Annotated in this window: 42 protein-coding genes and 1 tRNA gene (1 of these 43 running past the window's edge); 14 read left to right on the forward strand and 29 right to left on the reverse strand. The window is 66.8% G+C overall.

Annotation, left to right across the window (positions count from 1 at the left end):
• The coding region (locus tag DL899_RS06185) for an IS630 family transposase (protein WP_111733125.1) at window positions 1-531 on the forward strand (531 nt) is incomplete at its 5' end.
• Between the two features lie 22 nt (window positions 532-553).
• Here DL899_RS06185 and mscL read toward each other — a convergent pair.
• On the reverse strand, window positions 554-964 hold the full coding sequence (mscL, locus tag DL899_RS06190; RefSeq protein WP_111733126.1) for a large conductance mechanosensitive channel protein MscL: 411 nt from the start codon (window positions 962-964) through the stop codon (window positions 554-556).
• Window positions 965-1113: 149 nt separating this feature from the next.
• Between mscL and ybgC the strand changes: the two genes are divergently transcribed.
• Window positions 1114-1500, forward strand: coding sequence for a tol-pal system-associated acyl-CoA thioesterase (gene ybgC, locus DL899_RS06195; protein ID WP_111733275.1), 387 nt, complete (start codon window positions 1114-1116; stop codon window positions 1498-1500).
• Between the two features lie 12 nt (window positions 1501-1512).
• On the opposite strand, the gene DL899_RS06200 is transcribed toward ybgC, so the two are convergent.
• From DL899_RS06200 to DL899_RS06230, 7 genes are all read right to left on the reverse strand, one after another.
• Window positions 1513-2298, reverse strand: coding sequence for a redoxin domain-containing protein (locus DL899_RS06200; RefSeq protein ID WP_111733127.1), 786 nt, complete (start codon window positions 2296-2298; stop codon window positions 1513-1515).
• Between the two features lie 229 nt (window positions 2299-2527).
• Window positions 2528-3352 (reverse strand): transposase, encoded by an 825-nt coding sequence (locus DL899_RS06205; protein ID WP_111733128.1) that lies wholly within the window; start codon window positions 3350-3352, stop codon window positions 2528-2530.
• A 547-nt stretch (window positions 3353-3899) separates the two neighbouring features.
• A tRNA-Gly gene (locus DL899_RS06210) sits at window positions 3900-3974 on the reverse strand.
• Between the two features lie 100 nt (window positions 3975-4074).
• Window positions 4075-4845 carry a phosphodiesterase gene (locus DL899_RS06215; protein WP_111733129.1) on the reverse strand — a complete coding sequence of 257 codons (771 nt, stop codon included), beginning with the start codon at window positions 4843-4845 and terminating at the stop codon, window positions 4075-4077.
• A 208-nt stretch (window positions 4846-5053) separates the two neighbouring features.
• Complete coding sequence (locus DL899_RS06220; protein WP_111733130.1) at window positions 5054-8497, reverse strand: pyruvate carboxylase; 3444 nt, start codon at window positions 8495-8497, stop codon at window positions 5054-5056.
• A 118-nt stretch (window positions 8498-8615) separates the two neighbouring features.
• Window positions 8616-9764: an alpha-hydroxy acid oxidase gene (locus DL899_RS06225; RefSeq protein WP_111733131.1), complete on the reverse strand. Its 1149-nt coding sequence runs from the start codon at window positions 9762-9764 to the stop codon at window positions 8616-8618.
• A gap of 37 nt (window positions 9765-9801) precedes the next feature.
• The gene (locus tag DL899_RS06230) at window positions 9802-10515 is read right to left on the reverse strand and encodes a ZIP family metal transporter (protein WP_111733132.1); all 714 of its coding nucleotides are present in this window, start codon (window positions 10513-10515) and stop codon (window positions 9802-9804) included.
• Window positions 10516-10622: 107 nt separating this feature from the next.
• On the opposite strand from DL899_RS06230, the gene DL899_RS06235 reads away from it, so the two are divergent.
• Complete coding sequence (locus DL899_RS06235) at window positions 10623-12968, forward strand: ATP-dependent helicase (protein WP_111733133.1); 2346 nt, start codon at window positions 10623-10625, stop codon at window positions 12966-12968.
• 243 nt (window positions 12969-13211) lie between these two features.
• On the opposite strand, the gene katG is transcribed toward DL899_RS06235, so the two are convergent.
• On the reverse strand, window positions 13212-15386 hold the full coding sequence (gene katG / locus DL899_RS06240) for a catalase/peroxidase HPI (RefSeq protein WP_111733134.1): 2175 nt from the start codon (window positions 15384-15386) through the stop codon (window positions 13212-13214).
• Between the two features lie 216 nt (window positions 15387-15602).
• On the opposite strand from katG, the gene DL899_RS06245 reads away from it, so the two are divergent.
• Window positions 15603-16514, forward strand: coding sequence for a LysR substrate-binding domain-containing protein (locus tag DL899_RS06245; RefSeq protein ID WP_111733135.1), 912 nt, complete (start codon window positions 15603-15605; stop codon window positions 16512-16514).
• Between the two features lie 155 nt (window positions 16515-16669).
• On the opposite strand, the gene DL899_RS06250 is transcribed toward DL899_RS06245, so the two are convergent.
• Window positions 16670-20416, reverse strand: a complete 3747-nt coding sequence (locus DL899_RS06250; RefSeq protein ID WP_111733136.1) for a translocation/assembly module TamB domain-containing protein — start codon at window positions 20414-20416, stop codon at window positions 16670-16672.
• Window positions 20416-22212 carry an autotransporter assembly complex protein TamA gene (locus tag DL899_RS06255; protein ID WP_239494625.1) on the reverse strand — a complete coding sequence of 599 codons (1797 nt, stop codon included), beginning with the start codon at window positions 22210-22212 and terminating at the stop codon, window positions 20416-20418. The genes DL899_RS06250 and DL899_RS06255 overlap by 1 nt, the downstream gene beginning before the upstream one ends.
• Window positions 22213-22414: 202 nt before the next feature.
• Here DL899_RS06255 and DL899_RS06260 point away from each other — a divergent pair, with 202 nt between their 5' ends.
• Complete coding sequence (locus DL899_RS06260; RefSeq protein ID WP_111733137.1) at window positions 22415-23260, forward strand: fumarylacetoacetate hydrolase family protein; 846 nt, start codon at window positions 22415-22417, stop codon at window positions 23258-23260.
• A 5-nt stretch (window positions 23261-23265) separates the two neighbouring features.
• On the opposite strand, the gene DL899_RS06265 is transcribed toward DL899_RS06260, so the two are convergent.
• A complete protein-coding gene (locus DL899_RS06265) occupies window positions 23266-23916 on the reverse strand; it encodes a lipoate--protein ligase family protein (RefSeq protein ID WP_111733138.1) in 651 nt (216 codons plus the stop codon).
• 247 nt (window positions 23917-24163) lie between these two features.
• On the opposite strand from DL899_RS06265, the gene DL899_RS06270 reads away from it, so the two are divergent.
• The gene (locus DL899_RS06270) at window positions 24164-25534 is read left to right on the forward strand and encodes a formimidoylglutamate deiminase (RefSeq protein ID WP_111733139.1); all 1371 of its coding nucleotides are present in this window, start codon (window positions 24164-24166) and stop codon (window positions 25532-25534) included.
• Window positions 25531-26232 carry a GntR family transcriptional regulator gene (locus DL899_RS06275; protein ID WP_111733140.1) on the forward strand — a complete coding sequence of 234 codons (702 nt, stop codon included), beginning with the start codon at window positions 25531-25533 and terminating at the stop codon, window positions 26230-26232. The genes DL899_RS06270 and DL899_RS06275 overlap by 4 nt, the downstream gene beginning before the upstream one ends.
• Here DL899_RS06275 and DL899_RS06280 read toward each other — a convergent pair.
• The 8 genes from DL899_RS06280 to DL899_RS19340 all read right to left on the reverse strand — a co-directional run bounded on the left by DL899_RS06280 (window position 26177) and on the right by DL899_RS19340 (window position 33926).
• Window positions 26177-26590, reverse strand: a complete 414-nt coding sequence (locus DL899_RS06280; RefSeq protein ID WP_111733141.1) for a Na+/H+ antiporter subunit G — start codon at window positions 26588-26590, stop codon at window positions 26177-26179. The genes DL899_RS06275 and DL899_RS06280 overlap by 56 nt on opposite strands.
• Window positions 26587-26856: a K+/H+ antiporter subunit F gene (locus tag DL899_RS06285; RefSeq protein WP_111733142.1), complete on the reverse strand. Its 270-nt coding sequence runs from the start codon at window positions 26854-26856 to the stop codon at window positions 26587-26589. The genes DL899_RS06280 and DL899_RS06285 overlap by 4 nt, the downstream gene beginning before the upstream one ends.
• Window positions 26853-27356 carry a Na+/H+ antiporter subunit E gene (locus tag DL899_RS06290; RefSeq protein ID WP_111733143.1) on the reverse strand — a complete coding sequence of 168 codons (504 nt, stop codon included), beginning with the start codon at window positions 27354-27356 and terminating at the stop codon, window positions 26853-26855. Before DL899_RS06290 ends, DL899_RS06285 begins: the two co-directional genes overlap by 4 nt.
• A 1-nt stretch (window position 27357) precedes the next feature.
• On the reverse strand, window positions 27358-28929 hold the full coding sequence (locus DL899_RS06295) for a monovalent cation/H+ antiporter subunit D (RefSeq protein ID WP_111733144.1): 1572 nt from the start codon (window positions 28927-28929) through the stop codon (window positions 27358-27360).
• Complete coding sequence (locus DL899_RS06300; RefSeq protein WP_111733145.1) at window positions 28926-29282, reverse strand: Na+/H+ antiporter subunit C; 357 nt, start codon at window positions 29280-29282, stop codon at window positions 28926-28928. Before DL899_RS06300 ends, DL899_RS06295 begins: the two co-directional genes overlap by 4 nt.
• A 1-nt stretch (window position 29283) precedes the next feature.
• On the reverse strand, window positions 29284-32148 hold the full coding sequence (locus tag DL899_RS06305; protein ID WP_111733146.1) for a monovalent cation/H+ antiporter subunit A: 2865 nt from the start codon (window positions 32146-32148) through the stop codon (window positions 29284-29286).
• A 123-nt stretch (window positions 32149-32271) separates the two neighbouring features.
• Window positions 32272-33639, reverse strand: coding sequence for an aspartate aminotransferase family protein (locus tag DL899_RS06310; RefSeq protein ID WP_111733147.1), 1368 nt, complete (start codon window positions 33637-33639; stop codon window positions 32272-32274).
• Window positions 33640-33770: 131 nt separating this feature from the next.
• On the reverse strand, window positions 33771-33926 hold the full coding sequence (locus tag DL899_RS19340; protein ID WP_162685518.1) for an enoyl-CoA hydratase/isomerase family protein: 156 nt from the start codon (window positions 33924-33926) through the stop codon (window positions 33771-33773).
• A gap of 208 nt (window positions 33927-34134) precedes the next feature.
• On the opposite strand from DL899_RS19340, the gene pcaC reads away from it, so the two are divergent.
• From pcaC to pcaG, 3 genes are read left to right on the forward strand one after another with little or no spacing between them, the layout of a single operon-like run.
• Entirely contained in the window at window positions 34135-34521 is a 387-nt protein-coding gene (gene pcaC / locus DL899_RS06315; RefSeq protein ID WP_204355262.1) for a 4-carboxymuconolactone decarboxylase, read from the forward strand.
• Window positions 34518-35246: a protocatechuate 3,4-dioxygenase subunit beta gene (gene pcaH, locus DL899_RS06320; RefSeq protein ID WP_111733149.1), complete on the forward strand. Its 729-nt coding sequence runs from the start codon at window positions 34518-34520 to the stop codon at window positions 35244-35246. Before pcaC ends, pcaH begins: the two co-directional genes overlap by 4 nt.
• Window positions 35246-35866, forward strand: coding sequence for a protocatechuate 3,4-dioxygenase subunit alpha (gene pcaG / locus DL899_RS06325; protein WP_111733150.1), 621 nt, complete (start codon window positions 35246-35248; stop codon window positions 35864-35866). The genes pcaH and pcaG overlap by 1 nt, the downstream gene beginning before the upstream one ends.
• A gap of 8 nt (window positions 35867-35874) precedes the next feature.
• On the opposite strand, the gene DL899_RS06330 is transcribed toward pcaG, so the two are convergent.
• On the reverse strand, window positions 35875-37152 hold the full coding sequence (locus DL899_RS06330; RefSeq protein ID WP_239494626.1) for an NAD(P)/FAD-dependent oxidoreductase: 1278 nt from the start codon (window positions 37150-37152) through the stop codon (window positions 35875-35877).
• A gap of 512 nt (window positions 37153-37664) precedes the next feature.
• Between DL899_RS06330 and DL899_RS06335 the strand changes: the two genes are divergently transcribed.
• From DL899_RS06335 to DL899_RS06345, 3 genes are all read left to right on the forward strand, one after another.
• Complete coding sequence (locus tag DL899_RS06335) at window positions 37665-38432, forward strand: sugar transferase (protein WP_111733152.1); 768 nt, start codon at window positions 37665-37667, stop codon at window positions 38430-38432.
• A gap of 183 nt (window positions 38433-38615) precedes the next feature.
• Entirely contained in the window at window positions 38616-39311 is a 696-nt protein-coding gene (locus DL899_RS06340; protein ID WP_111733153.1) for a CpsD/CapB family tyrosine-protein kinase, read from the forward strand.
• Between the two features lie 60 nt (window positions 39312-39371).
• Window positions 39372-40646, forward strand: a complete 1275-nt coding sequence (locus DL899_RS06345; protein ID WP_111733154.1) for a GumC domain-containing protein — start codon at window positions 39372-39374, stop codon at window positions 40644-40646.
• A 22-nt stretch (window positions 40647-40668) separates the two neighbouring features.
• Here the strand turns inward: DL899_RS06345 and DL899_RS06350 are convergent, their stop codons facing one another.
• Window positions 40669-42036: an oligosaccharide flippase family protein gene (locus DL899_RS06350; RefSeq protein ID WP_111733155.1), complete on the reverse strand. Its 1368-nt coding sequence runs from the start codon at window positions 42034-42036 to the stop codon at window positions 40669-40671.
• A gap of 152 nt (window positions 42037-42188) precedes the next feature.
• On the opposite strand from DL899_RS06350, the gene DL899_RS06355 reads away from it, so the two are divergent.
• Entirely contained in the window at window positions 42189-43400 is a 1212-nt protein-coding gene (locus DL899_RS06355; protein ID WP_111733156.1) for a glycosyltransferase, read from the forward strand.
• A 6-nt stretch (window positions 43401-43406) separates the two neighbouring features.
• Here DL899_RS06355 and DL899_RS06360 read toward each other — a convergent pair whose 3' ends face one another.
• The 7 genes in view from DL899_RS06360 to DL899_RS06390 are tightly spaced (at most 31 nt apart) and all read right to left on the reverse strand, a layout consistent with a single transcriptional unit that may run on beyond the window.
• A complete protein-coding gene (locus tag DL899_RS06360) occupies window positions 43407-44246 on the reverse strand; it encodes a glycosyltransferase family 2 protein (protein ID WP_111733157.1) in 840 nt (279 codons plus the stop codon).
• Window positions 44243-45943, reverse strand: coding sequence for a hypothetical protein (locus DL899_RS06365; protein ID WP_111733158.1), 1701 nt, complete (start codon window positions 45941-45943; stop codon window positions 44243-44245). The genes DL899_RS06360 and DL899_RS06365 overlap by 4 nt, the downstream gene beginning before the upstream one ends.
• Window positions 45940-46896, reverse strand: coding sequence for a hypothetical protein (locus DL899_RS06370; RefSeq protein WP_239494627.1), 957 nt, complete (start codon window positions 46894-46896; stop codon window positions 45940-45942). Before DL899_RS06370 ends, DL899_RS06365 begins: the two co-directional genes overlap by 4 nt.
• 31 nt (window positions 46897-46927) lie before the next feature.
• Window positions 46928-47659, reverse strand: a complete 732-nt coding sequence (locus DL899_RS06375) for a 4'-phosphopantetheinyl transferase family protein (protein ID WP_111733159.1) — start codon at window positions 47657-47659, stop codon at window positions 46928-46930.
• A complete protein-coding gene (locus DL899_RS06380; RefSeq protein WP_111733160.1) occupies window positions 47656-52275 on the reverse strand; it encodes a MupA/Atu3671 family FMN-dependent luciferase-like monooxygenase in 4620 nt (1539 codons plus the stop codon). The genes DL899_RS06375 and DL899_RS06380 overlap by 4 nt, the downstream gene beginning before the upstream one ends.
• 2 nt (window positions 52276-52277) lie before the next feature.
• Window positions 52278-53285 (reverse strand): glycosyltransferase family 2 protein, encoded by a 1008-nt coding sequence (locus tag DL899_RS06385; protein WP_111733278.1) that lies wholly within the window; start codon window positions 53283-53285, stop codon window positions 52278-52280.
• 5 nt (window positions 53286-53290) lie between these two features.
• Window positions 53291-57671: the 3' portion of a type I polyketide synthase gene (locus DL899_RS06390; RefSeq protein ID WP_111733161.1), read on the reverse strand. 2099 nt of this gene lie beyond the right edge of the window; the window shows 4381 of its 6480 coding nt (coding positions 2100-6480); its start codon lies off the right edge, out of view; it ends in the stop codon at window positions 53291-53293.

The following is a 57671-nucleotide window of genomic DNA, read 5'->3' on the forward strand; positions in this document are numbered from 1 at the left end:
ATGCGCAACCTATTGCCGCGCATCGGTTTCATCGACGAAACATCCTTGAAAACGAACATGGCAAAGACCACCGGATGGTCTGAAAAAGGCGCGCGCCTGATCGACCATGCACCATTCGGCCACTGGAACACCCAGACCTTCATCGCCGCCCTGCGCCACGATCGCCTGGATGCGCCCTGGGTCATCGAGGGCGCGATGAACCGCGAGTTGTTCGAGCTTTATGTCGAGACCCAGCTCGCTCCGACTCTGCAGCCGGGTGACGTGATCATCCTCGACAACCTGTCATCCCACAAAAGCCCAAGGGCCGCAGAGGCCATGCGTGCCGTCGGGGCATGGTTTCTCTTTCTGCCCCCATACAGCCCCGATCTCAATCCAATCGAAATGGCCTTCGCCAAACTCAAGGCTCTTATCCGGCGAGCCGCCGCGCGGACCTACGATGACCTCTGGCGCGCGGTCGGTCACGTCTGTGATCTCTTCACTGACGAGGAATGCTACAACTTCTTCAAGGCTGCAGGCTATGAAACCGATTAGACGCAACCCGCTCTAGGCGCGCTTACTTTTTCAGCGCATCTCGGATTTCGACAAGCAGGTCGATCTCGGTCGGTCCCGGCTCGGACGCTGGGGCCTCTTCTTCCTTTTTCTTCATGCTGTTGACGCCCTTGACGAGCAGGAACACCACGAAAGCGATGATCAGGAAGTTCAGCACCGCCATGATGAAGCGCCCATAGGCAAAGACGGCTGCACCGGCCTCTTCCGCCGCGGCGAGGCTGGCGTATTCGCCGCCGTCGAGCACGACGAACAGGCCGGCGAAATCAAGCCCGCCCATGAACAGGCTGATGATCGGGTTGACGAGATCGGCAACCAGCGAGCCGACGATGGCGGTGAAGGCGGCACCGATGATGATGCCGACGGCCATATCCATCACGTTGCCGCGGGCTATGAAGGTCTTGAATTCCTGGAACATGATGTTTGCCTCGACTGTTGGGAGTGAAAATCTGTATCGGACATTAAGCATTAATAATCGAGCATCTGGCAAGGGGCTGATTCGAGCACAAGCCACCCTTGTGCCGAAAGCGGCTTGCGGCGATGGCGCGGCTGGTTAGTCTGCCGGCCATGACCCATCGTTTTGCCGTTCGCGTCTATTACGAAGATACCGACATGGGCGGGATCGTATATTATGCCAATTTCCTGAAATTCATCGAGCGCGCGCGCAGCGACATGGTGGCGGGGCTCGGGCTGGACCAGAACGAGATGCTGGATGAGGGGGTGGCATTTGCCGTGCGTCGGATCGAGGCGGATTACCTGCGCCCGGCGCGGTTCGCCGACGAACTGGAGGTATCTACGCAGATCGTGTCGGCCACGGGGGCGCGGCTGGTGCTTGACCAGCGGGTTCTGCGCGGCGACGAAACTCTGTTCGCCGCGCAGGTGACAATTGCGGCCATATCGGCCGGGGGTCGGCCGGTGCGCCTGCCCGATGCATTGCGTGCGGGCCAGGGCTGAGGGGCGGCGAGATCAGGTTTCGATCAGATCGCCGTCAATTTCATAGATCAGATCATTGGCCGGATCGCTGGTTGGTTCATCTTCTGGGCCCCGGGGGCTGACGACGCGCAGATAGGGGGTCAGCCGTACCGAGGCGTTCCCGAATTCTGCAATCACCTCTTTTTCGGGGCGATTGTCGACAATGACCACCATATCGCCGCCGTACCAGTCGGCAGGTGTGGCTGCGCCGGTTTCGCTACGCACTTGCAGGGCCTTGACGATGCGCAGGATTTCCTCGGTGTTGCGACCGACGTACAGAGGGTATTCCTGGATCAGTCCAATACGGTGGGCCGGGTCGATGATGAAGCTCTTGCGAATACTGCGGTCCGTCGCCTGCTTTTCATGCATCATCCCGAACAGCTTGGATAGCTGGTGCCCCGGGTCGTACGCGCAAGGGAAATGTATGGGGGTCTTGAAAACCGCCTCGATCTCGTCATGCCAGGCGAGCTGATCTGTGATGGTTGCCCCTGTCAGGGACAGGTGCTTGACGTTGTTGGCTTCCCACGCATCGGCACAGCTCGCGATTGAAACCACCTCGGTTGTGCAGACGGGGGTCCCTGCGTGGGGGGTGCTGAACAGATGCACCCAGCTGCCCTCGGCCCAATCCCAGAAGCGCAATACGCCCTGGGTTGTTTCGATGGTAAAGTCAGGGACTATATCGCCGATCTGCGGCAGCCACTTCACAGTGCGCCTGAGGCTGGTCGGCAGCTTGATAATTTCGTTATGTGCCCCGCGAGGAGAGAAAAACTGGATTGCCATTTGCCTGTCTCGTTGGTGCTATCGTTGGTTGTATCGCTTTTTTTGCCCTGCTAAATACTCTTCCATAGATTGTAGCGGATTGTGTTGAAACTTGGGCTGGCATGTACAAAGATCTGTCTGAATAAGTGCATTATATACGATTACGGTCGTCCGCATCTGGGTGGTAGTGCCCCGATGAGTGGTGTAGGAACTGGGGTCCACCTGCTTCTTCATAGCTGGTGTTGCTCGTTCACTGTGCGGCGATCATCGTCGCCGCATCGGTATCGTTGCACATGGCGGTCAGCTTTTCCACTGGCATGTAACGGCGCGAGACGGCCCATTCGTCGTTCTGCTCCAGCATGAGCGCGCCGACCAGCCGGATGACGGCTTCGCGATTGGGGAAGATCCCGACCACGTTGGTGCGCCGCTTGATCTCCTTGTTCACGCGCTCGAGCGGGTTGGTGCTGTGCAGATTCGAGCGCAGGCTCTCGTCGAAGGCCATGTAGGCCAGTACGTCATGCTCGGCCTCGTCCATGAGCTGGGCGACGTCGCGGAACCGGTCGCGCAGGCTGTCGGCGACCTCGCGCCAGCGGGCATGGGCCTGGTCGCGGTCGGTCTCGGCGAAGACGGTCTTCACCACGGCACTGACCACGGGTTTGTGGGTCTTGCCCACGCGGGCCAGGAGGTTGCGCTGGAAATGCACGCGGCAGCGTTGCCAGCCTGCGCCGAGGACCTTGCGCGCGGCGGCCTTCAGCCCCTCATGCGCATCGCTGATCACCAGCTGCACGCCACGCAGGCCACGCCGCGGCTCCAGGAACGTGGGGAAATAGCTGCCCTTGCGCAGCTTCGGGATGTTCAGCCCGATGGTCCCCGCTCGGGTATCCCACCGCCGCGGCCGGTATCCGTTGCGCTGGTTCTCCCGGTCCGGGCTGCGCTCGCCGTGTCCCGCACCGCAGACGGTGGCCACCTCGATGTCCATCAGCCGCTGCGCGGCACCTCGGACCAGTTCCCGCAGGAAATCCGCATCATCGCTCCTGGCGATCACGCCCGGAAGGTCGATCATGGTCCCGGTCATCGTGCTCTCCTTCGTTGTCATCGGTCGTTGAACAACCTCAGACTACGAAGATGCGCGGTGGCCACCAGCCCCGGCGCGCCCAGAAGCGCGAGGCCAATCGTGAGCTACACCACGATACGGGACACCATCGAAGGGCGCCGGGTTGGAGCCGAAGATCTGGGCGAGTGGATAAATTCCCAAGGTAAGACAAGTCCGCTCGGTCTTGCCAAACATTTCATGAGTTAGGTGTAGCTCGTGGTTGAGCCGGTGCTCTTATTCGGGCAAGGGAATGGGTCAGAACTGACCATTTTCGGCTCAGAATCTCTGAATTTCTTGCGGACATGATCCTTGCCACCTGGCGGTTTCGTAGCCTTGCAGGCGTCGCTCAGGAGGAGAGCCAATTCAGGCAGAAGCTTGCTTCGTTCACCTTGCCATGCCGCTATAGCATCACGTCGAACGTGTTCGGGAAATGCGCGTAACTGCGCGAGGCGCACCTGTCATTGTGCTTCCTAGCTGGAAATTGCTGCTCTGAAAGTGCATCATCCAGCCCATATCTGACTGGTTTGATTGGAGCGGGCGATGAGATTCGAACTCACGACCCTCACCTTGGCAAGGTGATGCTCTACCCCTGAGCTACGCCCGCTTCCTTGGGTGAGAGGCAGATATAAAGTCTCGCGCGGCGCTGCAAGCCCCAATTTCGACCTGCCCGCAATTTTGTGCCGTTTGGGCCCCTGAAGCCGGGGTCAGGGCACGTCCTGGGTATGCACGATCACGCCATCGTCGGTCAGCAACACAATGCCATAGGCGCCGGGTTCGTCCACCGACAGGCTGTGACCGGTATCGTTCAGAATCATCGGCATCTGGTGGCAGGGGCTTTTCAGAATGGCGGTTGGAATGCCGCCGGCACTGCCGAAGATGGTGCGATGCACATGCCCGGCGACGATCTGGCGCAGCTGGGTATGGCGGGAAAGGCGCGCGATCAGTTCGTCGCGGTTGGTCAGGCCGATACGGTCCATGCCGGAAAACCCCGTCACGATGGGCGGATGGTGCAGGAACAGCACCGTCGGCGCGTCCGGCGCGGCGTCAAGCGCATCATCGAGCCAGTCAAGCCGCGCGGCGCAAAGGCGGCCGCTATGGACGATCTCAGCCTCTTCGTCGGCGGTGTCGAGCAGGATCAGCCGATGATTGCCCGCCTCATGCACGCTTTGGACAAAACCGGCGGGATCGACCGGAACATCGCCAAAGGCGGCGCGAAAGGCCGCGCGCCGGTCATGGTTGCCCAGCGTCATTGCCACGGGAACCGGGCAATCGGCAAGGGCCGTGTGCAGGCGGCTGTATTCGGCGGCGGCGCCGGTGTGGGTCAGGTCGCCGGTGATGACGATGCGCGCCGCGTCGGGGTGATGGGCCAGCGCGTGATCCAGGCAGCGGCCGAAGCGTTCCAGCGGGTCGAGGCCGATGATGGTCTCGCCCGGCGCGGTGATGTGAATGTCGGTAAAGACGAGAAGTTTGTGCATGCGCCCAGCCCCCGGGGTTTTCCCGGGCAGAGCCTGCGGGGATTCGCGGCGAGGGGAAAGTGACGAATGATTGAATTCGGTCGCCGCTGGACATTCTTCGCGGCGGTGCCGCTTGCGGCCGCCCCGCCCCGGGCTTGACCCGGGGCCCCACTCGGCCTGAACGAGAGGCCCCGGGTCAAGCCCGGGGCGAGAGGTGACAGAGCGCGCCCTATTCCAGTTCGATCATCAGATCCTTGGCGTCGATCTGGCCGCCGGGCTGGACATGCACGGCCTTTACGGTGGCGGCGCGTTCGGCATAGATGCCGGTTTCCATCTTCATCGCCTCGATGGTCAGCAGGGCATCGCCCTCGCGTACCTTCTGGCCGACCTGGACCGAGACGCTGGCCACCACGCCCGGCATCGGTGCGCCAATGTGGCAGGGGTTGCCCGGCTCGGCCTTGGGGCGCTGGGCGGCCTGCGACTTGACCTTGCGGTCGGGCACGCGGATCACGCGCGGCTGACCGTTCAGTTCAAAGAACACGCGCACGTCGCCCTTGTCGTCGGTTTCGCCCAGCGTCAGCAGCAGGATTTCCAGCGTTTTGCCCGGGTCGATCTCGACGCTGATCTCTTCGCCCGGCTCCATCCCGTAAAAGAAGGTCCTTGTCGGCAGGGTGCGCACCGGCCCGTATTGGCGGTGGCGGCCCATGTAGTCGAGAAAGACCTTGGGATACATGAGATACCCGTTGAGGTCCTCGTTATCGACGGCCTTGCCCTCCAGCTCTTCCAACAGCCTGGTGCGCGTCGCCTCCAGGTCGACCGCTGGCAGGTGCCGGCCGGGGCGTTCAACGTTGGGCGTCTCGCCCTTCAGAACCTTGTTCACGATCGCCTGCGGAAAGCCGCCCGGCGGCTGGCCCAGGTTGCCGCGCATCATGTCGACGACCGAATCGGGGAATGCCACCTCGGTATCGGGGTCTTCGACCTGTTCGCGTGTCAGGCCTTGGGTGACCATCATCAGCGCCATGTCGCCCACCACCTTGGAGGACGGCGTGACCTTGACGATATCGCCGAACATGGCGTTGACGTCGGCATAGGCCTGGGCGATTTCGGGCCATTTTTCCTCCAGCCCCATGCTGCGCGCCTGCGCCTTGAGGTTGGTGAACTGCCCGCCTGGCATCTCGTGCAGATAGACCTCTGACGCCGGGGCCTGCAGCCCCGACTCGAACGCCGCGTATTGCGTGCGCACCTGTTCCCAATAGCGCGAAATCTCGCGGATACGGCCGATGTTCAGCCCGGTGTCGCGCTCGGTGTGGGCCAGCGCCTCGACGATCGAGCCAAGGCAGGGCTGCGAGGTGCCACCCGACAGCGCATCCATCGCCGCGTCGACGGCATCGACCCCGGCATCCGCCGCGGCCAGGACGCTGGCCCCGGCAATGCCGCTGGTGTCGTGGGTGTGGAAATGCACCGGGATCGTCAGCTCGTCCTTCAGCGCCTTGACCAGTGCCCGCGCGGCAGCGGGTTTCAGCAGGCCCGCCATGTCCTTGAGGCCGAGAATATGCGCGCCGGCGGCCTCCAGTTCCCTGGCCATCGAGACATAGTATTTCAGGTCGTACTTGGCGCGGTCGGGGTCGAGGATGTCGCCAGTATAACAGATCGTGCCCTCGCAGATCTTGCCGGTGTCCAGCACCGCGTCCATGGCGACGCGCATGTTTTCCACCCAGTTGAGGCTGTCGAAGACGCGGAAGACATCGACCCCGGTCTCGGCCGCCTGGCGGACGAATTCCTGCACCACGTTGTCGGGGTAGTTGGTATAGCCCACCCCGTTCGACGCCCTGAGCAGCATCTGCGTCAGCAGGTTCGGCATTGCCTCGCGCAGCTGACGCAGGCGTTGCCAGGGGCATTCCTGCAAAAAGCGATAGGCCACGTCGAATGTGGCGCCGCCCCAGCATTCGACGCTGAACAGCTTTGGCAGGTTGTGGGCATAGGCCGGCGCAACCCGGATCATGTCGGCCGACCGCATCCGCGTGGCCAGCAGGCTTTGATGGCCGTCGCGCATGGTGGTGTCGGTCAGCAGAAGCCGCTTTTGAGCCAGCATCCAATCGGCCACGGCGTTGGGGCCCTGGTCCTGCAACAGCGTCCTGGTGCCCGGCGCGGGCGCGTCGGCGGCCAGTTTTGGCGGCTTGGGCACCGGGGCGTCGGCGGGCGGGCGGGGCCGCCCCTGGGTTTCGGGGTGCCCGTTCACGGTGATGTCGGCGATGTAGGTCAGCACCTTGGTGCCGCGGTCGCGCCGGCGTGCGAACTGGAACAGCTCGGGCGTCTCGTCGATGAACTTGGTGGTATAGGCGTTGGCGCGGAATGTCGGGTGCTTGAGCAGGTTTTCGACGAAAGCGATGTTGGTCGACACGCCGCGGATGCGGAATTCGCGCAGGGCGCGGTCCATCCGTGCGATGGCCTGTTCGGGTGTCGGCGCCCTGGCGGTGACCTTGGTCAGCAGGCTGTCGTAATGGCGCGTGATTACCCCGCCGGCATAGGCGGTGCCGCCGTCCAGGCGAATGCCCATGCCGGTGGCGCTGCGATAGGCGGTGATACGGCCGTAATCGGGGATGAAATTGTTCTGCGGGTCCTCGGTCGTGATCCGGGTCTGCAGGGCGTGGCCGTGCAAGGTGATCTCGTCCTGCGTTTTCTTGCCGGTGGCCTCGGCCAGGGTCTTGCCCTCGGCGATCAGGATCTGGGCCTGCACGATGTCGACGCCGGTCACCTCTTCGGTGACGGTGTGCTCGACCTGGACGCGCGGATTGACCTCGATGAAATAGAACTGGCTGCTGTCCATATCCATCAGGAATTCGACAGTGCCGGCGCATTCATAGTTGACGTGCTTGCATATCTTGTAGCCGAGTTCGCAAATCTCGGCGCGCTGCAACTCGGTCAGATAGGGCGCGGGCGCGCGCTCGACCACCTTCTGGTTACGCCGCTGGACCGAGCAGTCGCGCTCATACAGGTGATAGAGGTTTTCGTGCTTGTCGCCCAGGATCTGCACCTCGACATGGCGAGCGCGGGTGATCATCTTTTCAAGATATCCCTCGCCGTTGCCAAAGGCTGCCACGGCCTCGCGCCGGCCCTCCAGTACCTTTTCCTCCAGCTCGTCGGGGTCCATGACCGGGCGCATGCCGCGCCCGCCGCCGCCCCAGGACGCCTTGAGCATCATCGGATAGCCGATCTCGGCGGCCTGCTTGCGGATCAGGTCCATGTCGTCGCCCAGCACCTCGGTGGCGGGGATGACGGGCACGCCGGCCTCGATTGCCACGCGCCGGGCGCTGGCCTTGTCGCCGAGGGCGCGCATGGTCTCCGCGCGCGGGCCGATAAAGGCGATGCCGGCCGCGTCGCAGGCGTCGACGAAATCGGGGTTTTCGCTCAGCAGTCCATAGCCGGGGTGGATGGCGTCAGCGCCCGATGCCTTGGCCACGCGGATGATCTCTTCAATCGAAAGATATGCCGCGACCGGGCCCATGCCCTCGCCGATGCGATAGGCCTCGTCGGCCTTGAACCGGTGCAGGCTGAGCTTGTCCTCTTCGGCAAAGACCGCGACCGTGCGCTTGCCCAACTCGTTGGCCGCGCGCAGAATGCGAATGGCAATCTCGCCACGGTTGGCGATCAGGATCTTCTGAAACTCGGCCATGCCCTCTCCCCGGAAACTGCAGCAAGATGCGTCGATGCCGCAGTGCGGCGTACCTGCCTTGTAAGATTTGTGAAAGCTTTTCGCAATCCGGCATTCTGAGTACTGAAAACGGTGGGCCTCAGACCGGTGAATAAAGGCGCTCACGCGCGCCGGTCATGTCCGCAAGGCCAAGCTGGCCCATATTGGCCAGCAGGTCGGCCCGCAGGATCGCCGCCAGATGCGCAGGCCCCGTGGCCCCCAGCGCCGCCAGCGCATAGTGCCAGCCGCGCCCCATCATCGCCATGTCGGCGCCAAGCGCAAAGGCCCGCAGGATGTCGAGCCCGCCCTCTATCCCGCTGTCAAAGATCAGCGGCAACGCGGTGGCGGCGCGGATCGCCGGCAGCATCTCGATGGCGGTCGGCGCGCCGTCGAACTGCCGCCCGGCATGGTTCGAGACCCAGATCGCATCCGCGCCCTCGGCCTCGATCAGCCGGGCGGCGTCAGGATCCAGCACGCCCTTGACGATCAGCGGCCCCTGCCAGTGCTCGCGCAGCCATCGCAGATAGCCCAGGTCGGGCGCGGTGCGCAGCAGGTATCCGGCATGCGCGGTGGACGACAGGCCGCGCGTCGCCGGTGTGTAGTCGTCGATCAGCCGCATCCGCGGCATGCCCCGCCGCGCCATGCCCCAGGTCCAGGCCGGCCGCATGGCAACCTGCGCCAATAGGCGCGGCGTCAGGCGGGGCGGTTGCGTCAGGCCCGAACGTTGCAGGCGTTCGCGCCGGCTGGCGACGGGAACATCCACCGTCAGCACCAGCGTGCCGAACCCGGCGGCGCGCGCCCGGTTCAGCATGTCGGCGCGGATTTCGGGGTCGCGCGGCGGGTAAAGCTGGAACCAGCCATGCGCGCCCACCGCATCGCGCAGGTCCTCGGGCGTGCGGCTGGCCACGGTCGACAGGCAATAAGGGATGCCCGCCTGAGCCGCCGCGCGCGCCAGGATCGGTTCGGCGTCGGGCCAGATCAGGCCCGACATGCCCACCGGCGCGATACCGACGGGCAGGCCAAAGGTTTCGTTCAGAAACCGCACCTCGGTCGTCGCCTCTATCTCGCCCGCCAGGGCGCGGGGCAGCAGTTGCACCCGGTCGAGCGCGGCGCGGTTGCGCGCGGCGGTGGTCTCGGCCCCGGTGCCGCTGTCGAGGAATTCCCACACAAAGCGCGGCAGGCGCGCGCGGGCACCGGCGCGCAGATCGGCAAGGGCGGGATAGCGGGCAGCAAGGTTCATGCCGGCCATTTGCCGCCAGCGTGGCGGTATTGTCCAGTGACCCGTCTCAGTGCCCGCCGATCAGGATATCCCCCGCCAGCCCCAGCGCGAAACCGGCAATGGCGGCCATTGGGGGCGCCAGCCGCTTTTCCAGCCGTACCTGCGGGGCGATATCCTGGAACATCAGGAACAGGATGCCCCCGGCGGCGGCGCACATGATCGCGCCGGTGGTCTGCGGCAGGTCGGCCAGCAGGAAATACCCCGCCAGCGTCGCCACCGGCCCCACAAGGCTGAGCAACAGAAAACTGCGCAAACGGCGGTCGGGGCGGGTGTCGGGGCCGGGCGTATCGGCCTCCCGATAGGCGTTGAAACCCTCGGGCAGGTTCTGCAGGCCGATCATCAGCGCCAGCAGCGGCGCATCGCCCGGCCGCGCAGCAAAAAGCGCGCCCATCGCCAGCGCCTCTGGGGTGAAGTCGCTCAGCATCGCCAGCATCTGCGCGCGCTGCCCCTTTCGCCGGGCCGTCCACAGGTCGAGCGCCGCCATCGCAACCGCGCCAATCCCCAGCCAGAAAATCGGCCACAGCCCCGGCAGATTGTCCGCGCCCTGCGGCACCAGCACCAACGCCACCGCGCTGAGCAGCGCACCGGCGCCAAAGGCGATGACGCTGTGGCGCAGTTCGGTATCCAGCCATCGCGGAGAGATCGTTTCATACCGCGCCAGCCAGCCGCCGAGCGGGATCATCGCGCCGGCGAAAGCTGCGTAAAGGAGCATCTCGATCATGTCAGCGTCGATAGCTCGGCCCGGGGGCAAAGGAAACCCGGAACGAGTCTGAACAAAGGGCGAACATGGTCTTTCCCTTGTCGGCGTCCCGCGCTATCGTGCCGGGCATGAACAGCTCCGACGAAACCGACGCCTTCGAGGGCGCGAGCCTTGCCGCGCAGGCCATGGCCGCGCGACCTGCCCCCTATCTCGACGGGCTCAACCCCGCCCAGCGGGCGGCGGTCGAGGCACTGGATGGCCCGGTGCTGATGCTGGCCGGGGCCGGCACCGGCAAGACCCGCGCGCTGACCACGCGGATGGTGCACCTGTTGGCCACCGGTCGCGCCCGCCCGAATGAAATTCTCGCCGTGACCTTTACCAACAAGGCCGCGCGCGAGATGAAAGACCGCGTTTCCGGCATGCTGGGCGAGCGGGTAGAGGGGATGCCCTGGCTGGGCACCTTTCATTCGATCTGTGCCAAGCTGCTGCGCCGGCATGCCGAACTGGTGGGGCTGAAGTCGAACTTTACCATCCTCGACACCGACGATCAGTTGCGCCTGCTCAAGCAACTCGTCCGGGCCGCCGGGATCGACGACAAGCGATGGCCCGCGCGCCAGCTTGCCGGTGTCATCGACAACTGGAAGAACCGTGCCTGGACGCCCGACAAGGTGCCGGTGGCCGAGGTATCTGCCTATGACGGCAAGGCGGTGGCGCTTTATGCCCAGTACCAGGCCCGTCTGGCGGAACTCAACGCCGTGGATTTCGGCGACCTGCTGTTGCACATGGTCACGATCTTTCAGACCCATGATGATGTGCTGGCGCAGTATCAGCGCTGGTTCCGCTATATCATGGTGGACGAATACCAGGATACCAACGTCGCCCAGTACATGTGGCTGCGGCTGCTGGCGGCGGGGCATCGCAACATCTGCTGCGTGGGCGACGATGACCAGTCGATCTATGGCTGGCGCGGCGCCGAGGTGGGCAACATCCTGCGGTTCGAAAAGGATTTTCCCGGCGCGCACGTGGTCCGCCTGGAACAGAACTATCGCTCGACCCCGCATATCCTGGCGGCCGCGTCGGCGGTGATTTCGGCCAATGCCGGGCGGCTGGGCAAGGAGCTGTGGACCGAGGCCGAGACCGGCGAAAAGGTGCGCCTGATCGGCCACTGGGACGGCGAGGAAGAGGCGCGCTGGATCGGCGAAGAGATAGAGGCGATGGGCACCGGCACCCGCGGGATGCGGCCTTTCTCGCTGGACGAGATCGCCATTCTCGTGCGTGCCAGCCATCAGATGCGCGCGTTTGAGGACCGGTTCCTGACCATCGGCCTGCCCTATCGCGTGATTGGCGGCCCGCGTTTCTATGAACGCCGCGAGATACGCGACGCGATGGCCTATTTCCGGCTGGTGGTGTCACCCGGCGATGACCTGGCATTCGAGCGGATTTTCAACACCCCCAAGCGCGGGCTGGGCGACCGCGCGCAGCAGACCATCCAGGGGCTGGCGCGCGAAAACGGCGTCAGCCTGGTCGAGGGTGCGCGCCTTGCGGTTCAGACCGGCGCCATCAAGGGGCGCGGCGGGGGCGAACTTGCTCGTCTGCTCGATGGGCTGGATCGCTGGGGCCGCATGGCCGGCGATGGCGAGGTCAGCCATGTCGAACTGGCCGGGATCGTGCTGGACGAGAGCGGTTACACCGGGATGTGGCAGAACGACCGCACGCCAGAGGCGCCGGGCCGGCTGGAGAACCTCAAGGAACTGGTCAAGGCGCTGGAGGAATTCGAGAACCTGACCGGGTTCCTGGAACATGTCAGCCTGATCATGGACAACGACGCTGGCGCCGACGGTGAAAAGGTCAGCGTGATGACCTTGCACGCGGCCAAGGGGCTGGAATTCCCGGTCGTGTTCCTGCCGGGGTGGGAGGACGGGCTGTTCCCCTCGCAGCGGTCGATGGACGAAAGCGGCACAAGCGGGTTGGAGGAAGAGCGCAGGCTCGCCTATGTCGGCATCACCAGGGCCGAGGAGGTGTGCACCATTTCGTTCGCTGGCAACCGCCGTGTTTTTGGCCAGTGGCAGAGCCAGATGCCGTCGCGCTTTATCGACGAACTGCCGGTCGAGCATGTCGATGTGCTGACGCCGCCGGGCCTTTATGGCGGCGGCTATGGCGCGGCCGCGCCAGGCGGCGGCGGGATCGAGGCGCGCGCGGCGTCGGTGGACGGCTACAATTCCCCCGGCTGGCGGCGGTTGCAGGCGCGCGCGGGGCAGCACACGGTCTCGCAGCCCGCAAAGTCAAAGCCCAGCGTGATCGACGCGCAGGCGATCAGCAGCCACACCGTGGGCGAGCGCGTCTTTCACCAGAAATTCGGCTACGGCGCGATCACCGGGATCGAGGGCGACAAGCTGGAAATCGAGTTCGAGAAGGCCGGCACCAAAAAGGTGGTGGCGCGGTTCGTGACCGGGGCGGACGACATACCGTTCTGAGGGGCACGCCCCGGCGCGGAAACAAGGCGCGCTATGCGCGCCGCCGCGCATCGCCGGGCCGCCCCCACGGCACGGCGATTTGGCTGGGCTCGGTGCCACGCCCAATGGGTGTTCGGACATGGCTGGCATAAACCGCACCTGTTCCGACCTCGGTTCGCCGCGCCGCGGCCCGCCGATGCGCGGGCGCAAATGAAAACGGCCGGGTTTCCCCGGCCGCTTCTTGTGTCGCGATTACCTTGCCGCTCAGTCCAGGTCGAACCGGTCGGCGTTCATCACCTTGACCCAGGCGGCGACGAAATCGCGCACGAATTTCTCGTTGTTGTCGTCCTGGGCATAAAACTCTGCATACGACCGCAGGATCGAATTCGAGCCAAACACCAGGTCGACGCGCGTTGCGGTCCATTTCACCTTGTCCGACTTGCGGTCGCGGATTTCGTAGGCACCGTTCCCCGCCGGCACCCAGCGGTTGCCCATGTCGGTGAGATTGACAAAGAAATCCGTGCTCAACGCGCCCACGCGGTCGGTAAAGACGCCATGCGCCGTGCCGCCGTGGTTGGTGCCCATCACGCGCATGCCGCCCACAAGCACCGTCATTTCAGGTGCGGTCAGGCCCATCAGCTGCGTGCGGTCCAGCATCAGCTCCTCTGGGCTGACGGCATAGTCCTGCTTGAGCCAGTTGCGATAGCCATCGGCGAGCGGTTCAAGAGAGGCAAAGCTGTCGGCGTCGGTCATCTCGTCGGTGGCGTCGCCGCGGCCCGGGGCAAAGGGCACCTCGATGTCGAACCCGGCAGCGCGCGCCGCCTGTTCGACGCCCAGGTTGCCGGCCAGAACGATCGTGTCGGCAATGCTCGCCCCGGTCTTGGCCGCGATGGGTTCAAGCACCGACAGAACCCGCGCCAGGCGGTCGGGCTCGTTGCCTTCCCAGTCCTTTTGCGGGGCCAGACGGATGCGCGCGCCGTTGGCGCCGCCGCGATAGTCCGACCCGCGGAAGGTGCGGGCGCTGTCCCAGGCGGTGGCGACCATGTCGGCCAGCGACAGCCCGGCCCCGGCGATCAGGCGCTTGGTCTTGCCGATGTCGTAGTTGCTGTTGCCGGCAGGAACCGGGTCTTGCCAGATCAACTCTTCCTTGGGCACCTCGGGGCCATAGTACCGCGTGGCCGGCCCCATGTCGCGGTGGGTGAGCTTGAACCAGGCGCGGGCGAAGGTGTCATCGAAATAGGCCGGATCGGCCATGAACTTTTCGCAGATCCCACGATAGATAGGGTCCATCTTCATCGCCATGTCGGCGTCGGTCATCATCGGCATGACGCGCTTGGATGGGTCTGTGGCATCGACCGGCATGTCCTCTTCGCGGATACCGACGGGCTGCCATTGGTTGGCGCCGGCGGGCGATTTGGTCAGTTCCCACTCATAGCCGAACAGCAGGTCGAAATAGCCCATGTCCCACTTGGTCGGCTCTTTGGTCCATGCGCCCTCGACCCCCGAGGTCACGGCGTTGGTAGCCTTGCCGCCCATGTTGGGGTTGATCCAGCCAAGGCCCTGGGTTTCGACATCTGTGGCCTCTGGCTCTGGGCCAAGCGCGCCGGCATCGCCGTTGCCGTGGGCCTTGCCCACGGTGTGGCCGCCACAGGTCAGCGCGGCGGTCTCTTCATCGTTCATGGCCATGCGGGCAAAGGTTTCACGCACCTGGGCCGCGGTTTTCAGCGGGTCGGGCTGGCCGTTGACGCCCTCGGGGTTGACGTAGATCAGCCCCATCTGCACCGCCGCCAGCGGGTTTTCCATCGTGGCGGCGTCCTCGACGTTCTCATAGCGGCTGTCCGACGGCGCCAGCCATTCCTTTTCCGCACCCCAGTAAATGTCTTTTTCGGGGTGCCAGATGTCTTCGCGCCCAAAGGCGAAGCCGAATGTCTTGAAGCCCATCGATTCATAGGCGACGTTGCCAGCCAGGATGAACAGGTCGGCCCAGCTGATCTTGTTGCCGTATTTCTTCTTGATCGGCCACAGCAGGCGGCGGGCCTTGTCGAGGTTGCCGTTGTCGGGCCAGCTGTTCAGCGGTGCAAAGCGCTGGTTGCCGGTGCCCGCACCGCCGCGCCCGTCGGCCAGCCGGTAGGTGCCGGCAACGTGCCATGCCATGCGGATCATCAGACCGCCGTAATGGCCCCAGTCGGCCGGCCACCAGTCCTGGCTGTCGGTCATCAGTGCGGTAAGGTCGGCCTTGAGCGCCTCGACATCGAGTTTCTTCAGCTCTTCGCGATAATCGAAGTCCGGCCCCAGCGGGTTGGTCTTGGTGTCGTGCTGGTGCAGGATGTCGAAATGCAGTGCGTTGGGCCACCAGTCGGTGTTGCCGCTGCCGGCATGGGTCAGCCCGCCGTGCATGACCGGGCATTTGCCCGTGGTGGGAATGTCGTTGCCGTCCATGTCATCATCTCCTTGATGGCTGCGGTTCCGTGGCACGGCGATGGCAGTGCCTGCGGTGTTTTTTCCGTTTGTCGAAGGAGGTGCCCGACAGCGGGCCTAACCCGTCATCGCCGGTGGCGCGCAAGCATCCGTTCCCCCTCATGCATAGAATCATTCTAACAGATGAATTTGATAATTGATATTTGGATTATGTGATCAACGTGATAATCTGAAGTTATGGCGAACATCACTCTCAAACAGATGAAGTATTTCGAGGCGCTGGTCAGGCACGGCCATTTCGGTCGTGCCGCGGCGGCCTGTTCGATCTCTCAGCCGGCGCTGTCGGTCCAGATCCGGGAGCTGGAGGCGGAACTGGGCGCGCCGTTGTTTGAGCGTGGTGCGCGCCGGGTGCGGCTGACCGCGCTGGGCGAGGATGTGGCCCAGCGGGTGCGCGCCATCCTGGGCGCGGTCGAGGAACTGGGCGATGTTGCCCGCGCGGGCGGGCAGGGGCTGTCCGGGCGGCTGCGGCTGGGGGTGATCCCGACCATCGGGCCATACCTGTTGCCGCGGGTTATTGCGGCCCTGTCGCAAGCGCATCCGGAAATCGAATTTCACGTGCGCGAGACCCTGACCGAACGCCTGATCGGCGAGATGCTGGATGGCCGGCTGGATACTGCAATCGTCGCGCTGCCGGTGTCGGAACGCACGCTGGAAGAGGTGCCGCTGTTCGAGGAAAGCTTTGTTTTGGTACGTCCGGCGCAGGACGCCGGCAAGCCGGTGCCCGATGCCGAGGATCTGCGCGAAATGCGGCTGCTGTTGCTGGAGGAAGGGCACTGTTTCCGCGACCAGGCGCTGTCGTTTTGCAACCTGCGCACCGCCTCCCCGCGCGAGGCGCTCGACGCCAGTTCGCTGTCGACGCTGGTGCAGATGGTGGGCGCCGGGGTGGGGGTGACGCTGATCCCCGAAATGGCGGTGCCGGTCGAGACCCGTTCGGCCGATGTGTCGATCACGCGTTTTCGCACGCCCGAACCGACGCGTACAGTGGGCATGATCTGGCGGCGAACCAGCCCGCTTGCGCCGCAACTGCACCGCTTGGCCGATGTGGTGCGCGATGCCGCGTTGGCCGAGCGGGGGCCGGGCTTGGCGTAGCGCATTCAGTCGCAAGAGCCTTTGTGCGCCCCGGGCTCGACCCGGGGCCTTTGTAACCTGAAGGTCGAGGCCCCGGGGCGGGAACGAGCCAGAGTCTTGTGAGGAACGGAACTGGTGTCGCAAAAAGCCAATGTTTCGGTCTGCAACGACAGGCCCTAGTAATCCCGTTCAAAGAAAATCCCCAACCCGGTATCGCCGCTGTTGCTGGCGCTGCCCTTGACCGTGATCGACGGGGTCAGGTCGAGGTTCAGGTTGATCTCGTTGTTGCCCTCGCTGTCGGCGGTCACCTCGGAATAGAGCTTGTCCGAGATATAGGCGCCGGCGCGGAACTGGGTTGCGCCCTCGTCGGTCGAGGTAACGTCGAAATCGCTCAGCCCCAGCGCCCCGCGCAGCTGCCCGGTCAGCCCGCCCGACCCCTTGCCCGACAGCGTTGCCACGGCGCTGATCATCTGTGCGGCCTGAAAGGCAGACATCTTGTCAAAACTGCGCCCGAACAAGAGTTGGGCAAGGATTTCCTCCTGCGGCAGGTCGGGCGACGAGGTAAAGCTGATCTCGGGATCGCTGGCGTATCCCTCGAGCACGATTGAGATGCTCAGATCGTCGGATTCGGTCTGCGCCACGAAGCGCAGCCACGGGTCCAGGCTGCCGCGCAGGTCGATCTGCCCCTCGGTCAGGTCCAGCCGCTTGGTCAGGATATCCATGCGGCCGCGGATCAGGTTAAAGACCCCGCTGGCGGCGACGTCGGCGGTGGTGCCGCCCAGCCGCAACCGGCCGCCCAGTTCGGCATCAAGGCCCCGACCGCGCACAAAGATGCGGCTGGGCGCGTCGATGGTCAGGTCCAGCGGATAGGCGACGGCGGGGGCGGGGCGGCCGGTTTCGATCAGCCCGGCGCGGCGGCGGGTTTCGGTCACCGCCGCTGATGCACCGACATGCCGGATCGGCGGCATGGCGCTGAGCGATCCACCCCCACCCGAAGGCACTCGCAGTTCGGTCTGGCCAAGCTGCAACGCCCCCGAAATGCGCGCCCCGCCCGCCAGCGGGCCGTCGATGCCGACGCGCCCGTCAAGCGTGGTCTGAAACAGCGCCGGGTCGGCCACGCCCAGCCGGGTCAGCCGGGTTTCCAGTGCCGCCGCAAAGGGCGCCGCCAGCCCGACCGACCCGGTGGTGCGGAACTGCCCGCTGCGGCCGGTGTCGCCGGTGATGTCCATCTGCGCCTGCCCGCCGCCCAGCCTGACAGTGCCGGTCAGGTTGCCGATAGCCGAGGCCAGCGATGGCATCGACACCCGCGCGCCGGTGATGCTGATCTCGCCCGTCAGCGCGCCGATCCCCGGCGCGCCGTCAAGGCGCAGGTCGAAACGCGCCGGCCCGGCGATGGAACGCGGTGCGATGATGCTATTGGCCAACGCCAGCGGGGCCTGTCCGGTGGCGCTCAGCGCCAGGGATTGTCCGAACTCTGCGATCTGCCCGCCGATCCGGGCCGAGGTGCCGCCGGGCCCGCTGAAGCCGAGGTCGACCGCGACCGTTTCGCCTAAATTGTCGACAAAGGTCAGCGTGCCATCCAGCCGTGCCGGGCCGTTGATACCCGGCGCAAGGTCGCCCAGATCGGCCAGGTTCAGGGTCAGCTGAACCGGCTCGCCCTCGGCCGGTGCAGCGGCGGTCATGGTCACGCGGGCGGCGTCGAGGTTCAGCCGCTCGATCACCACCGGGCCGCCGCCCCAGGCCAGGCGCCCATCCAGCGCCACGTTGCCACCGGTCAGCCGGTCAACCTGCGCGATCCCGGTGCGCAGACCGCTGGTATCCAGCTTGATGTCGCCTTTCAGCTTTCGCCCGGCGATCTCGCCCGTGCCCTCGATGCTGAGGTCGGCCGATCCGGCCAGCGGCCGCCCGGTGAGCGCGGCAAAGTTCGACAGGTCCGTGGCGCTGAGGCTCAGCCGCCCCTGTGCCGGCAATGCCGCATCCGCGGTGTCGATCGTGCCCTCACCCGTCAGGGCGGCGCCCGCCGCGTTGACCCTGAGGGCGGAAATCCGCAACGCGCCGCCAGCCTGCCATGCCAGCCCGGTCTCTATATCCGCCGGGCCAGACAGGCGCGGCTCTGCCAGCGACAGGTCAGTAAGACGCGCGGTCAGGTTCAGCGTGCCGTTCTGCCCGTCAAGCCGGCCTGCCGCCTCGGCCCCCAGCGCGGGGGTGGTGATGTTCAGGCTCTCCACCTCGATGCCCCTGGTGGTGCGCCTTGCGGTCAGGTTCAGCGTGCCGCGGCCCGACAACAGCGGGTCAAGCCGTGGCGTGCCGGTTTGCAGATCATCGGTCGTGGCGGCAACCTCGATATCGAAATCGCCACCCAGCAGGCTGCCGCTGCCCAGCACCGTGGCGTCGGCTGCGCCGGCGATGTCGCGCCCGGCAAGCGCTGAGAAACGTGCAAGATCGCCAATCGAGAGCTTGGCAAAACCGTTTTCCACCGCCAACCCCTGCGCCAGGTCGCCAACCGTGCCGGAGGCCCTGACCGAGGCATCATTGCTGGTCAGGGTCATCCGCTCGACAAGCAGCGGCGCGCCGGGTTGCCAGGACAGCGTCATCGCCCCTTGCGGTGCGGTTCCCAGCGCGCGGGCCAGCGCCGGGTCAATATGGCTGACCTGCCGGGCGGCAAGAACGAGGTTGGCGCGCAGGCTGTTGGGGGTGGCGCGGGTGATGGTGCCTTCGCCGCCGATGCGGGCCTCTCCGATGCCAAGGCCGCCGCTTTCCAGCCCGCTCAGCCACAGGTCGGCCTGCCATGTCTCGCCCGCCGAGGCGTCATAGCTGGCCGAAAGCCGCGCCTCGTCGATGAAGGTCGCCTCACCCGAAACCGGCAGACGCAACCGCCCGTCGCCGCCCACCCGCCCGCTGAGGTCAAAACGTTCGGGCCAGCCCTCTGCGCCCAGCGCCAGCGCCCCGGTGAGGGCCAGCGCCCCGGTTTCCAGCCGCAGGCGGTCTATCCCGACACGCCCCCCGCTCAGGGCCTGACCGGACAGTGCCAGCGTCGCGCTTTCGCCGAAGAAGGGGTGCAGGTCTTTGGTGACCAGCGGCCGCAGATCGCCCTGCAGGTCGGCGGAGAAACCATAGCCCTCTGTGCCGTCCGCGCCGATGTCTGCGATGCTGATCGCGCCGCCCAGTCGACGGGCGCCATCGGATTGCAGCGACACCTGCGCCTCGAAATCCGAAAGTGGCGCGTCGCCCGCGACCTGCAGCCGCAGCGCCGGCAGGCCGGGGATGCGCAGCGTGCGGGCCACCAGCCCGCCTGCCGCCTCGTCGAAATCCAGGTCGATGCGCAGCACGCGCGTGGTGTTGTCAAACCCGGCATCGAGCGTCAGCCGATCATCGCGCCCCACCCGGCGGATCTCCAGCGCGGCGTCGCCCGCGCCACCGGCCAGTTCCAGCCGCCCCTCTGCCGACAGCGTCGCCGCCTCGCCCAGCACAGCCTCGCCCAACTGCACCGTCTCGGCGTCGATCTTGCCCACCGAAACTGACACCGGCAGCTCGGGCAGGGCAAAGCCCTGCGCGGCGGCATCGTCGGGCGTCAGCCGGTCGTCGGGTTGTGGCAACCGGTCAAGCGTGATTGTGGCGGCCGACAGTTCGGTCACCTCCAGCCGGCCGGCCAGTAGCGCGGCGCGCGACCAGTCCAGCGTCGCATCCTCGATCGTCAGCCAGATGCCATCGCCATCGGCGATGGTCATCCGTTGCAGCGTCGCGCGCGACGACAGCGCGCCGCGAAAGCCGGTGATCGTCACCTCGCGCCCGGTGCCGGACAAGAGCCCCTCTATCTGGTTTTCGAGAAAGGTCTTGTCGGCCTCGGCCTGCGTATCGGCGTCCTGCGCCGCCGCCGGCAGGGCGGTGAGGGCCAAAAGGGCGATGATCCGCAACACTCGCATCAGAACGCCTGCCCTATGCCGATATAAAGCTCGACCTCGTTGCCCGCACCACTGTCGAGCGGGGTGGCGATGTCCACCCGGATCGGCCCCAGCCCGGTGTCATAGCGCACGCCAAGGCCGGCGCCATAGTGGCTGTCGCTTGCGCCGTCCCACCAGCTGCCGGACCCGACGAAACCGCCATCGGCAAACCCCACCACCGACCACGGGCCGCTGAGGTCGGCGCGCAGTTCTGCAGACACGGCGGAAAAGGACCGCCCGCCAACCTGTCGCCCGCCGGGCAGGTCGATGCCCAGTGACTTGTAGGACTGGCCGCGCACCGTGCCCGCCCCGCCAGAGAAAAACAGCATCTCTGGCGGTACCTCGGTCAGGCTGGCGCCGTTGACGGTGCCAAGCTGGGCGCGCGTGGCCAGCACCAGCCCGCCATCCCGCGTCAGACTGATGTATTGGCGCGCGTCGAAATAGACCCGCGCGCCCAGTCCGCCACCGCTGAGCCCGGCAAAGGAGGTCACATCAAGGTCGAGATAGACGCCATGCTTTGCATTCAGGTCATCGTCGCGGGTGTCCCATGTCAGCCGCGCGGGAAAGAGCAGATGCTCCAGCCGGCGCGAACCGAGATCGTCGTCGATGTCCGAATACTGATAGGCGATCCCGGCCTCGCCGGTCAGCGTGTCGGAAAAGATGTGGCTCAGCCCGCCGCCCAGCCGCGCGCTGCGCTCTCGGTAATCGGGTTCGTTCTTTTCCTGTATCCGGGCGGTCAGAAAGAGGCCGGTATCGGGGGTGAATGTCGCCGGGCGGTCGAAGCGGGACGAAAGCACATAGTCGATGCCGCCCGAATCGCCGCCTATGCCGCCGACCTCGGCCTCTACGCGCAGCCGTTCGGCCCCGCCCAGCAGGTTGCGGTGCAGCCAGAAGCCCGACAGCGTCAGCCCCTCCAGCGACGACAGTTCCGCGCCAAAGCCAAAGCGGCGCGGCCTGGCGTCCGCCAGCGTTGCGATGACGTCTAGCGTGCCGCCCGGACCCGGCGTTGCGGCCTCTTCCAGAACCACGGATGAAAACGCGCCGGTGCGCCGCAGGCGGCGGCTGGCATCGTCCACCTCGTCGGGGTGATAGATGCGCCCCGTGGGCAGCCCGGCAATGGTGCGCACGCGCTCGGGGCGCACCTTGCCGGCGCGCGCCACGACCAGTTGGCCAAAGCGCAGCCTCGGGCCGGGGGCAAGGGTGATGTCGGCGGCCAGCCTTGCGCCGCGATGGTCGGCGACCAGTTGCTGGGTGGCGATGGCGACCTTGGCATGGCCGGCCTCGCGCCAGCCGCGCCCTGCCACCGCCGCGGCCTTGCCGATGACCTTGCTGAAGGCGGGCATTCCGGGGCCGAAGCCCGCAGGCAACTGCGTGCCCGGCGCCAGCGGCGCGATCCGGGTCTGCGAAAAGGTGAACAGCGGCCCCGGTTCCACCCGGATGGCGATGCGTCCGATCCGGGCCGGCGCGGCAAAGGCGGGCATGTCGGCGGCCTCGCGCCCGTCGACGCGGATGCTGACCACGCCGCCATAGCGGCCGACCTCGTAGAGCGCGCCAACCATGCGGGCATAGTCCGCGCGCGCAGCGGCAAGCAGGTCCTGTGCGGTGGCATCCTCGCGCGCGGCGGTCTGAACGCTGAGCGAGGCGTCGCGCAGATGCCCGCCCAGCCCCTGCGCATCGGCTGGCAGGGCGATTACCACCTCGGCCGCGGCCACGGCGCGGCCCCCACCCAGCAGAGCCAGGGCCAGGAGCACTGACAAGAAGGGTCTGAAATGGCTCAAACGAACGCTCCGATCCTCGTCATATCTATCCCATCCGGGGCCGGGCTTGGCCATACCTTTTGCGTCACGTCGCGCCCACTGGACGAATTGTTGCCGATGCCTCGTCATGAATTTCTGCAGAGCAGCCACAAAGGGGGCGGCGGGATTGCCAAAGCGCGCCCGCCTGCCTAACAAATGGGGCAACAAGCGGAAGGGGCAAACAATGAAACTGCTGCGATACGGGCCCGCGGGCGCCGAAAGGACCGGAATGCTGGACGAAGCGGGCCGGGTGCGCGATCTGTCCGCGCTTGTGCCCGATTTCGCGGGCGAGGCGGTGTCGCTGTCGGCGCTGGATGCGCTGCGCGCGCTCGACCCCGAAACCCTGCCGCTGGTCGAACAGCCGGGGCGCATGGGGCCATGCCTGTCGCGGGTGCCGAATTTCTTTTGCGTCGGCCTGAACTATGCCCGCCACGCCGCGGAAACCGGGTCAAAGCCGCCGCCAGAGCCAATCCTCTTTTCCAAGGCCAGCTCGGCCCTGTCGGGGCCTGACGATCCGGTGATCATCCCGCGCGACTCGGTCAAGACCGACTGGGAGGTCGAGCTGGGCGTGGTGATCGGGCGCGAGGCGCTCTACGTGTCCGAGGCCGAGGCGCTGGATTGCGTGGCGGGGTATTGCGTCATCAACGATGTCTCGGAACGCGAATTCCAGATCGAGCGCAAGGGCCAGTGGATCAAGGGTAAATCCGCCCCCAGCTTTGGCCCCGTCGGCCCCTGGCTGGTCACCGCGGACGAGGTGGCGGACCCGCAGGCGCTGTCGCTGTCCTTGTCGCTGAACGGCGAGGTGATGCAGGATTCGGGCACCCATGACATGATCTTTTCGGTGGCCGAGATCATTTCCTACATGAGCCGCTTCATGCGCCTGCAACCCGGCGACATCATCGCCACCGGCACGCCCGAGGGGGTGGGCATGGGACGCGATCCGCAACGCTTCCTGCGCTCCGGCGATGTGATGGAACTGACGGTCGAGGGGTTGGGAACCCAGCGGCAAACGGTCGTCGCCGCCGGCTGAGGTGCTCAGCCCATGCCGGGCCACTCGTCATAGCCGCGCCGCGCCAGCAGAGGCCACAGGCTGGCGCTCAGCCGGGCGGCCGGATCGCCCGCCCCATCCAGCAGATCGGCCAGCCGGCAATGCAGGGCCGGATCGAATCGGGTGTCGTGGCCCAGCCCGTCGCTGAGCAACTGGACCGCCGCCACCGCCGGCGCCAGCGCGATGTCGGTCAGGATCAGCGCATGCGCGAGGCAAGCCTCGCCGCGCCAGCGCTGGGCGGTGCCGATCAGCTTGCGCCCCCCGACGGCAAGGTTGTAGTCGCCGTCGCAAAAGCTGCCCTTCACCGGCGCGGTGGTGGCCTTGATGCCAAGCCCCGTCAGTGCCTCGGCCAGCGGGTCGCATATGTCGGCATAGCTGGCCCTTATCGTGCGCGCCCGCCCGGTTCCGGCGCGAAAGGCCAGCGCGAGATTCAGCACCCCCGGCCCCTGCGGGGTGATCCCGCCGCCGGTCTTGCGGGTGGCGACGGGCCAGCCGGCCGCCGCGCAGGCCGCCGCCGCCGTGTCAAAGCCGGGCGTGCGCGCGAATCGTTCAGGCAGCACCAGACCCGGTTCCGCCGCCTGCCACAGGAACGCCACCGGGCCGCTGTGCCCGGCCGCCACCTGCGCAAGCATGGCCATTTCGGCCTCGAGCCCCGGCTTGGCCGTTCTGAAGGTGGTCGGGGTCGGGGCTGGCAGGGCGGATACCTCTGATACTTGTGTGCGGCGGCAGTTAAGGCCCGGGGCAGGGGGCGGTCAAGCAGGCCGGGGCGGTAGCAGGGGGCTCAAGGCCGATCCGGGTGTCTGAGGCTCGCGATCGCGGCCTTGCCCTTGAATTGCGTGGTGATGATATGTATGCACATATTAAAGGGGCGCGGAGGCAGGAACCATGCCGGTGATCTGGGCGAAACAGGCGCTGACGGCGCAGGTCTGGCAGCGTGACGTTGCCGTGACGCTGGATGCAGAGGGGCGGATCGGCGATGTTGTCGCCGGTGTGCCGCACGCCGCCGGGCAGGAACGCACCGACATCCTGCTGCCAGCGCCAGCCAATGTCCATAGCCATGCCTTTCAGCGCGCCATGGCCGGAATGACAGAGGCGCGCGGCCCCGACGGGCGCGACAGCTTCTGGACATGGCGGCGGCTGATGTTCCGCTTTCTTGATCAGTTGACGCCCGATCATGTCGAGGCCATCGCCGCGCTGGTGCAGATGGAGATGCTGGAATCCGGCTATGCCACCAATGTCGAATTCCACTACCTGCACCACCGCCCCGGCGGCGTGCCCTATGACAACATCGCCGAGATGAGCACCCGCATCGCCGCAGCGGCCGAGCAGACCGGCATCGGCCTGACCCTGCTGCCGGTGCATTACCGTTTCGGCGGCTGCGATGGGCGGCCGCTGGGGCCGGGGCAGATCCGGTTTGGTACCGATCCCGACAGCTTTGCGCGCCTGCACGAGGGTGCGGGCGCGGCGCTGAAGGGGTTGCCGAATGACACCCGCCTTGGTGTGGCGCCGCACAGCCTGCGCGCGGTGGCGCCGGGCGACCTGCCCGCCATAGCCGCGCTGGCGGGGGACGGCCCCGTGCACATGCACCTGGCCGAACAGGTCGCCGAGGTCGAAGAGGTGCAGGCCGCCTGGGGCGCGCGCCCGGTGGAATGGCTGTTGCAGAATGCGCAGGTCGATGGCCGCTGGTGCCTGATCCACTGCACCCAGATGCAACCGCATGAAACCGTCGACCTGGCGCGCAGCGGGGCGGTGGCGGGGCTCTGCCCGATCACCGAAAGCAACCTAGGCGATGGCATATTCGACGGGGTGCGCTGGCTCGACGAGGACGGGCGCATCGCCATCGGGTCGGACAGCAACATCCGCATTACCCTGTGCGAAGAGCTGCGCACGCTGGAATACTCCCAGCGCCTGCGCGACCGCAGCCGCGCGGTGCTGGCAACCGACACACAATCGACCGGCCGGCGGTTGTTCGGCGCGGCGGTGGCTGGTGGTGCGCAGGCCGCCGGGCGCGGGCAGGGCGGCATTGCCCCCGGCAGTTGGGGCGATCTGGTCGCGCTTGACGGTGGCGCCATCGACCTGGCCGGGCGCGAGGGCGATGCGATCCTTGATGCCTATGTCTTTGCCGGTGACGATCACATGGTCTCGGCCGTGTGGTCGGCCGGGCGGGCGGTTGTGCGCGAGGGCCGCCATGTGCGGCGCGACGAGATCCGCGCGCGGTACCTGCGCGCGATGGCCGATCTGAGGGATGCGCTATGAGCGGGCCCGCAGCAAAGACCTGGCAGGCCATCGAAAGCGAGGTGCGCCGGCGTATCCATACCCGCGTCTGGGCGCCGGGGGACATGATCCCCAACGAACAGGACCTGGCCGACGAATTCGGCTGCGCCCGCGCGACCGTCAACCGGGCGCTGCGCAGCCTGTCGGACGCCGGCCTGCTGGAACGTCGACGCAAGGCCGGCACCCGCGTGGCCCTGCACCCGGTGCGAAAGGCGACGCTGAGCATTCCCATCATCCGCAAGGAAATCGCCGCGCGCGGGCAGAAGCCGGGCTATCGCCGCCTGCTGCGCCGCTCGGGCGTGCCGCCGCGCGATCTGCTGGAACGGCTGGGCGGGGATACGGACGGCATTTTCCTGCACGTCCAGGCGTTGCATACAGCCGATGGCGCGCCGTTCGTGTTCGAGGACCGCTGGATCAACCTGGACGTGGTGCCCGAGGCCGCCGAGCAGCCGTTCGACGAAATCAGCGCCAATGAATGGCTGGTGCGCACCGCCGCCTTTACCGATGGCGAGATCGCCTTTTCCGCCAGCGCCGCCTCGGACGAGGCCGCAGATCATCTGCAATGCGATCCCGGCGCGGCGATATTCACCATCGAGCGCATCACCCGTGACGGCACTCGCCCGATCACCCTGGTGTGGCAGTATTACCGCCCCGGTTTTCGGATGCAGACGACGATTTGATCGCTCTTTCGCCGGTGTCGTGCGTCGCCCAGGTGGTGTCCGTGGGCGGCGGCGGCAGCTCCTGTACGTTGGTGCGCCGGAAAATGGCAACCTTGGCGATAAGCATCGCCGAAACCGGCGCCGTGACGAACAGGAACGCGGTGATCAGCAGCTCGTGCGCCGAGCCATCGCGCCAGATGAAGGCATAGCACATCGACGCCATCAGCACGCTGCCCACGCCCAGCGTGCCCGCCTTTGTGGGGGCGTGCAGCCGCGACATCGGCGCGTCCAGCTTGACCAGCCCCCAGGACCCGACCAGCGTGAACACCGCGCCGATCACGATCAGCGCACTGACAAAGATTTCGGCGGCGGCGCTCATTCGATCACGTCCCGGCGCAGCACGAAGCGCGCATAGGCGACGGTCGACACGAAGCCCAGCATCGCGATCAGCAGCGCCGCCTCGAAATAGGTCTGGGTCTGCGCGTAAATGCCGTAAAGCACGATCAGCGCCACGGCGTTGATTGCCAGCGTATCAAGCGCCAGCACCCGGTCGCCGACGTCCGGCCCGATCAGCAGCCGCCACATCGCCAGCAGCAGCGACAACCCGACCGCGGTGAAGGCGAAATAGAGCGCGTAGGTGATCATTCGAAAATCTCCTTCAATCGGCGTTCGTAGCGGGACTTGATGGCGTCGCGTACGGCGTCGGGGTCGGGCGCGTCGAGCGCGTGCACCAGCAGCGCATGCCCCTCGTCCGACAGGTCGGCCGAAACCGTGCCGGGGGTCAGCGTGATGGTGCCGGCAAGGATGGCGATGGCTTCGGGCGTGCGCAGCTCCAGCGGGATAGCCACCCAGTTGGACGCCATGTCGGCGTTGCGCTTGAACACCACGATGATCGCCACCTGCACGTTTGCGACGATGATGTCCCACAGCACGATGAGGATGTATTCCAGCACCCTCAGCGGTTTGCGGATGACTGGCCGTCGCGGCCAGTAGGCGGCGGTGAGGATCGGAATCACCGTGCCCAGAATCAGGCCGAACGCGACGGTGCCGGAACTGAACCCATTGACCAGCAGGCACCACACCAGCGTCAGCAGCAGCGTCAGCAGCGGGTGGGGGAACAGGCGCCAGATCAGCTTGCGGGGCATGTCAGTGCGCCTCCTCTTCGCTGTCGGCATCATGGGTAATGGTGCGTCCGGGCGTGTCCAGCACGACCGAAATATAGGGGCCGGGCGCGAAAAGCTGCGCCGCGGTGGCGGCAAAATTGCGTTGCAGCGGACCGGCAAAGACGGTGACCAACGCCAGCATCGCGATCAACCCGCCGATCGCCACCATCGGCAGCGCGGGCGTGGGCGGCGCATCCTCTGCCATGGTCGCCACTGCGGCGGTGTCGGGTGCGTGGGCCTTCCAGAAAATCGCGCTGCCGGCGCGGGAAAAGCCGATCACCGCGATCAGGCTGGTGCTCAGCACAACCGCCCAGACCCATGCCATGCGCGGATCAGCCATCGTCGCGTCGAGGATCAGCAGTTTGCCGACAAAGCCCGACAGCGGCGGCAGCCCGGCCATCGCGATTGCCGCGGCAAAAAAGAACCCGGCCACCAGCGCCGCACCGGGCAGGGGCGGGGCCGGGTCGTACCCCAGCGCGTTGCCCGCGCGGCGATCCTCGACCACGCCGACCAGCAGAAAAAGCGCCGCCGTCGCCAGCGTCGAGTGCACGGCATAATACAGCGCCGCGGCGATACCCGCCGGGGTAAAGACCGAGATGGATGTCATCAGCATCCCCATCGAGCCGACCACCGCGAAGGCGACCAGCGCATCCAGCCGCCGCGCCCCGAGTATCCCCAGCATGCCCAGCGTCAGTGTCACCAGCGCCGCCGGCAACAGCCAGCTATCGAAAAGTCCCTGCGTGATCGCCAGGTCGGGCGGAAAGATCAGGGTAAAGAACCGGATGATGGCATAGGCGCCGACCTTGGTCATCACCGCGAACAGCGCCGCCACCGGTGCCGGTGCGGCGGCATAGGCCGCCGGCAGCCAGAAATGCAGCGGCAGGATCGCGGCCTTGACGGCAAAGACCATCAGCAGCATCACCGCCGCCACGCGCACGCCGGCGGTGTCGTCCACCGGCAGGGCGGCGACGCGCTGGGCCAGGTCGGCCATGTTCAGCGTTCCGGTCTCGGCATAGATCGTGCCCAGCGCGAACAGGAACAGCGTCGAGCCAAGCAGGTTGTAGACGACATACTGCACCCCCACCCGGAACCGCCGCGCGCCGCCCGAATGGATCATCAGCCCGTAAGAGGCGATGAGCAGCACCTCGAAAAAGACGAAGAGGTTGAAAGCGTCACCGGTCAGGAACGCCCCCAGGATGCCCATAAGCTGGAACTGAAAGAGGGCATGGAAATGCCGCCCGCGCATGTCCCAGCCCGAGCCCATGGCATACAGCAGAACCGGCACCGCCAGCACGGCCGTCAACAGCACGAACAGTGCCGACAGCCGGTCCGCCACCAGAACGATGCCAAAGGGCGCGGCCCAGTCGCCCAGCTGATACAGCAGGATGGTGCCGTCGGATGTCTGCCAGTAAAGGCCTGCCGCCACGGCGAGGATCGCCAGCGTTCCGGCCAGCGAAAACACCCGTTGCAACAGCGGATGGAAACGCACCACCAGCACGATGAACGCCGCCATCATGGCCGGCAGGATGACGGGGGCGATGATCCAGTGGCTCATGGCTGCGCCTCCTCGCCGACATCGTCTCGGCCCGGGCCGTCGTCGATATGGTCATCCTGCGAGCTGAGATAGGCCCCCAGCGCCACGATCACCACCACCGCTGTCATCCCGAACGAGATCACGATCGCCGTCAGCACCAGCGCCTGCGGCAGCGGGTCGGTATAGGCGGTAACGCCGTCGCGCAGCACTGGCGGCTGGTTCACCGCCAGCCGGCCAGAGGCAAAGAGAAAGACGTTGACCGCATAGCTCAGCAGTGCGGTGCCGACGATCACCGGAAAGGTGCGCAACCGAAGCACCAGGTAAATGCCCGCCGCCGTCAGCACGCCCACGGAACTGGCTACCAATAGCTCCATCTCAGCCCTCCGCCTTATCGGTGTCCAAGGCGTGATCGCGCGATGGGTCAATGTCGATGTCGTACTCGCTCGCCGCGATGCCGGAACGGCGCGCCATCTGCGCGAAGCTATCCAGTGACAGCATCACCGCGCCGACGACGCACAGGAACACGCCCAGGTCAAAGCCCATCGCGGTGGCCAACTCGAATTTCTCGAACGGAGGGATGCGGAAATAGCCGAAGGCCGAGGTCAGGAACGGCGCGCCAAAAAACCACGCGCCGATACCGGTAAGACCCGCGACCAGGACGCCGGTGCCGATGATGCCGTGATAGGGCACGCGTTGGCGACCCGAGGCCCAAGCATAGCCCGAGGCCATGTATTGCATCACCACGGCGATGGCCACGACAAGGCCGGCGATGAACCCGCCGCCGGGCTCGTTGTGCCCGCGCAGAAAGATGTAGACCCCCACCATCAGCACCAGCGGCATCATTAGTCGCGTGACGACGACCATCATCATCGGGTGGGCGTCGCCGGCCACGTTCTCGAGCGGGCGGTTCAGCAGCCGTGCACGCACCGGGCCCGACAGCAGCGCCTCGGTGGTGGCATAGATCACCAGCGCGGCGATCCCCAGAACGATGATCTCGCCAAAGGTGTCATAGCCACGGAAATCGACCAGGATGACGTTGACGACATTGGTGCCGCCGCCGCCCTTGTAGGCGTTTTCCAGATGATAGGCCGATATCGTCTGCGCCGCGAAATCCCCCAACAGGATGGTATAGACCAGCGCCCCCGCGCCAAGACCCACCGCCGCGGCAATGATTCCGTCGCGCAGCCGCCGTCCGCCCGCGCTTTCCATCGGGGTTTCGCGCGGCAGGAAGTTGAGCGCCAGCAGCAGCAGGATGACGGTGACCACCTCGACCGAAAGCTGCGTCAGCGCCAGGTCGGGCGCGCTGAGATAGGCGAACCCGACCGAGATCATCAGCCCGACCACCCCCATCAGCACCAGGGCGAGGAATCGGTTGCGGTGCTGCCAGACCAGCACCAGCGTTGCCACCACCAAGAGCAGCCAGCCCGCAAGCGGCAGCGGCTCGACCGGTAGCATCTCGCGCGCGGGGGCGGGGGCGTTGCCGGTGATCCAGGCATGCCCCGCCACCGCCACCACGGTGACCGAAAAGATCGCCGCGTAACGGGTCATCGCGCCGTCATGCAGCCGCTCGGTGATTGTGCGCGACAGGGCGATGATGGCCCCGATGATGGCGTCGAAAATCGCCTTGGCCGCCGGCGGCCCGGCCACGGCCCAGGCCCGCGCCAGCGGCGCAAAGGCGATCAGCAACAGCATGCCGCCGGTAACCGCGATGGCCGACATTGTCAGCGCCGGGGTCAGCCCGTGCCAGATCTTGAGATGCGCATCGGGCATCGCCGCCGCATCGCCCAGCACCGCCGCGGTGACAGTGCGCACCAGCGGCTCTGCCAGAAAGGGCGCAACCCCGATGGCGACAACCAGCACGACCAGCACCGCGGGCGGCGCCCACATGCCGAAACCGGGGTCGTGGGGCTGGCCATTGGCGTTATCCTGCTGAGAGCCGAAAAAGACATGCGCGATATAGCGGAACGAATAGGCCGCCGAAAAGAGCGCCCCGACCGTCGCCAAAACCGGCACCAGAAGCGCGCTGTTGAACAGGACGGTGTGCGCGGCCTCTTCCAGCATCATTTCCTTGGACAGGAAACCGTTGAGCAAGGGTATCCCGGCCATCGACAGCGACGCCAGCGCAGCGATGACGAATGTCACCGGCATCAGCCGCCGCAGCCCGCCCAGACGGGTGATGTCGCGGGTGCCGGCCTCGTGGTCGATGATGCCGGCGGTCATGAACAGCGCCGCCTTGAAACAGGCGTGGTTGAGGATGTGAAACACCGCCGCCATCGCGCCGAATGCGGTGCCGGTGCCCAGCAGCATGGTGATCAGCCCTAGATGCGACACCGTCGAAAAGGCCAACAGCGCCTTGAGGTCGTTCTTGAACAGCGCGACCACCGCGCCGATCACCATTGTCACCAGCCCGATGCCGGTCACGATGATGAACCAGGCCTCGGTGCCCGACAGCACCGGCCACAGCCGCGCCATCAGGAAAAGCCCCGCCTTTACCATCGTGGCCGAATGCAGGTAGGCCGATACCGGCGTCGGCGCGGCCATCGCGTGCGGCAGCCAGAAATGAAACGGGAACTGCGCCGACTTGGTGAACGCGCCCAGCAAAATCAGCAGCAGCGCCGGCAGGTAATAGGGCGACGCCTGTATCCTGTCACGGTGTTCGAGGATGACGCTCAGGTCATAGCTGCCGGCGATATCGCCCAGAATCAGCATGCCCCCGATCATCGCCAGCCCGCCCATGCCGGTCACGATCAGCGCCATGCGCGCGCCCTGCCGCCCCTCGGGCAGGTGTTTCCAGTATCCGATCAGCAGGAACGACGACAGCGAGGTCAGCTCCCAGAAAACCAGCAGCATCAGGATGTTGTCGCACAGCACGATCCCAACCATCGCGCCCTGAAAGAGCAGCAGATAGGTGTAGAATTCGCCCATGTCGTCTTCGCGCGACAGGTAGAAGCGCGCATAGGCGATGATCAGCAGGCCGATGCCCAGGATCAGGCTGGCAAAAAACAGCCCCAGCCCGTCGAGAAAGAAATTCGCGTTCAGCCCCAGTGCCGGCACCCAGTCCAGCCGCGCGGTCAGTACCTCGCCCGCCATCACCGCGGGCACATGGGTCATCAGCCCCGCGAACGCGGTCAGCGTGACAAAGAATGTTGTGCCGCCGCAGGCGTTGCGCCCCGCCCGTATCATCAGGCCAGGCAGCAGCGCGCCCAGAAACGGCAAGGCGACGATCAGGAAAAGCGACATTCGGACCTGCCCCCTCAGTTCCCGGGGAACATATACGGCAGAGCATCAGAGGAAAGACCGAAATTGACGATTTCCGCCCACCTGACGGTCGTTTCTGGCGACCGTCAGGCAGGTTGCAGCGGATCAGGCCGGAAAATCCATCTTTTCCATCGTGCCCAGCGCATCCTCCAGCGCGTCGGCGATCTGGTCGACCTCTTCCTTGCTGGTGATCAGCGGCGGGCAAAAGGCCATCGAGTCGATCATCGCGCGCGAGATCACGCCGCGTTCATAAAGCAGCCCGGCCATCGTCGCGCCCAGTGTGCCGGGTTTCAGCGCGTCGTGGTGTTCGGGGTGCTGCAGTTCGACCGCCGCGATCAGCCCGACGCCGCGCACCTCGCCCACAAAGGGGTGATCGGCCAGGCGCTGCAGCCGTTCGAGGAAATGCGCGCCGGTCTCGGCCGCCCTGGCGACCAGCCCCTCATCTTCGATGATGCGGATGTTTTCCAGCGCCACCGCCGCGCCCACCGGATGCCCGCCGCAGGTGTACCCGTGGCCCAGAACGCCGATGCGCCCGCTTTCTTCGGCCACCGGGGCATAAAAGCGTTCGTTCAGCAGGATGGCCGAGAACGGCACATAGCTGGACGTGATCTGTTTCGACAGCACCATCGCATCGGGTTCGATGTCGCAGGTCTGGCAGCCCCACATGTTGCCGGTGCGGCCGAAACCGTTGATCACCTCGTCGGCTACCAGCAGGATGTCGTATTGGCGCAGAACCTTCTGGATCTTTTCCCAATACGTGGCGGGCGGCACCACTACGCCGCCGGCACCCATGATCGGTTCGGCAAAGAAGGCGGCGATGGTGTCGGGGCCCTCGGCCTTGATCAGGCTGTCAAGTTCCTCGGCGCAGCGGGTGGCGAACTCTTCCTCGCTTTCGCCGTCGCGGCCCTCTTTGCGGTAGTGCGGGCAGGTGGTGTGCAGCACGCGCGAAATCGGCAGGTCGAAAGAGCGGTGGTTGTTGGGCAGCCCGGTCAGGCTGGCCGAGGCGATGGTGACGCCGTGATAGGCACGATTGCGCGAGATGATCTTTTTCTTTTCCGGCTGCCCCAGCGCGTTGGAGCGATACCAGATCATCTTCATCACCGTGTCGTTGGCCTCTGACCCCGAATTGGTGAAAAACACCTTGGACATCGGAACCGGCGCCATCGACACCAGCTTTTCGGCCAGGTCGATGGCCGGCCCGTGCGAGCGGTGGGCGAAGTTGTGATAGTATGGCAGCTGGCGCATCTGCGCGACCGCCGCCTCGATCAGCCGTTCCTCGCCAAAGCCGACGGCGACGCTCCACAACCCGGACATCGCCTCGATATAGCGTTTGCCGTGGTTGTCGTAGACAAAGATGCCCTCGCCGCGCTCCATGATCTGGGGGCCTGTCTCGGCGTGGGCCTCGGCGTTGGTATAGGCGTGAAAATGATAGGCGATGTCGCGCGCTTCGGCGGAATTGGGGGCAAGGGTCATCGGGTGTTCTTTCCTGGCTTGAAACCTGCGGCGGATTGCCGGCCGGGTGTCGATGCGCAGGAGTGTTGCAGATGCGGGGCGGGGTTTGCAATTGGGATTTGATCAAAAGCTGCCGAGGGGCGCGCCCTTGGTCACTGCCCCGCCCCGATCCCCGGATCGGCATCGGCCTGCCGGATCGCCGCCAGCAGCCCCTGGCGCACCGCTATTGACGCGGCGTTGACCGGCGGGTTGTCGATTTCGATGACGGCGATTCCGCCCTTGGTTGTGATATGCACGGGGTTGTCCAAGCGGCCCTCCCTGTCGGGTGAACGGGTTTGATGGTCGAATCCCCTGCAATTCCATGTCTCAGAGCTTGAATGATTTCGATTTTCGACATGGAATTTCATATAGTGGAATTAGTGGTGCATGATTTGCGGAGCCTTGCCGATGTTCTGCCAGCCTCTTGCACTGTCACGCCCCGCGCCGCAGTCTGGACATCGTACAGGGAGGTTGCCGATGCCCAACAAGTCTGAGACCGGACGCGCAATACGCTGCCGCGTTCTGGGCGAAGATCACGTTGCCCGCGCCGAAGCCGCGCAGGGTGATCTGGACGCGGATTTTCAGGCCCTCATCACCGAGGCAGCCTGGGGCACGGTCTGGGCGAGCGACGGGATTTCGCTGCGCGAACGGTCGATGCTGACGCTGGCGATCCTGGCCGCCACCGGCAATTTCGACGAAATCGCGATGCATGTCCGCGCCACCAATCGCACCGGCGCCAGTGCGCGCGATCTGGCCGAGACGTTTCAACATGTGGCGATCTATGCCGGCGTGCCGCGCGCCAACCGCGCGCTGCAGATTGCCAAACAGGTCTATGCCGAGATGGAAGCGGAGAAAGAGACATGAACCGACCCGCGGACTATTATCAGCGCGACCGCCGCTGGCACCCGCCGGCGCTGGCGCCGGATTACAAGACCTCTGTCAGCCGTTCGCCGCGCCAGGCCCTGCTGAGCATCGACCAGACGATGAGCGAGATCACCGGCCCGGTCTTTGCCGCCTCCGAAATCGAACAGGGCGATGCCGACCTGTTGAGCAATTACGCCCGTCCCGGCCACAGCCCGATCGGCGAGCGCATCATCGTGCATGGCCGCGTGCTGGACGAAAACGCGCGCCCCGTGCCCGGCGCGCTGATCGAGGTCTGGCAGGCCAATGCCGGCGGGCGCTATCGCCACCGCAACGACCGCTACCTTGCCCCCATCGACCCCGATTTCGGCGGCTGTGGGCGGGCGATCTCGGATGCGCAGGGCAACTATGCCTTTCGCACCATCAAGCCCGGCGCCTATCCGTGGCGCAACTGGGCGAACACCTGGCGCCCGGCGCATATCCATTTCTCGCTGTTCGGTTCGGGCTTCACGCAGCGGCTGATCACGCAGATGTATTTCGAGGGCGATCCGCTGATCGCCAGCTGCCCCATCGCGCAGGCGGTGCCCGACCCGGCGGCTGTTGAGCGGCTGATCGCGCCGCTCGATTTGAATGCCGCAGTGCCGTTCGACGCGCTGGCCTATCGGTTCGACATCCTGCTGCGCGGCCGGCGCGCGACGCTGTTCGAGAACCGGCCGGAGGGGAACTGATGCCGCAGAAGCTGCCATATCTCAAGGAAACGCCCTCTCAGACGGCGGGGCCCTACGTTCATATCGGGCTTGCCCCCGGTGCGGCGGGGTTCGACATCTACAAGGGCGAACTGGGCCACGACATCGTCGGCCCGCACGCCAGGGGAACCCGCATCCGGGTCGAAGGCACGGTCATCGACGGCACCGGCAGCCCGGTCCGCGATGCGCTGATCGAGGTCTGGCAGGCCAATGCTGACGGCATCTATGCGCATCCCGAACACCCCGGCGAGGTCGAAGAGGGGTTTCGCGGCTGGGGCCGTGCGATCACCGATTTCGAAACCGGCCTCTGGGCCGTCGACACGGTCAAGCCCGGTCCGGTGGCGGGGCGCGACGGGTGCATGATGGCGCCGCATCTCAACCTGTGGATCGTGGCGCGCGGCATCAATGTCGGGCTCAGCACGCGGCTTTATTTCCCGGACGAGGCCGAGGCCAACGCCGCCGACCCGGTGTTGGGCATGATCGAATGGCAGGCCCGGCGCGAAACCCTGATCGCCAGCCGGGCAGAGCGCGAGGGCCAGCCGCTCTATCGTTTCGACATCCGCCTGCAGGGCGAGCGCGAGACGGTGTTCTTCGACATCTAGGGCGTCGCTCAGGCAAAGGGACGTGGCCGGGCAAGGTGCATCAGCGCGGCGCCGGTTTCGATCCCCACCTGCCGCAGCCCGGTTAGCCGTTCAGTGTGCGAGTTGCTCACCGGCAGCGGCAGATGCGCCGGATCGCCTGACAGCAGCGTGCGCGCGGCCGCCGTGCCGAATACAGTGCCCGGCGCGATGCCGCGCCCGGAATAGCCATAGACCGCCAGCGCGTTTTGCGCCGGCATCAATACCTTTGGCAGGTGGTCGCCGGTCATGGCGATGCGCCCGCTCCAGGCATGCTCGAATGGCTGGTCCGCAAGTTCGGGAAAGACCGCCCGCAGCTTGCGCCGTGCCCAGGCGGCATGCACCGGGCTGGCCGGCCCCCCGACATCGCCGATCCCCCCCAGGATAAGCCGCCCCGCGCGGTCGATGCGAAAGGACGACATGACCGTTGCCGTGTCCCAGCAGCCCTCGCCGCCCGCCAGAACCCGCGCGCGCAGCGCCTCGGGCAGGGGGGCGGTGGCGAACTGGCTGTAGCAGACGGCCGCGTATCGCGGGGCTGCCAGGCCCTGCGCACCCTGGTGATAGGCGTTGGTGGCCAGCAGTACCGCCCCGGCGCGCAGGTTGTCGCCACCGGCGCCGATCACCCAGCCGTCGCCGTCGCGCCGGATATCCTGAACCGGCGTGCCCTGGTGAACGCGCGCGCCCGCCGCCGCCGCGGCCCGCGCCAGGCCCCGGGCATAGGCCAGCGGCTGGATCGTTCCGGCACGCGGATCGAGCAGAGCACCGTGAAACGCCGCCGATCCGGTGCGGCGCGCGGTTTTCGCCGCGTCCAGCAACTGCAGGGGCGCGCCCAGCCGGTTGCCCTGACGAAAACGCGACTCAAGATCGCGCAGCCCGGCGGGCGCATGGGCCAGGTGCAGGGTGCCGGCGCGGGTCGCCTCGCAGTCTATGCCCTCGTGCGCGATGATGTCGAAAACCGTCGCCGGGCCTTCTGCCAGCGCATTGAGCAGGCGCATACCAGCGTCCTGCCCGGCGGCTGCGATCACCGCGTCGGGGGGCAGCCACAACCCGGCATTCACCAGCCCGACATTGCGCCCCGATCCGCCATCGCCAATGGCGCCTACCTCGAACAATGCGACCGATGCGCCCTGGCGGGTGGCCTCCAGTGCGGCGGCGCAGCCGGTAAACCCGCCGCCAATCACGGCCAGATCCACCGCCGGCCCGCCTTTGAAAGGCTGTTCTGGCGCAGTTTCGCGCGCGGTGTCACGCCACAAGGTCCGGTCCTGGTTCACGCCCGCCTCCTGATGCCGCGTGCCTGTCTTATCAGCGGTTCTAGAGGGCCGGCAGGCCCCGCCGCAAGCCCCGCCTATGACCCCGCCTATGACCCCGACGATGACCGGGCGAGGCACGCGCATGGGGAATCGGGCCGCGCGGTGCCGTGGAGTCGGTGCCCAAACGTGGACAATGTGGCGATTTCGAGTCGTTTATCTTTGTTGACAATATGGTGGGGTCCGCAGCGTTGTAACGGTCCCAGGGGCATAGGTGCGGCGAAAAGGAGAAATAAGAAAATATAAATCAGTGCGTTAGGCTAATATCTCATATTTGGAAACAATATGTTTCCTGAATGTGAGTTTAACGGTATAAGCCTTCAGCTAGGTTGATTTGTGTCCGAAACATGGCGAAAATCTGCCTAACTTGGGGAAGTCCTCTCGGATTGAATGTGTGCGGAACGGCGTCCGACGGGCGCCGAGATGCTGGGTAAATGTGTAACCGCCGTCGGTCGCGGCAGGAAGTTGGGGCAATAATGTCCGACGTCTATCTCCATCCGGTTTCGATACGGTCTTCCGCGCGCCTTGACGTCAAGGCGTCGCTGGGGGCGACGTTCTATCCCGCGAACACCTCGGCCACGCCCTCACACCTCGGAACGGGGGCGCCGGCGGGTGCCCGCCAGCGTGGCCTTGGCAGTATCTACCGCCGCTTCGGCAAGCGGGCGTTCGACATCGCGCTGGTGCTGGCTTTCGCGCCGCTTTACCTGCCGCTGATAGGGGGCGCGGCGCTGATGCTGACGGTCGAGGGCGGCAATCCCTTTTACCGGCAGGAGCGGCTGGGCCGCAGCGGCAATCGCTTCACGATTTTCAAGCTGCGCACGATGGAGCGCGACGCCGAGCAGCGGCTGGAGGAAGTCCTGGCCGCCGACCCGGAGCTGAGGCGCGAATGGGACGTGACGCAAAAGCTGCGCCACGATCCGCGGGTGACGCGGGTGGGTGAATTCCTGCGCCGCACCTCGCTGGATGAACTGCCGCAGCTTTGGAACGTGCTCAAGGGCGATATGAGCCTGGTCGGCCCGCGCCCGATGCTGCCCGAGCAATTGCCGCTTTACGGCGACCCGGCGCACTATTTCGCGCTGCGCCCCGGCATTTCGGGCGACTGGCAGGTTAGCCGGCGCAACGAAGGCTCGTTCGCCGAGCGCGCGAGTTACGACGCCGATTATGATGCTGCCCTGTCGCTGGGGCGGGATCTTCGGATTTTGTGGAGAACGATCGGTGTGGTACGCAAGCGCACTGGATGCTGATCGGGGAGGGGGCACAGTAGGCCCGGGAAACCGGGCCCAAGCGATGGATGGATGATGTTCGAGCGATACAAGGCCATGTTTGAAGGGACCCCGGGCGATGATCCGGCGCAATTGTCCCGTTCAGGTCATGCCGGGGCTGCGCCTGGGCTGCCTGCGACAACGGCACCACGACTGCCGGCGGCTATGCTGGAGCTTGACGACTGGGACATGCTGAAACCCGCCTGGCGCGGTGGTCAGAACGTTGCGCGCCGCCGGCGTGAACGCCCGGTTGCCGTCACCCGGGCCATCGACGCGCTGCGCACCCAGCTCTTGCAGGCGATGAAGGCCGAGGGCTGTAGCCGACTGGCGATCACCGCCCCGACCAGCGGGTGCGGATCGACATATGTCAGCGTCAACCTGGCGCTGGGCATGGCCGCCATCCCCGATATCAGGACGGTTCTGCTGGATCTCAATCAGCGCAATCCCGGCGTCGCCGCGGCCCTGGGAAACACCCAGGAACAGCGCATCGCCGACCTGCTGGGCGGTGCGGTTGCGCCGATGGACTATCTGCGCCGTCATGGCGACAACCTTGCCGTTGCGCTCAATTCCGAGGTGCCGCCAAACCCGGCCGAGCTGCTGCAAAGCCAGAGCGCGGTCGAGATGCTGGATGAGCTAACCGGCGTTCTGACCCCGGATGTCATGCTGTGCGACATGCCGCCCCTGCTGGAGTATGACGACGTGATGGCATTCCTGCCGCAGGTTGACGCGGTGCTGCTGGTGGTCGACGGAACCCGGACGCACGCCCGCGAAGTCGCCCGCTGCCGGCAGATGCTGGAAGGGCGCACGACGCTGCTGGGGGTGGTGCTGAACCGGGGGCGGGCGCCGCGCGGCAAGGTCTGAGTGCAAGTGGCGGCCCGTATGGGCCGTGTATCGGTTTTTTGAATGGTCAGGACGGCAGGTATGGATCTTTCCGAGTGGATTGACGAGTTCAGGGACATGCTGCGCCGGCGTCTGGGGCTGATCCTGCGGGTGGTGCTGCTGGGCTGCGTGGCGTCGTTCCTGTTCGCGCTGTCGCAGACGCATCAATACACCTCGATGGCGGTGCTGCAGGTGCAGGGGGCCAAGGTGGCCGGTGCGCTGGCACCGCCTACCGTCATCGGGGTCGATGCCCGCGAGTTGCAGACCGTGGAACAGCGGATCATGGCGCATGACGCCATCCTGACGGTGGCCGGCCGTCTGGGCCTTCTGGACGACCTTGGCGGCCTTGCGGAAAGCGAAAAGGTGGCGTTGCTGCGCAGCTCGGTCAGGGTGTCGGGCGTGGCCGCGGCGCGGGGTGGCGAAACCGAAGACGGTGCGCTGTCGCTGGTGCGGGTTTCGGCCACCTGGGGCAACCGCGAAAGCGCTCAGGCGCTGGCGGCGGCGATTGCCGAGCGCACCATCGCCATGCTGGGTGACAAGCGGCTGGACCGCGCCGAAGAGACGCTGACCTTCTTTTCCCTGCGCGAACGCAAGCTGAAAGAGCAGCTTGCCGAACTTGAGGAAACCATCGCCGAATTCCGCGAAACCAACGATATGCCCGAGGCCGGCCCCCCGGCCGCGCAGGACCGCGAAATCGAGGCACTGAGGGCCGAGATACTGTCGGTCGAGCGCGAGATGGTCGTGCTGGAACGCCAGATCGACCGCATCGGGGACACGGCCGGCCTGACCCGCCTGGAACAGCAGCAGCGTGCGGACCTGCTGGAACGCCTCGCCGGGCTGACGGAACAGCGCGACTATCTGGTCAGGAACCTGCAGGAGGTGTCGACGGCCAGCGCCCGCACCCCCGAAATGCAGGTGCAACTGACCCGCTACATGCGCGAGATGGAGGCGCTGCGCCTAGAACTGCAGGATGTCAGCGAAAGCCGCAAGGCCGCCGAAATCGGCTTTCAGCTGGAGGCCGAGGGCCAGTCGGAACGGTTGAGCGTCCTGGAGCCGGCGTCGTGGCCTGACTACCCCTCGACCCCCTCGCGCACCAAGACGGCCCTGCTGGGAGCCTTTGCCAGCCTGCTGGCGGCGATCGGGCTGGCCTATCTGCTGGACGTGATGAACCCGGTCGTGCGCAGCGCGGCGGTGATGGAACGTGAGCTGGGGTTCGGCCCCGTCGTCACCATCCCCGAGGATCGGAGCATCGCGCGCCGGCCCGGGCGCCTGTCGCGGCTGACGCGATTGTGGCGCCGCCGCTGGCCGGCGGCATAGGAAAGCGGCGCGAAGGCCCGCCTCAGCCCACCGGTACCGCCGCGAGTGTCGCGATCGCGTCCCAGTGCAGTGCAATGGCGCCGGCTGCCAGCATCCAGACGATGACAAAGGCAACAGCGTCGTGCAGCCCGTCCCATGCCTCGTGACGGCGCGACAGCGCGATCAGGATCGGGTGGGTGACCAGCATCGCCACCCCCAGCGAGGCGATGCCGCCGATCAGCCCGAACAGGTACAGCCCCGCGACCATCAGCGCGATCTGCGCGCTGGCGCGGGTGGCGTTAAAGAAAAAGACGCGCCGCGAGTCCCCGGCAGCCAGTGCCGCCTGATCATAGCTCATGCCGATGGCGCGCGGCAGCAGTCCGCAGGCCAGCAGCACCACGATCGGCCCGGCGGCCAGGTAGCGGTCGTCATATAGCAGCGCCACCAGTGGTGGCCCGACATAGGCCATCGCCAGCAGCAGTGCGCACACCCCTGACGTCAGCAGCACGCGCATGCGCCGTAGTTTGCGCCGGTTTTCCGCCGATGCCGCCGGTGGGCGGTTGCGGTAGACCGGGATCAGCAGATCCTGCGCCACGGACTGCCCCAACGCCATCGGAAAGGTGGCGAGGAAAAAGCCGATATTGTATATGCCCAGTGTATCGAGGCTCAGCAGCTTGCCAAGAACGGCCTTGTCCCCCTGTGCGCCGACAAAGCCGAAGGCGGTGCCGAGGAATATCCATTTGCCGAAATGCAGCAGCTCGTGCAGGGCCGTGCCCTCGATGCGGAAACGGTCGTGCCGCCCGGGCAGCCCCACCCACATCATCGCGCAACGCAGCACGTTGGTCAGCACCCCGCCCAGCACCAGTGCCATGACCGATTGCGTCCACAACGCCAGCAACACCATGACCGAAAGCCCCAGAACCTGGCTGGAAATATCGAGCAGCGTCACCCGCCCCACCGTCAGGTGCCGGCGCGCCAGTTCGACCCGCGTGGGCCTCAGCCCGGTCGCCACCAGCGACAACCCCGCCACCGGCAGGTAGAGCGCCAGCGCGGGATGCTCGTAAAGCGCGGCAAAGGGATAGGCCAGCGCGACCGTCACCAGCCACAGCGCGGTGCCGCGCATCACCTGGATCGACCATGCGGTGTCCAGAAAGGCAGGGTCGTCGCCGCGCGGGCTGCGGGCCAGGGCCGGGCCGATGCCGACATCGGAGAACATCATCAGCCCCACGGTGACCATCGTCACCAGCGCCATGATGCCGAACGCTTCGGGGAACAGGATGCGGGTCAGGATCAGGTTGGAGCCAAGCCGGATCGCCTGCGACGCGCCATAGCCCACCACCACCCACGAGGTCGAGCGCACGAGGCGCGCGGTCAGCTCGGTGCCGCGAAAAAGATTTGCGATGCGCCTCATGATCTTGTCGCCGCCCTGATGATCGTCGCCACGCTAGAGCATACGGAATACGCTATGCAACGCCGCAGGAGAGGGGCAGAGCGCAGCAGCACCTTTCCTTGCGCGTCCGGCCCCTGTAGCGTGGGCCGAAACCGGCCGGGCAGGGTGGCAATGTGAAGATCGCCTATATCCTCAACACCTATCCGCAACCTTCGCACAGCTTCATCCGGCGCGAGCTGGCGGGGCTGGAGCGGCTGGGCGTCGAGGTGACGCGCATCGCCATGCGGCGCAACACCCTGCCGCTGGCCGACCCGCTGGACGTGGCCGAGGCCGGGCGCACGCAATATGTGCTGGGTGCCGGGGCGTTGCGCCTGCTGGGGGCGGTGCTGCGCGTCGCCCTGTCCCGTCCGGGCCGCTTTGCCCATGCGTTGCGCGGGGCGCTGGCGATGGGTGCGGCCTCGCCCCTCGGGCGGCTGCGGCACCTTGTTTACCTGGCCGAGGCGTGTTGTGTGCTGCTGCTGGTCCGGCGCGGGGGCTGTCAGCACATGCACGCCCATTTCGGCACCAACGCCGCCGCTGTCGCGATGCTGGTGCACCGGCTGGGCGGGCCGGGCTACAGTTTCACCGTCCATGGGCCCGAGGAATTCGATGCGCCCGCCGCGCTGTCGCTTGGCCCCAAGATGGCCGAGGCTGCCTTTACCGTTGCGATCAGCAGCTTCGGGCGCAGCCAGCTGTGCCGCTGGCTGCCGCATGATCGCTGGGACAGCATCAAGGTGGTGCATTGCGGTATCGACCCCGAGGCTTTTGCCGAGCCCGCGCCGATGCCCCCCGGCGGGCCGAAACTGGTGACCATCGGCCGGCTGGCGGAACAGAAGGGCCAGCTTGTGCTGATGCCGATGATGGAACGGCTGAAGGACGAATTGCCGGGGCTTGATCTGCGCATTCTCGGCGATGGCGAATTGCGCGGCGCGATGGAGGCCGAGATTGCCACGCGCGGGCTGGAACGGCACGTCACCCTGGCCGGCTGGCAGGACGAGGCTGGCGTGCGGGCCGCGCTGGCGGATTGCCACGCCCTGATCCTGCCCAGCTTTGCCGAGGGCCTGCCCATGGTGGTGATGGAGGCAATGACGGCGGGCCGGCCGGTGATCACGACCTGGGTCGCGGGCATCCCCGAGCTGGTGCAGCACGGCGTGACCGGCTGGCTGGTGCCGCCCGGCGACGCCGACGCGCTGGCGGTGGCGGTGCGGGCGCTGGCCGAAATGCCGCCAAAGGAGCGTGCCGAGATGGGGCAGGCCGGCCGCGCACGGGTGCTTGAGCGGCACGACATGTACCGCGAGGCGGAACGCCTTGCCGGTCATTTCCGGCAGGCCATATCGGGCGGCTGACACCATTCAGCGCCCGCGCGCCCAGCCGCCACTGCCGGGTATCGGCAGGCGCACGCACAGCGCCACTAGCGCATAGATGGCAAATCCGCCGGGATCGCGGAGCGCGGCAAGGGCCTTTTGCAGGGTGGCACCCGGTACATGGTCGCCGTTGCGCAGGAGTTCGGGATAGAGCGTCGCGATCTCGCGCACGCCCCGATCCTGCCGCCGGCGCACGCGGATGAGCGGGCCCAACCCCTCGACCATGGGCCAGCCATAGCGGTGGGGCACCTGTAGCCGCTCAGACGGGGCAAAGTTGAGCCGGGCAAAGGTGTCGTCGGAAATGATATCGGGCCATTCCCCCCAGCGCGCGCGTCCGGCGGTGTTGACGGCGAAAAGGCCAAAGCCCGGCACACCGGTGGACACGAATGGCAGGCGTTGCCAGAATCGCGCATAGGCACGGGACAGCGCGCTGCGCGCCGGTGCGACAACCGGCACGCCGCTGGCATAGCGTGCATCCCCGCCCTGCAACGCGTCGATCAGCGCCGGGATCAGCCCCGGTTCCACCGTCACATCGGCATCCAGGTAGATGCGGATCGGTGCCTCGGCCGCCTCGTCACCCCGTTGCAGCGCGCCGGGCTTGCCGCCCTCGGGCGTTTCCAGCACGCGCACCGGCCTGTCGGGGCGGGACAGTCGTTTGGCAGCCTGTCGCGCCACTTCTGCGGTGTTATCGGTGCAGCCATTGGCGACAACGATGGTCTCGAACGGCGCGGCCCCGTCGGTGGCCTGCACCGCCTTCAGGCACGCGCCGATATAGCCCGCCTCGTTACTGGCGGGGATGATAACCGAGGCAAGGGGGGCGTCCGTCATGGTGCTGCCTTGAACCGCTCAATAGCCTGCCAGCGCGGGTTTTCGTCGCCAAGGTGGCGCAGATGGCCCCAGCTGCCCCATTTAGTGGGGGTCGAGACATCGTTGAAAAGCGCGAACATCCCGCCGCCAAGATCGCCCCATCCGGTCAGAAGACGGTCGTAAAGCGCGGCCTTTTCGGGGGTGTAATTGAGATGGGTGTAAAACCCGGTCACGTCCTCGTCGCCAAGCTGCGCCCCCAGCCCCACGACATGGCCGCCGCCCTCATAGGCGATCAGGTCGAGGTTGTATCGCTGCGCGACCTCGGCGTGATAGGGCAGCATGGTGCCCAGCAGGTAATCCATCGTGTCAGACTTGCTGCCCGCCGCACCCGGGCCGGTCAGCGCCGCGATGGCCTGTTCGGTAGCGGTGTCATATCGGTGCGTGTCCACATGCGCCGCCAGCGCCTCGCCCGTCAGGCCCTGGGCGCGGCCGGTGCGCTCTGCCTCGGCGCGGCTGTGGTTGATCCATGAGCGAATGGTGGCGTGTCTTTTCTCGGCCCCCAGGAAGCCGCCGAAATAGCCGGTCACGGCATAGGCGTCGGCCAGTTCATGGGGCGGGGTGTTGGCATCGATGTCCTCGGCCACCCAGAGCGGGGCCTCAAGAATGGCCTTTTCCAGCCCAAGCCAACCCGTCTGGGTGCTGATGACCGTGACCAGGCGGTCGCGATCACCGGAAAATTCATCCGCCCAGATGCGCGCCATCCGGGCGAATTTCATGCCGTAGAAAACCTGCCACTTCCATTCCTGGCCCCAGCGCGCGCGGGCCTGGGCCTCGGCCCAGTCGGCCTGGGCGAACTGCCAGTTCCAGACCTCGTTGGAAAACTCGACATAGGCCCTCAGCCGCGGGTCAAGCGTTTCCACCACCAGCCGGGCAAAGGCGCGCTGATAGGTGTCGTCGCTCAGATGCGGCATGCAGAACCACGGCGCCGCGCCCAGCTCGTTGGCGAGGCGGATCATCACCTCGGCCGGAACGCCGGCAAGGGTATAGGAATAGTCATCGACACGGGGGCGGTCGGCCCAGTCGCCCTGGGTGGAATCGTTGGTCTTCATCCAGTCCATGAACCGCAGCGCAGCAAATCCCTGCATCCGGTGCAGCCAGTCGGGGTTGAACACCTCGCCGCGCTGAAAGGCATCGACGTGGTCCTGCCGCATGATGGTGATGTTGCGCACATAGTCGCCGGTCTTGCCGGGATCGGTGCGCTGGATCTTCACGTTGACCATGCCGCCGGGCACGAAATCGAAGGTCACGCTGTTGGGCCCGTAGCGGGTGTTGCGCACCGCGCCCGAGACCTCGACAATGCCCTGCCCGTCAAAGCGCAGCACATAGCGGCCTGCATGGATTTCGGCGTCAGCCGGCAGGTCGGTCAGCACCAGCGTCCCGATCGAGGACAGGTCGTCGGGTATCCTGGTCGGCCAGCCATGTTCGTCGAATACCCCGAGCGCGGCGAGTTCATCGTAACTCACCCCGCCCCATTGCCCCGGCTTGTGCCCGATCCAGCGCCGGGCGGTCTTCATCACGTCGATGAAGGGTTGTTCGCTGCTCCAGTCGCGCACCGGTGCAAGGTTCATCGCCAGTGGAAAGCCGCCTGCCCCCTCGCGCGCCGCTGCCGGCAGCGCGCTCAGCACCAGCGCCAGTATCAGCAGGATGCGCCGGATCATCCCCGCACCCCGGTTTCGGGCAGGTATGTCACCACCTCCCACACGATGCGCTGCATCAACTCGGCGGTGGCCGCGTCCGGGGCCTGTGCCGGGGTGCCGTCGGCGCGGCGCAGTTGGCGGGGCAGCCCCACGGGCGATTTCTGGTAGAGCACGGCGTAGTGGGTCAGCGTCACCAGATAGGCACCCATGTCGCCCAGGTGGATGGGGTCGGTGCTGCCATCCTCGCGCCGCTGGAAAAGGTCGTCGCGCGACCTGACTGCGCCGCTGCTGCGCTGCGCCTCGACCTCACGCACGAAACGCGCCATCACCTGCCCCGCCGGGATCAGGTAGACGGGGCGGGCGGGGGCGTTGCGGGTGATGTCGGCGGCCAGCAACGTGCCCTTCCAATAGCGGTCAAGATCGCGGTCAAGGCGGGTCAGCCAGCCCTCTGCGTCGTCCAGCCGGTGCCAGGTTTCATAGAGATACACGCGCGTTTCGCGGTTGGCATCGCGCGCCAGCGCCGCCCAGCGGGCCAGGTAGCGCCCGCTTTGATGATGCTTGATCGCATCGCGGATCTCGACCATCTCGGTCAGGATCACGGCGTCGTAGTCGCCCGACGCGACCGCCTCTCGCGCGGGGCGAAAGCGGGGGTGGTCGTTTTCGTCGGCAAAGCCCGCGATCTCTTCGCCCGGTTCCCAGTGGTGTTTCAGCGATGTGCCCCAGCCAAGCTGGCTTTCATACCTGTGTCCGGCGCCGGCAAGCTGGGCCAGCATCGCCGGCATGTCGCGCCCGACCAGGCTGTGCCCGAGGTGAAAGACGCGCATCCTCCCCACCGGTGGTGGCGGGGCCGGGCGCGTGTATATCTCTCGCACCGCCTGCGCCCCGGATTGGGGACGCGCAGACACCGCCCACATTATTGCCGCTGCGGCAATCAGCACCACTATACCCGCCAGCAGAGTCATCCGGTTGGCCATTCTGTGCATCTGTCAAGCCCCCGCTCAGGGTTTACCACGGGGACAGCCGCCGTTCCTGCGGTGCTGCGGCCATCTGCCGGGCGGCAATGCCGGTGATGACATGTCCGTCGGCGGTCATGTGCCGGCCATACAGCCGCGTACCCTGTTCGAACGCAGGAACCGCGCGCAGGAACGTCGCCTCGAACTGGCCGGTTTCCAGGTCGGCGGTGATTTCGAGGTCGGTGAATTCCAGCATCGTGCGGCTGAGCGTGTACTGGCATTTATAGGCGCACTCCTTGGCACTGAAGATTAGCCTTGCCAGCAGGCCGCGCCCCGGCTCGGGCTGGGACGACAGCCAGGCGCGTTCGGACAGGGTGCATATCTCGGGCGCCAGATCCGGCGCCAGCGGCTCGGCGGGTTCGATGTCGATGCCCAGGGCGGGAAAGCTGCGCGTATCCGCCAGCACCGCCGCGCAAAGGCTGTCGCTGTGCGAGATGCTGCCGGTCAGGCCATCCGGCCAGATCGGCGCGCGGTCGGCCCCTGCCGGCACTGCGACCGGCGGCTGGCCCATCTGCCGCATCGCCGCCTGCACCGCCGCGCGGCCCGCCAGAAATTCGTGCCGGCGCTTTTCGCGGGCAGAGGCGATGGCGCGCGTCTCGGCGGCAAAGGCGACCGGCTGCGGCGCTGTCGGGTCGGTGACCGCCACCGCGACCGGCCGGGGAAAGAGCGCGCGAATGGTGTCCTCCAGCCTCGTGGTCGGAATGATTGCTCCGGCGACGGTCATGACGGCTGCCTTTCGCGACCGGCCCGCATCGCGCGGCGTTTCGACATCGTCGCGGCGCGCTCGTTTTCGTCCGTCTCGGGTGCGGGGGCGGGTGCGCCGCCGCCGCTGCCGTCGATGTGCCGGGCCAGGTCGCGCAGCACCGGAAAGCGAAAGATGTCGGTGATCGCCAGCGTCGGCAGGGCAAGGGCCTCTCGTATGCCGCGATGCGCCTGCACCGCCAGCAGCGAATGCCCACCGAGATCAAAGAAGTTGTCCCCGGGCCCGATCTGGGACACGCCCAGGACCGAGGTCCAGATCGCGGCAATGCGGCGTTCGGTGTCCGAGGCATCGGCGGCGCTGACCGGCTGCGCCGCCGCGCGGCGCGGCTTGCGCGCGGGTTCGGGCAGAGCGGCGCGGTCGATCTTCTTGTTGGGAGTCAGCGGCATGGCGTCGATCTGCATCAAGTCGGTCGGCACCATCGCCTCTGGCAGCGTCGCCCTGAGACGGGCGCGCAGCGCATTCTCGTCCACCGGCCGCGGGGCGGTGAAATAGCCCGCCAGCCGCAGGTCGCCGGTGCGCGTCTTGCGCGCCACCACCACCGCCTCGGTGGCGCTGGCGGCAGACCTCAGTGCGGCCTCGATGTCGCCCAGCTCGATCCGGTGACCGCGGATCTTGACCTGGTGGTCGTTGCGGCCAAGGAACTCCAGCCCACCATCCGCCGTCCGGCGGGCGATGTCGCCGGTGCGGTACATGCGCGCCGTGCCGTCGCCGAACGGGTCAGGGACAAAGCGGTCCGCCGACAGATCGTCACGGCGCCAATAGCCGCGCGCCACGCCGTTACCGGCGATGCACAGCTCGCCCGGCACGCCAATGGGTGCCGGCGCGCCGGTTTCGTCCAGAACGTATAGGCGGGTGTTGGCGATGGGGCCGCCGATGGGCAGGATAGGGCCGGGATCGTTTGCGCGCACCTCGTGGCAGGCGGACCAGATGGTGGTTTCGGTCGGGCCGTACATGTTGAGGATACGCGCGCCGGTCGCACCGCGCAGCATGTCGGCCAGATCGGCGGGAAATGCTTCGCCCCCGATCAGCAACTGCCGCAGGCCGCGCAGGGCGGTGCGGGCCTCGTCGTTTTCGGTCAGGATACGCGCCATGCTGGGGGTGCATTGCAGATGCGTCACCCCGTGGCGGATGATCTGCGCCGCGACGGAAAAATCGTCATCGGCCAGGCTGGCGGGCGCGTTGGCGGCGTCCATCACCTGTTTCAGGCGGGTGATTCCCTCCATCACCAGCGGCGGCTCGATGCCGTAATCGACCAGGCAGGCGATTTCGGTCACGCCGATCTGTTTGAGCTGCTCGGCCCGCGCGACGCCATCTTCGACGGTGCCGAAGAGGCCCGACTCCTCGAAATAGCGGTCAAAGGCAAATTCCAGGATCGCGTCGACCTCGCTCGCTTCGAGGGTGTCGAGATCCATCTCGAAGGGCGAATTCACCCCCTCGGGCCGCTTGAACGCGGGAAAGACCCAGGCGAACTGCTTGATCAGGCCGGCGGCGCTGGCCAGGTAGGATTTCATCGGCCCGTGCGCCACCTTGCGCGCGGTTTCGCGGTCCTCGGCGATGAAGCTGTGCAGCATCAGGGTGACTTTGAAATCGGCGGGGTCGTGGCCCGCCCCGCGCAACGCCGCGTGGTAGAGCTTGATCTTTTCCGCCACCTCGTCGATCGACTGGCCCAGCAGGTGGGTCAGCACATGCGCGCCGTGTTCGCCGGCCTCGCGCCAGGTGTCGGGGTTGCCGGCGATGGTGACCCAGCATTCCGGTGCCTCTGACACCGGGCGCGGCAGGGTCTTGACCGGGATCATCTTGCCGTCGCGGTCGGGGAATTCCACCGCTTCGCCCCGCCAAAGCCGGCGCAGCTTGTCCAGCGCGTCGAAGAGGGCACGCTTGTTGTCGGGCGGGCTGTTCTCGGGGCGCAGGACAAAGTCATGCGGGTGCCAGCCAGAGGCCATGCCAAGCCCCGCGCGCCCGTTCGTCAGGTTGTCGATCACCGCCCAATCCTCGGCTATGCGGGCGGGGTGGTGCAGGGGGGCGACGATGCTGCCCGCGCGCACACCGATGTTGCCGGTGACCGCCGCCACGGCAGCACCCGACACGGCCGGGTTGGGATAGGGGCCGCCAAAGGCGTGGAAATGCCGCTCGGGCGTCCAGATGGCGGCAAAGCCGTTGGCGTCGGCATAGCGCGCGGCGTCGAGCAGCAGTTCGTATTTCTGCCGCCCCGGCCCGTCATCGTTGCCCCAGAAATAGATCGAGAAATCCATCGGCCGCCCGCTGGCCGCGATCGGTGCGTTTGAGACGGCGGCGCGGGTTTCGTCGCCCGCGATCACCACCTTGAAGCCGCGCGCGAGGGTGTGGAACAGTTCCAGCACCGAGATGTCGAAGCCGATGCTTGTGACCGCCATCCACACCGCGCCCTCGGGCCGGTCGATATGCGCATCCATGCCGCAAAAGAAGTTGGCGACGTTGCGATGGGTGACCATCACGCCCTTGGGCTGGCCGGTCGAGCCGGAGGTGTAGATCAGATAGGCTAGGTCGTCCGGCCCGCTGCCGCCATCGACATCGCCTGCATCGGTGGTGGCGGTCTCTTCCATCCGGAGGATCTTGGCGCCGGTGTCGGGCAGCAGGTCGGCGGTTGCGCCATGCGCCAGCACCACCCGCGCGCCGCTGTCGCGCAGGACGTGTTCCAGCCGGCTGGCGGGGTGGTCGGGGTCGAGCGGCACATAGGCGCCGCCGGCCTTGAGGATTGCCAGCGCCCCGACAACCAGGTCGAGCGAGCGCCGCAGGCACAGCCCGACATGTACGTTGCGCCCCACCCCGGCGGCCTGTAGGGCCTGCGCGGCGCGGTTGGCGCGGGCGTTCAGTTCCGCGTAGCTGAGGCTTTGACCCTCGAACACCAGCGCGGTGGCGTCGGGCGTGCGGGCGGTCTGAAGTTCGAACGCGCGGTGAATGGTCACGCTGGCATCGTAATCCGCGCCGCTGTCGTTCCAGTCATGGATCAGCCGGTCGCGTTCGCCCTGTGGCAGCGCGCGCAGATCGGCCATGCGCAGTGTCTCGGGCGGGGTGGCGGTGGCGCGCTCGATCATGGCGTCGAGGCGGGTCCGCAGCAGCGCGCGGGCATCGTCATCCAGGCGGGCGCGGTCGAATTTCAGCGTACAGGTGCCATCCTCGCCCAGGATGGCGGCAATGACGGCGCCGGCGGGGGGCTCTGCCCCCTCGGTGATCGCCACCTGCGGGGCGTGCAGCCCGGTCAGCGCCGGGTCGCGCAGCGGCAGGTCGGCGGAAAAACCGCCGTTATCTTTTGCCGCGCCGGTTTCGGCCGTCAGCGCATTGGCGGCGGCCTTTAGCGTGGTGTCGGCATCGGCGCTCAGCCCCAGCGGCACCCAGGGCGTGGCAATGGCGGGCTCGCGCGCGCAGGCGTCGGCCAATTCGGCGGGAACATAGGCGACATCACCGGCGTCCTGTCCCGCGCTCTGCAGTGCCCACGCGGCGAGGATCGCAACCGTCGCCTCAAGCCCCAGCCCAGCGGGTAGCGCCACGGTTTCGCCGGTCCAGTCAGGCGCGGCGTCGGTAGCGGTGGCCAGCGGCACCGTCACCGGCTGCGCCTTTTCAAGCCGCGCGCGCCAAAAGCCCTGGCGCCGGGCCAGCCGCTCGGCCACCTCTTGCGCCTCTGCCGCCTGCGCCGCGTCAAGCGTTGGCAGGGTGTCGTCGGTTTCCAGCCGGTCGTGCAGCGCGGTAGCCTGGCCCGTGGCATCGACAATCCGCGACAGGCGCAGCGTCCCGTCCGGCGTGGCCACGCGCAGGCTGTCGTCCGAAACCTCGGTCACTTCACCCGGCGCGGCCTCGCCTGCGACACCGTCAAGCTGTGCCTCGCGGACGAAAAATGTCTCGTTCCCCACCAGCAGTCGGGGCAGGCCCAGCGGGTTCCAGTAGCCGCCGAAATCGAGCGCGCGCACCATCTGCGCCAGCTCTGCCGCCGGGCGGGTAAAGTCGAGGTATCCTGCCCCGGCGGGCCGCTTGGTGCCCGCGAAATAGCGCCGCCCGATGTGTCCCTGTGGCCGGGGCGACAGGGCGTCGGTTTCGATCTGGCTCACCAGCGCGGCAAAGCTGTCGAGCGCGGCGGCGTAGCACTTGGAATTCAGCGAATGCGCGGTCTCGTCCCCGGCAATGGCCACCTCGCGCGTTGCCAGGATGTCGCCGGTGTCTATACCGGCCTCCATCATGTGCCAGGTGACGGCGTGGGTCTGCGCCCCTTCCAGCAGTGCCCAGACGGGGGTATTCAGCCCCGCCATGCCCGGCAGCGGCCCGTCGTGAAAGTTGATCGCGCCCCGCTTGGCCAGCGCCAGTATGTCGGTCGGAATGACCGTCAAGTTGGCGATGCTGAACAGCCAGTCGAACCCGTCCACCCCGTTCGTGTGCAGTGCCTCGGGCGTGTCATGCAGGGCAATACCGTGATCTGTGGCCCAGTCGCGCAGTTGCGGGTTTCGCGTGACCACGGCGCGAATTTCGTGGCCGCGCTCGGCCAGCAGGCCGCCGCAACCGGCAAGGAGGGAATCGTCGCCAACCAGTACACAGGAAAAACTCGTCATTACTAATCCTCCATCACGGGATCGGGGTTTGGGGGTGTGGCCGCGTGCGCCGCCGGCCGGGCGATGTTGCGGGCCGTGTGCACGATGAGGTCACGCAGGAAATGCGGCGGGTCGAGCAGCGGTTTGCCCGTCAGCACCACCCGCAGCCGCCACAGCGTGCCCCCGGCGGCGCGCGCCAGTGTGGCGAACAGGGCATAGGTGCGGCCGTGGTTCTTGGTGAAATAATGCAGCCGCGAGTCGAACCAGTATCGCGGCGTGCGGGTCCAGCGTTTCATACCGGTCGAGGATGACCCCTCGTGCAGCACCAGGCTGTCCGTCACATACCAGGTTTGCCACCCGGCGCGGGCGGCGCGCAGGCAAAGGTCAGTCTCCTCGAAGTACAAAAAAAACGTCTCGTCGAAGAAGCCGATCTCATCAAGCATCCGCCGCCGCATCATGGCCGAGGCCCCGGCGACCCAGTCCACCGCGCAATTCTCGCGCGGCAGCGGCAGCGGGATGACGGCGTTTTTCAGTGCGCGGGTGATGATGCCGGTACGCGCCGCGCCTTCCAGCTCGCCCGCGACGGTGGGAAAGCGGAATGCCGTATGGTGGGGCGTGCCATCGGTGCCGGTGATGGCGCTGCCCGCGATGCCGGCGCCGGGGTTGCTGCGCATGAAGGTCAGCAGGTTGCGGATCGCGCCGGGCTGGGGAAAGGCGTCGGAATTGAGCAGGTAATAGAAATCGGGCTGGCTGCCATCCGACAGCCCGGCACGCATGGCAAAGTTGTTGCCGGCGCCAAAGCCGCCGTTCCGGGCCGATTGCAGCAGCCGCACGCGCCCGTTCGCGCCCCAGCCATTGCGTTCGATCGCCGCCGACAGGACGGCGCAGGAATCGTCGCCAGAGGCGTTGTCGACGACGACGATCTCGCCGCTGACGCCGGCCATCTCGCGCACCGCCGCGTCGAGCGCCTTGAGCGTCAGCTCGGGCGTGCGGAAGTTCAGGATGATGGTCAGAACGGTGGGCTCGGTCATATAGTTCACTCCGCCGCGGCCAGGGGGGCCGTTCCAATGGTCGCCGGTGCGCCCGTTTCGGCCTCGTGGATGAGGCTGTCGATATGCTTGGCCAGCACGCTGACATTGGGCGTCAGCACCATGCTGTCATGGTCGCCCGGCACCTCGATCACCGTCAGCGCCGGTGCCCAGCGCCGCCAGCCGTTATCCTCGAACACGTACTCGCGCTCGGTACTGACCCAGTTGCCGCCCGATACCTTCCAATGCCGGTCGAGCGGCGGGCGGAACAGCGCCAGCGGGCCATCCCACGGGCGCAACTCGTACCGCGCCACCGCGCCGCGGAATGCCATCTCGATCCGGCGGTTGTTGAAGCCCCCGTCGTCATCCGTCTGTGTTTGCCCGGCGGCGCGCGCGCGCTTGGCCTTTTCCCAGGCCCAGCGGTTTCGCGCCCATTCCAACAGGTAACCCGGCCCGCCCCGGCGGATGTCGTGCAGCTTCATCAGCGCCTTGTCGACGGGTTTGAGCGCCGGGCGCACCGGCAGGGGGGTATCCAGCATCACCAGCATCGCCACCTCGGCGCCCTGGGCGCGCAGCTGGTGGGCAATCTCATATGCGGTGATGCCGCCACCGGAGAAGCCGCCGACCAGGTAGGGCCCCTTCGGCTGGATCGTTCGCATTTCCTCTATATAGGCGGCGGCGGCCTCTTCGATGGTCTCGTGCGGGGCTTCGCTGCCGATCAGGCCGCGCGCCTGCAGCCCGTACACCGGGCGGTCGCCCATCAACAGTGCCAGGTGGCGCAGGTTGAGCACGTTGCCGAACATCCCCGCGACGATGAATAGCGGCGTGCGCCCCGCCTTGTCACCGCCGTTCAGCGCCACCGCATGGCGAAGGCCCTGTTCCGTGGCTTCCGGCTCGTCACCCCTGGCGGCTGTCGCAATGCGGCCGCCGCGCGTGTCGATCAGTGCGGCCAGCGCGGCGATGGTCGGTGCCTCGACCAGCACCGAGATCGGCAGTTGCACACCCGTCTCGCGCTTGACGGCGGCAAAGAGGCGCACCGCCAGCAGGGAATGCCCGCCCAGGTCGAAAAAGCTGTCGTGAATGCCGATCGGGTTGATGCCCAGCAGCCCTTCCCACAGTTTGGCGAGGCGGTTTTCCGTTTCGGTCTCGGGCGCGGCATAATCGGCGTCAAGCTGCGGCCGCTCGAAGGATTGCGACTGGCGCTCGGGTTCCCGCGTGTCGGCAAGGCGGATCAGGTCGCCCAGGGCCACCGGCGAGATGGCGATCTGTGCGTCGGTCCGTTCCAGCGCGCGGTTCAGCGCCTCGGCCCCCTCTTCGGGGCGGATGCCCAGCGCCAGCATGCGTTGCATCTGCCGGTCGGCCGCGCCGGGCGCACGCGTTGGCGCACCATCGGAAAAAATCACGTCATCGGCAGAGGTAATCGGCGCCGATTCCAGCGTGGCCGTACCTGCCAGCCGCTGCATCTGGAAATCCTCGATCTCGGCGATGATGGTGCCGTCGGGTGCGGCCAGCACCACGTCGAATGCTGCCACCCCGGCCCCGCCATCGGTCTCGGGGCGCAGGCTGACATGGCTGATGATTTCGGCCGGCATCACCTGCCAGACCCGGACACGGCCATAGCCGACCGGCACCCACAGCCGGTCCGGCGTATACCCCTCGATCAGTTCCATCGCCCAGCCGGTGGCAAGGTCGAGCATGGCGGGGTGCAAGGTGAAACCGGCATCACGGTCGCCGCGCGCACTGTCGGGCAGCGCCAGCCGGGCCAGCCCTTCGGCCCGGCCGATCCGGGCCTCGCGCACCACCCGCCAGCGCGGGCCAAAGGCAAGATGCGCCTCTTGTGGCGAGGTAAAACCATTCGTATCCGTATGGATTGAAGGCGTGCCACAGTACCCGTCCAGCGCGGCGATGTCCAGCGGTGCGGGCGGCGCGCCAGCGGGCCGGGCCAGCCGGGCCTGCGCGTTCAGCACCAGCCCCTCGCGCCCCTCGACGCGGGCGGTGCCGCGGATTTCCAGCCGGGTCTGCCCGCCTTCGTCACGGCTGCGGATCTCGACCATGCGGGGCGTGTCGCCGGGCAGGTCGAGCGGGCGCAGAAAGACCATGTCGTCCAGTTCCACCGGCAGCGCGCCACCGGTGGCGAGATGCGATTGCAGCGCCAGTTCGACAAGGCCGGTGCCGGGCATGACGGCAAACCCGGCGGCGGTGCGGTGTTCATCGACGACCCAATCCTTGCCGGGGTCGAGCGTCAGCCGCGCGCGGCGGGTGCCGTCGGCATCCTGTGCCACCGCGTCGATCAGCGGCGCTTCGGCGGGGGTCCAGTCGGGCGCGTCGCCGCCTGCCTGCTGCGCGGCCATGCGCGCGGCCATGCCGACCTCGGCCCAGACGCCCCAGTCGATGGCCAGAACCCGCGTTTCCCCACCGCTGCGTGCACGGGCGAACGCGTTGAGGTATTCGTTGGCGGCGACATAGTCGATCTGCCCCTCGGGCCGGGTGACGGTGCTGGTCGAGGAACACAGGATCATCACGTCGAGCGCGCCATCGGGAAAGAGGGCATCAAGCACTCGCAGCCCATGCACCTTGGGGGCAAGCACGCGCTCGATATCCGCCACCTCCTTGCCCAGCAGGGGCGCATCGTCGATCACGCCGGCGGCATGGATTACCCCGTGGATCGCGCCGAATGCCGCGCGCGCCCTGTCGACCGCCTGGCGCATCTGTTCGATGTCGCAGATATCAGCCCGCTCCACGCGCGCCGTTCCGCCCAGCGCCTCGATTTCCTGCAGGGCGCGGATGCGGCGGGCGGTGGGATGGGTGTCGGCATGGGTGTCGAGCACGGATTGCCACTCTGCCCGTTCGGGCAGGGGGCTGCGCGAGACCAGCACGATGTTGGCCTTGTGACGGCGGGCGAGGTCGCGCGCGATGCTCAGCCCGATGCCGCCCAGTCCGCCGGTGATCAGGTAGGTGCCGCCGTCGCGCAGGACGGGCTTGTCGCCTGTCCCCACGGCAGGCAGCGGCGCGGGTTTCCATTCCTGTTCATAGCGCCGCCCATCGCGCCAAGCGGCGGTGGTGGTGGCGGGATCGGCCAGCAGATCCTCAAGCAGGGCGTCGATGGGCATGGTGCCGGGGGTGTCCGTCGCCGCCCCGCGCAGACGGGACAGCAGGCCGGGGCGAGGGGCGTTGGCCCGCTGCGGAATGTCCAGAGTTGCGACCGTCACCCCCGGCAATTCGCGGGGAATTACCCCCGCCGGCCCGGCGATGGTGGCCTTTTCGGGATAGGGAAATGCCTCGTCCGTGACCCGCGCCGCGCCGGTGGTCAGCACGGTGATGTGCACCTGTTCGGGGTGTTCAACCGCCTCAAGCGCCTGCGCCAGGTGGGTCAGGCTGAAAAGCCCGTGTTCCATGTTGCGGGTATAGAAATCGCTGCCGGGGCGGAACGTTTCATCCCCCGTGACCAGCCAGGCATGCAGAATGCGCCCGGGCAAGCGGCCATCACCCGCCAGCGCCTGCATCAGTTGCGCATATCCCTCGCCCCCCTGGTCGGGGGCCAGGCGATAGGCATCCGCCCCGACCCTGGCGAAACAGTCGCCGGGGCGCACGGTGGTGACGGTATGCCCGGCGGCGGTCAGCCGCTGCGCCGCCGCGTCGGTAATGCCGGTGTCGTCGGCAAAGACCAGCCATGTCTGCGGATCATCGCCGCCAGAGGCCGCCAGCGTCTGCGCGTCGCAAGCGGCGAAACGCGGCTGCCAGACCGGGCGATAGCCCCAGTCGGCAATGTCGTCGCTGCGGGCCAGGGCCGGTGTTCCGGCCCCTTGCTGTGCGGTGCCGGGTTCGATGAAATAGCGCGCGGTCTGAAAGGCGTAGGTCGGCAGGACGACGCGGTTGCGCCGCGCCTCGCCCCAGACCTGTTGCCAGTCGGCCTCGACCCCGGTGGCCCAGAACCGGCCGACCGTCGCCAGCAGGTACTTGTCGTCGGCGATGTTGTCGTCGGGGTGGCGCAGGGCGCTCAGCACCCGGTCGGGGCTGACAGAGCCGTGCATCCGCGCCAGCGAGCTAAGCGCCCGTCCCGGCCCGACCTCAAAGAACACCCGATCAGGCCTCTCAGCCAGCGTTGCGATGCCGTCGGCGAAACGTACGCAGTGGCGCAACTGCCCGGCCCAATAGGCGGGGTCGGTGGCCTCCTCCGGGGTGATCCAGTCGCCGCTGCGGTTCGAGATGAACGGGATCTCGGGCGGCGACAGGTCAAGCCGGTCGAGAAAGGCACGGAACTCCGGCAGGATCGGGTCGAGCATGCGCGAATGCGCCGCGATGTCGATGTTGACGCGCTGGCATTCTATCTCGCGCGCGGCCAGCGTGGCCTGCAACCGTTCCAGCGCCTCGTTCGGGCCGGAAACGGCG

It is taken from the genome of Roseovarius amoyensis (genome assembly GCF_003260265.1).
Lineage (GTDB): Bacteria > Pseudomonadota > Alphaproteobacteria > Rhodobacterales > Rhodobacteraceae > Roseovarius > Roseovarius amoyensis.

What these genes read in the sequence shown, in the direction of transcription:
- DL899_RS06360 (WP_111733157.1), bottom strand. Translation starts at nt 44,246, where the DNA reads ATGACGGACGCCCCCCTTGCCTCGGTTATCATCCCCGCCAGTAACGAG.
- DL899_RS06295 (WP_111733144.1), bottom strand. Translation starts at nt 28,929, where the DNA reads ATGAGCCACTGGATCATCGCCCCCGTCATCCTGCCGGCCATGATGGCG.
- DL899_RS06350 (WP_111733155.1), bottom strand. Translation starts at nt 42,036, where the DNA reads ATGAGGCGCATCGCAAATCTTTTTCGCGGCACCGAGCTGACCGCGCGC.
- pcaG (WP_111733150.1), top strand. Translation starts at nt 35,246, where the DNA reads ATGCCGCAGAAGCTGCCATATCTCAAGGAAACGCCCTCTCAGACGGCG.
- DL899_RS06275 (WP_111733140.1), top strand. Translation starts at nt 25,531, where the DNA reads ATGAGCGGGCCCGCAGCAAAGACCTGGCAGGCCATCGAAAGCGAGGTG.
- DL899_RS06300 (WP_111733145.1), bottom strand. Translation starts at nt 29,282, where the DNA reads ATGGAGCTATTGGTAGCCAGTTCCGTGGGCGTGCTGACGGCGGCGGGC.
- DL899_RS06340 (WP_111733153.1), top strand. Translation starts at nt 38,616, where the DNA reads ATGCTGGAGCTTGACGACTGGGACATGCTGAAACCCGCCTGGCGCGGT.
- DL899_RS06345 (WP_111733154.1), top strand. Translation starts at nt 39,372, where the DNA reads ATGGATCTTTCCGAGTGGATTGACGAGTTCAGGGACATGCTGCGCCGG.
- DL899_RS06280 (WP_111733141.1), bottom strand. Translation starts at nt 26,590, where the DNA reads ATGAGCGCCGCCGCCGAAATCTTTGTCAGTGCGCTGATCGTGATCGGC.
- katG (WP_111733134.1), bottom strand. Translation starts at nt 15,386, where the DNA reads ATGGACGGCAACGACATTCCCACCACGGGCAAATGCCCGGTCATGCAC.
- DL899_RS06285 (WP_111733142.1), bottom strand. Translation starts at nt 26,856, where the DNA reads ATGATCACCTACGCGCTCTATTTCGCCTTCACCGCGGTCGGGTTGTCG.
- DL899_RS06205 (WP_111733128.1), bottom strand. Translation starts at nt 3,352, where the DNA reads ATGACCGGGACCATGATCGACCTTCCGGGCGTGATCGCCAGGAGCGAT.
- DL899_RS06305 (WP_111733146.1), bottom strand. Translation starts at nt 32,148, where the DNA reads ATGTCGCTTTTCCTGATCGTCGCCTTGCCGTTTCTGGGCGCGCTGCTG.
- DL899_RS06270 (WP_111733139.1), top strand. Translation starts at nt 24,164, where the DNA reads ATGCCGGTGATCTGGGCGAAACAGGCGCTGACGGCGCAGGTCTGGCAG.
- DL899_RS06215 (WP_111733129.1), bottom strand. Translation starts at nt 4,845, where the DNA reads ATGCACAAACTTCTCGTCTTTACCGACATTCACATCACCGCGCCGGGC.
- DL899_RS06235 (WP_111733133.1), top strand. Translation starts at nt 10,623, where the DNA reads ATGAACAGCTCCGACGAAACCGACGCCTTCGAGGGCGCGAGCCTTGCC.
- DL899_RS06220 (WP_111733130.1), bottom strand. Translation starts at nt 8,497, where the DNA reads ATGGCCGAGTTTCAGAAGATCCTGATCGCCAACCGTGGCGAGATTGCC.
- DL899_RS06290 (WP_111733143.1), bottom strand. Translation starts at nt 27,356, where the DNA reads ATGCCCCGCAAGCTGATCTGGCGCCTGTTCCCCCACCCGCTGCTGACG.
- DL899_RS06310 (WP_111733147.1), bottom strand. Translation starts at nt 33,639, where the DNA reads ATGACCCTTGCCCCCAATTCCGCCGAAGCGCGCGACATCGCCTATCAT.
- DL899_RS06335 (WP_111733152.1), top strand. Translation starts at nt 37,665, where the DNA reads ATGTCCGACGTCTATCTCCATCCGGTTTCGATACGGTCTTCCGCGCGC.
- DL899_RS06225 (WP_111733131.1), bottom strand. Translation starts at nt 9,764, where the DNA reads ATGGCCGGCATGAACCTTGCTGCCCGCTATCCCGCCCTTGCCGATCTG.
- DL899_RS06370 (WP_239494627.1), bottom strand. Translation starts at nt 46,896, where the DNA reads ATGGCCAACCGGATGACTCTGCTGGCGGGTATAGTGGTGCTGATTGCC.
- DL899_RS06380 (WP_111733160.1), bottom strand. Translation starts at nt 52,275, where the DNA reads ATGACGAGTTTTTCCTGTGTACTGGTTGGCGACGATTCCCTCCTTGCC.
- DL899_RS06245 (WP_111733135.1), top strand. Translation starts at nt 15,603, where the DNA reads ATGGCGAACATCACTCTCAAACAGATGAAGTATTTCGAGGCGCTGGTC.
- DL899_RS06265 (WP_111733138.1), bottom strand. Translation starts at nt 23,916, where the DNA reads ATGGCCATGCTTGCGCAGGTGGCGGCCGGGCACAGCGGCCCGGTGGCG.
- DL899_RS06365 (WP_111733158.1), bottom strand. Translation starts at nt 45,943, where the DNA reads ATGATCCGGCGCATCCTGCTGATACTGGCGCTGGTGCTGAGCGCGCTG.
- DL899_RS06385 (WP_111733278.1), bottom strand. Translation starts at nt 53,285, where the DNA reads ATGACCGAGCCCACCGTTCTGACCATCATCCTGAACTTCCGCACGCCC.
- DL899_RS06230 (WP_111733132.1), bottom strand. Translation starts at nt 10,515, where the DNA reads ATGATCGAGATGCTCCTTTACGCAGCTTTCGCCGGCGCGATGATCCCG.
- DL899_RS06200 (WP_111733127.1), bottom strand. Translation starts at nt 2,298, where the DNA reads ATGGCAATCCAGTTTTTCTCTCCTCGCGGGGCACATAACGAAATTATC.
- DL899_RS06250 (WP_111733136.1), bottom strand. Translation starts at nt 20,416, where the DNA reads ATGCGAGTGTTGCGGATCATCGCCCTTTTGGCCCTCACCGCCCTGCCG.
- mscL (WP_111733126.1), bottom strand. Translation starts at nt 964, where the DNA reads ATGTTCCAGGAATTCAAGACCTTCATAGCCCGCGGCAACGTGATGGAT.
- DL899_RS06375 (WP_111733159.1), bottom strand. Translation starts at nt 47,659, where the DNA reads ATGACCGTCGCCGGAGCAATCATTCCGACCACGAGGCTGGAGGACACC.
- pcaC (WP_204355262.1), top strand. Translation starts at nt 34,135, where the DNA reads ATGCCCAACAAGTCTGAGACCGGACGCGCAATACGCTGCCGCGTTCTG.
- pcaH (WP_111733149.1), top strand. Translation starts at nt 34,518, where the DNA reads ATGAACCGACCCGCGGACTATTATCAGCGCGACCGCCGCTGGCACCCG.
- DL899_RS06260 (WP_111733137.1), top strand. Translation starts at nt 22,415, where the DNA reads ATGAAACTGCTGCGATACGGGCCCGCGGGCGCCGAAAGGACCGGAATG.
- ybgC (WP_111733275.1), top strand. Translation starts at nt 1,114, where the DNA reads ATGACCCATCGTTTTGCCGTTCGCGTCTATTACGAAGATACCGACATG.